Source organism: Fusobacterium sp., from assembly GCF_019012925.1.
Taxonomy (GTDB): domain Bacteria; phylum Fusobacteriota; class Fusobacteriia; order Fusobacteriales; family Fusobacteriaceae; genus Fusobacterium_A.
In genome coordinates this window covers 1-56942 of record NZ_JAGIRL010000035.1, presented here as the reverse complement: position 1 = coordinate 56942, position 56942 = coordinate 1, and the positions used below count along the sequence as shown (strand labels likewise).

The window sequence follows — 56942 nt, the reverse complement described above, 5'->3', positions numbered from 1 at the left end:
TATTGTTGGGGGAAATATTATGTTAACTATGGGAGCTATAGCTGGAGGAGCTTGTTTTGGGGATAATATAGGACTTATTTCAGATACTACTATAGTTAGTTCTGGTATCCAAGGTGTTGAAGTTGTTAAAAGAATTAGACACCAAGGTGTTTGGTCTGGTTTAGTTTTAGTATCTGGTATTATCTGTTTTGGACTTGCTGGAATATTTATGGGATTACCATCAGTAGTTGGAGATGGAGCTGCTGCTATTAACGAAATTCCAGCTGAAGTTTGGACAAAACTTGCTGAAGAGAGAGAATCGGCTGTAACTCTATTAAACCAAGTTAGAGATGGTGTTCCAGTTTATATGATAATTCCTTTAATATTAGTTCTAGTATTCGCATTTAAAGGATATCAAACATTTATCTGCTTATTTATTGGTATTATTTCTTCTTATATCCTTGGATACTTTGCGGGAACTGTTACTAGTACAAAAGCTTTCCTTGAAGATCTAATCTTTGTTGGATTTGAAGGTGCAGGAGCTTGGGTTGTAGTTATGATGATGTGGGTTTCAGCTTTTGGTGGAATAATGAAATTGATGGACGCATTCAAGCCTCTATCAATATTACTAATTAAGATTTCTAAAAACGTAAGACAACTTATGTTCTGGAACGGAGCTTTATCAATATTTGGAAATATGGCTCTAGCTGATGAGATGGCACAAATAGTTACAATAGGGCCAATCATTAGAAACCTTGTTGAGAAAAACGTAGAAGGTGCTCCAGAAGATATTGAAGTATTAAGACTTAGAAATGCTACATTCAGTGACGCTATGGGAGTTTTTGGATCTCAATTGATTCCTTGGCACGTATATATTGGATTCTATTTAGGAATTGCAACTACAGTATATCCATTAGAGGCATTCTCTCCAATAGATATTATCCAGTACAACTTTATAGCATTCATAGCTGTAATAAGTATGTTACTTCTAACTTTAACAGGTTTTGACAGATTCATTCCTAGATTTGCATTACCTAGAGAACCAAAAGTAAGATTGAGAAAATAATTAGAAATTAATGGTGAATACATAAAAAAGAGAGCAATATTGCTCTCTTTTTTATGTATATTTATGCTATAATATAATAAAAAATATGAGGTGACATATGATTAGATTTCAAAATTTCTACAAGAAAAATTTTAATACTTTAACCAAAACTGAAAAAAAAATCTTAGAATACCTAATTAAAAATCCTAAAAATATCATTACCCATTCAGCTTTAGAAATTGGAAAAGAACTCAATATTAGTGATGCTTCTGTTTTAAGATTTTCAAAAACTCTTGGTTTTGAAAAGTTTAATGATTTAAAAATATATATCACTTCTAATCTGACCTCTTCTAGTCCTAATGAAAGAATCATTAAAAACTGGAACAATTTTAGCTCAGAAAATGATATGATCACTAAAATAGTTAATGCTGATATCACAAACATTAAAGAGTTTATTGAAACGTTAAATTTAAATCAATTAAATAAAGCAATACATATCTTAGAAAATTCTAATAAAATTTATTTTTTGGGTCTTGGATCAAGCAAAGGAATTTCACAATTTATGTTTTGGTATATGAGACGTCTAGGATTCAATACTGAGTGTATTAATGAAGGTGGTCTCGGGCTTTATGAAACTTTATCACATATAAAGAGCAAAGATACTATTTTTATTTTTTCATTTCCTAGAATATTGGAAGATGAAATAAGAATACTTGAACTAGTAAAGAAAAAAGGAAGTAAAGTCATTGCCATTACAAGTACAGAGTTTTCTGAAATCTCCCTACTTAGTGATATACTATTCCAAGTTGAGGTGGAGAATTTAGGATTTTTCAACTCTTATGTTGTTCCTATTCAACTATGTAACTTAATATTGACAATGCTATTTGAAAAAAACAAAGATACTTTATATAAAGAAATTAAAGAAAATAGTTTTGTTCAAGATTTTCTGTTCCACAATTTATAATTAATTCTATTAATACATTATTTATATTATAAATATACTAATCTATTGTGTTTATATTTATGTTTTATAAATGATGTATTTTTATTTTTTTAATACATAAAATGTAAATTCCATTACATATTTTATTGACTTTACTACATTTAAAGTGTATAATGTAGTATAAACTACAAAAGGGAGGATTTTTATGATTAAACCTATAATTGGGATTACATCTGCATATGAGATTGAAGATGGACTTCGTAATTACCATAGGACGACTGTTAGTATTGATTATTCTAAGTCAATTATAGCTGCTGGTGGTGTTCCTATAGTTTTGCCTGTAACATCTGATTTAGAAACTATTAAAAACCAATTATCACTTCTTGATGGTCTAATCTTAGCAGGAGGAGCTGATATAAACCCTTTATACTACAATCAAGATTTCAAAGAAAATATGGGAGTTATCTCTCCTGAGAGAGATGAAGGTGAATTAATTGTTTTAAGAGAATTTTTTAAAACTGGAAAACCTATTCTTGGTATATGTAGAGGACACCAACTTTTAAATGTATTTAGAGGTGGAACTTTATATCAAGATCTTAAATATTTTGGAAAACCTGTTCTAAAACATAGACAAGATTTTTATCCTGAATTAGCTATACACAATGTCAAAATAATTGATTCAGATAATATGTTGTCACAATTATTTGGTAACAGTATTTTAACAAACTCTTTTCACCATCAATCTATTGATAAAATAGGGGACGGATTGACTACCATCGCAACTACTGAAGATGGAATCGTTGAAGCTATTCAGATGAAATCACATAAATTTTTGTACGGAATACAATGGCATCCAGAAATGATGACAGCTAGAGGAAATGAGGATATGAAAAAAATATTTATTGAATTTATTAAACACTGTAATAAATAAAGTAAATTAAATGGGGGGATTTAAATGAATAACAGTATTAAACAAAAAGGATTTTTAGGTAAAGTTGCTATTATTGCCAACAAACTTCCACATCCTGTTACAATTTTTATTATTTTTTCTATAATAATCGCTATTCTATCTGAAGTTTTTGCTCGACTAGGAACTTCTGTACAAATAGAAACTATTAATCGTTCAACAAAACAGATCGAAGATACTACTTTCTATGTTAAAAGTTTATTAACACCAGAAGGTATTAGATGGATTTTTGAGTCTGCTGTTGAAAATTTCATCTCTTTTGAACCATTAGGAGTGGTATTATTCTTCTCTTTATTCTTTAACTTTTTGAATGAAGTTGGTTTATTTCCAAGTTTCCTAAAAAAAATAATGGGAAAAATCAATGGAAAATACATTTCATTTTTTATAGCTTTTTTAGGAGTTAACTCTTCTTTTGCTGGTGATATTGGATATGTGCTTGTTGTTCCTATTGCTGGTATTCTTTATAAGCAACTTAAAAGAAATCCTATTGCTGGTATTCTTTTAGGATTTAGCTCCACTTCTGCAGGATTTGCTGCTTGTTTAGTTTCTTGTTTAGTTTCTATTGATGCTTTACTAGGAGGTCTTTCCACTGCTGCAATAAGTATTGTTAATCCAGATTATATTGTTACACCTCTAGCAAATTCAATATTTATGTTTTTCTTTACTTTTTTTATCACTTTTATTGTCGCATTTGTCAACGATAAAATTGTTGAGCCTAAATTAGATATGTTTTTACCTACTGATGAAGTTCAGAATTTAGAAAATGAAGATTTTAATCCAAATCTTACACTTGAAGAAGAAAGAGGATTAAAGTGGGCAGGACTTGGATTTATTATCTCTTTTACAATTATAGGAGTCCTTTCTCTTCCTACTTGGGGACCACTTAGAAACCCAACTACTGGTAAATTATTATTAGGATGGAGTCCACTTCTATCTGCTATCATACCTGTAATTTGTCTTATATTTTTTATTCCAGGATTACTTTATGGAATTGGAGCTAATAAGATAAAAAATGATAAAGATTTAATGAATCTATTATTTAAAGCCCTTGATGGATTTGGAGCATTTATTGTATTGTGCTTTTTCTCTTCAATCTTTATATCTTGGTTCTCATACAGTCAATTTGGAACTATAATAGCTGCTGAAGGAGGTAAATTCTTATCTCAAATTGGACTAACTGGTATTCCTTTAATAATAACTTTTATAATTTTTGTTAGTTTTATTAATTTATTTATGGGATCTATGACTAGTAAATATGTTCTTTTAGCTCCTATTTTTTTACCAATGTTATATAAATTAGGAATTTCTCCAGAATTAGCTCAATTAGCATATAGATTAGGAGATTCAGCTACAAATATAATTTCACCTTTAATGAGTTACTTTGCTTTAATTCTTATGTATTGTAATAAATACAACAAAAAATTTGGTCTTGGAGATTTAATAACTTATATGATTCCTCATTCAATAAGTATATTAATATCTAGTATTATTTTCTTTACTATTTGGCTTATTTTAAATTTACCTATTGGCTTTGGAACAGTAAATTTTTTATAAAAAAATTAATAGATAAAAATAATTAAATAATTACTAAAAAGGAGAGCACACCCTGTACTCTCCTTTTTCATAGAATATCTATATCAATTCTTTTAAATTTTTTAATTCTTCCTCTAAAGCTTCCCACTCTTCCATAACTTCCATAATCTGTACATCATAATCTTCAAGCTCCTGTTGAATAGTCAGAAGTTTATCCAAATCATTAATTTTTCCAGCTTCGTTATACTCCACTTCTTTTTTAGCTTTCTCGCTCTCTAACTTTTCCAATCTTTCTTCAGATTTTACAATTTTTTTCTCTAGAGATGATATTTTATTTTTATTTTTCTTCTGTTCTTCATAACTTAATACAGCCTTATCTTTATTTTCATCCTTCTCTTTTACATTATCTCTCTGTTGTAAATAGCTATTATAATCTCCTTTAAACATAATAGCTCCCTCTTTTTTTATCTCATATATATTATTTACAACACAGTCTAAAAAGTTTCTATCATGTGATACTACTAAAATAGTTCCTGTATAATCCTCTAAAGCCTCTACCAATATCTCTCTTGAATATATATCCAAGTGGTTAGTTGGCTCGTCTAATATTAAAAAGTTAGGTTTTTCAAGCATAAGTTTCATAAAAGCAACTCTTGCCTTCTCTCCTCCACTCAAACTTTTTATCTCTTTATATACATCATCTTCACTAAATAAAAATCCACCACAAATATTTCTAGCTTCCTCTTCACTCAAAGTAAAATTATACATAAGCTCTTCAATTATAGTCCTATTTAAATTTAGACCTTGATGATTTTGGTCATAGTAACCAATCTTTACTCTATCTCCTATTTTAAACTCTCCACTAGAAGCATTTTCCAAAGAGTTAACAATCTTCAATAAAGTTGATTTTCCAACTCCATTTTTTCCTATTATTCCTATTCTTTCTCCTCTATATACATCTAAGTTAATATTAGAAAATATCTTATGACCATCAAAAGACTTAGACAGATCTTTTATTCTTAAAACTAAATCCACACTCGTTACATCTGTTTCAAACTTAAGCTTCATATTCTTTCTACTTATTACTGGATTTTCCATCTTTTCCATTCTATTCAGAAGTTTCTCTCTTCCTCTTGCCTGTTTAGATTTTACTCCAGCTTTGTATCTTCTTATGAATTCCTCCATTTTTCTAATCTTATCTTGCTCTTTATCAAAAGCCTTTACAGCACCTGAAATATATGCTTCCTTTTGAATAGTAAAATCTGTATAGTTTCCATTATATGTTTTAAGTGTTTTTCCTTCTAATTCAAAAACTCTATTTACTACATTATCTAAAAAATATACGTCATGGGATATTACCATAACAGCTTTTTTATAATCTTTTAACATTTTTTCCAACCACTCTATAGCATTTAAATCTAAGTGGTTTGTTGGTTCGTCCAATATCAAAAGTTCTGGCTCTTCCAATAAAATTTTACCTAAAGCTACTCTAGACATCTGTCCCCCAGATAGATCTCCAACCTTATTATTCCATAACTCCTCTGCCAAACTCAAACCATTTAATATCTGTTTTACCTTGTACTCAATAGCATAACCTTCATTTTGCTCATATCTAGCTGTAACTTTTCCTAACTCTTCCATAGTTTTATCAAAGTCATCTAAATTTTCAGCTAGTATAATATTCAGTTCCTGTATTCTATGATAATCTTGTCTTACACTATCAAACACTGTCATCAATTCTTCAAAAATTGTATTTTCTTTGTTTAATTTAGGATTTTGTGAAAGATAACCTATCTTCAATCCACCTTTTTTAGCAATTGTACCTCTTTGATTAGTTGCTGGATCTACCTCATCATACTCCAATCCCAATAAGATTTTTATAAGTGTGGATTTTCCAGCACCATTTATCCCTATTACTCCTATTTTATCTTTTTCATCTACTGAAAAGCTTACATTTTTAAATAGTGTCTCTCCTGAAAACCCCATATATAAATCATTAACTTGTAATAATGCCATCTCTATATTTCCTTTCCTAAATTTTTTATACTTTTTTATTATACCATATTTTTCGTATCTGTAAAACTTTATAAAGCTTAAAATAAAAAGAGAGCCTTCATTCAGCTCTCCTTCTAATTATTAATAGTTATTTTGCTCCATTCTTTCTCTCATTATCATTGTCTTATTCTCTGCTCTTTTTAAAGCTATCTCTTGATTTAATTTTTCAATTTTATTCCAATCTGGATTATTTTTTAACATCTCTCTTTTTATCTCTAATTGTCTTTCAGAAATATCAATTCTATTTGCTTGAATCTCTTTGTTCCCTCTAAAGTTATCATAGTTATTACAATATCTATGTCCATTATTGTTATTTTGGTGATATCCTCTGCTATAAGTTCTGTGGTGAGATGTAGTTTGCTCATTTCTTAAATTCTCTCCATCCATAGATCTTCCAAACGCTGCTGTTCCTACTAATAGTGTTATTGCTCCTGCTAATACGATTATTCTTTTCAAAATTATCCCTCCTGCTAAATTCATTTTTTCATCTCTTTTTCTTTACACAGTAATTATAACTTTGAATTATGACTTGAATATGTCATTGTAAAAATAATTTATTTTTTTTCTAACAAAACAACACAATATGATTTTACTCCAGATTCATCTCCTGTAAATCCTAATTTTTCTTCAGTAGTTGCCTTTACACTCACTTGCTCTACAGCCAATTCCAATACCTCAGCAACTCTTTCTCTCATAGCCTCTATATATGGTTTTACTTTAGGTTTTTGTAACACAATAATAGAATCTAAATTTATAACTCTATACCCTCTGTCTACTATTAACTCTTTGACTTTTTTTAATAGAATTGTACTATCTATATTTTCATACTTCATATCTGTATCAGGAAAATGTTGACCTATATCTCCCAAAGCCAAAGCTCCTAGCATAGCATCCATTATAGCATGTATCAATACATCTCCATCTGAATGTCCTAAAACTCCTCTTGTATGTGGAATCTCAACTCCACCTAATACCAATCTTCTTCCCTCAACTAATTTATGAACATCATATCCATTTCCTATTCTAAGCATGATGACACTCCCATCTCTCATATATTTGATTGTAGAACTCTAAAATCTCCTCTTTAGTAACTGTTGATGTCCCCATTTTTCCAACTACAACTCCTGCAGCTGTATTAGCTATCTTAGCTGCCTCATGCCAATCTACTCCTGTGGCACTAGCCAATGTAAATACCGATATAACTGTATCTCCTGCTCCTGTAACATCATAAACTTCCTTAGCAAAAGTAGGAATATTTATAGTCTTATCTAAAAATAGACTCATTCCCTCTTCACTTCTTGTCAATAAAAGATTACTCAATTGAAGTTTCTCTTTTAACTCTTTTCCTAAAGTTTCAAAATCTACTACATCTGTTTTTCCTAAACACTCCATAGCCTCTTTTCTATTTGGAGTCATTGAAGTTGCACCTATATAATTTAAAGCATTTTTAGGTTTTGGATCAACTGTTACTATTTTACCTTTTTCTCTACACAATCTAACAATCTCTTTAGCAACTCTAGGAGTTAAAACTCCCTTATCATAGTCAGATAGAATAACTGCATCTAAGGAATCTATTTTTGAATTAAAATTCTCTAAAAGTGCATCTTCTAATTCAGTTGAGATAGGAGTTGCTTTCTCCCAATCTATTCTTAATAACTGTTGATTTCCTGCTAATATTCTTCTCTTTACTATTGTTGGAATATCCTTTGTTCTAATTATTCCACTTGAATTTATTCCTTTCTCATCAAATGTTTTAATAAGTCTGTTTCCGTTATCATCTTCACCGATAACACCAAAACAGATAGTTTTAGCTCCTAAAACAGATAGATTATTAACTACGTTAGCTGCTCCACCAAGTACAAATCTCTCCTCCTTAACATTAACTACAGGTACAGGAGCTTCTGGTGATATTCTATTTACAACACCAATTATATAGTCATCTAACATTAAATCTCCTACTACACCTATTCTTACATTTTTAAAATTTTCTAAAATCCCTTGTAAATCAAATCTTTTTGTCATACTCTTCCTCTTCCTTAATAGATTTTTCTATTTATTATATTTTGTGCCCTCTGATGAATCTCTTCTTTTTCAAAGGTATCACTCTCATTATTAACTATATTTACTTTCATTTTAACATATATATCTGTTATTTCATGGCTTATATTTTGATTTTTAAATAAAAAATTTATCATTGGTAAAGTTCCGAAAAATGGGATCTTACTATCTAAATTATGAACTGTTGCTTTTTTCAGTCCCCCTATAAATATAGTCTCTCCATCTCTTATCTTTACAGTAGTCTCTATACTTCTTCCTACTTTAGAACCACCTTCAGAGTTATATGTTCCACTATCTTCAGATTCCTCTTTATCTATCTTCAACTTAAAATTACTAACCTCTATTACAACCTTTAAATTTATCCAACCATCTTTTCCTATATTAGGTGTTACCTTTAAAATAATTCCAGCCTCTTTAAAAATTGGTGTTGAGATAACTCTGTCATTATTGTCATTCTCTTCTCTCTCTTCACCAACAATTACCTCTTCTGTTACTTTAAAACTTCCCTCTTCTCCATTCAAAACTAAAATTGAAGGTCTAGCACTAACTACTAAGTCTTGAGTTGCCTCTAATAGATTTATTCCCAAATTCAAAACATCATTTCCACCATTAAATTGTTTAACCACATTAATAGAAGATGAATAGATATTTCCTAAGCCACCTAGACTAGATTTATCTAAAAATCCCATATTCCAGCCTTTATCCCCTTCCACCTTTCCATTATTGCTATATATCCAATTAAATCCCAGTGTTTCAAATAGATTATCAGTTATATCTAGGATCTGTGCATCTACTCTTATCTGCTCTCTATCTTTATCCAACTCATCTACCAACTCTTTTGATGCTTTTACAACCTCACTTCTTCCAGATATCACTATCAAATTTCTCTTATTTAGTGTAGAAACACTTATTTCATCACCAAAGCTCTCTTTTAACAGTTTTTTTACCTCTTCACAATCTAAGTTATGCAGATAAATATTTTCAGTTAAATTTTCCAAACCATTTATCATTGATTTTTTTGAGTAACTTCCACTCTCTTGTGAATGTAATTGAGGGTTTATAATAGTGTTATCTCTCTCTAATAATACTGTAAGTGTGGAATTCCCTTGAGAAATATTGATAATCTCCCCTTTGGTAACATACCCCTTCTTTTCAAATTTAGCCAAATAAACTCCTGGTTCTATATCTGAAAGTATAAAATTTCCACCATAATTAGAATATACAGGCTGAAGGAAACTATTCAAAAGTGTTATTTTTACTCCATCAACTCCTGAGTTAGAGGAGCTTGATAATACTTTTCCAGCAAATATACTATTTATTTTTTCTCCTCTTTTAGAGAGAATAAATACATTTCCACTCTTTGATAGTTTAAGATTATACATCTCTATAAAAGAATTTAAAATATCTTCAACACTCTCTCCCTCTGAAAAATAAAGATCTAAATTAGTATCTTTGATCTCATCAGAGGAGAGTATAGTCACTCTATTCTCTTGTCCTATTATATTTAGAGCTTCTCCTAAAGTTACTCCTTGTAAATTCAAATCAGAAGTAAGCTTACTCTTTTTTAATAATGGATCGTAAAACTGTCCATAAATATTATAGCAAATAAAAAATAATATTAAAAGTACTAGATTTCTTTTTGACATACTCTCTCCCTACTATTCTGTTAATTTTATAAATACTTCACTATTTTTTGTAATAATCTCATATTTTTTCCCTTGGAATATTACTATTTTCCCCTCAAAAAAGATCTCGCTCTGTCCACTTACTTTTTTTAAAATTATATATTTTTTGTTATTGTAATTTAAAATTTTTATCTCTTTTACCCTCTCTCTAACAACTCTACTCAGAGGAATTAACTCTTCATTTTCTACTTCTGTTACCATTTTTTTCTCTAAGACATTTGCTGAAAATTTACATATCAGTCGAGCCTTTTCCTCTTTAATCTCCAATGTTAACCCTGTTTCACTGAGACTTACTTTCTTTTCATTTGTCTCTTCTATCTCTTCCATAAATTCTAAAATTTTACCTACATCACCTGAAACTACATATGGAATATAAATTTTATCTGTCTCTTGTACTCTTTCTACCCTTCCAATAGTATCTAATAATAAAAGATTTTTCTGACTCATCTCACTTATATACTCTTCAAATTTAACTATATTCAGAAAACTGCTCTCTACTACCCTATTTTTAAATAATTCAACTCTCTCCTGTTCCTTTTCCAGCTCCTCTTCCAATCTTTTATATCTTTTTTCCCCAGCTTCTCCAATAGTCTTTTCCTTTCTTATATCTAAAATAAATTTCTCTACCTGCTGATTTTTTTCACTCCATTGAACATAAGGTTTATAAAATAAAAAATTAATAGCTAAAATTACAATTGAAAATCCTATAAATACAACTATCTTCTCCTTATGATCACGGATATTAAACTCCTTAATCTTTACCATAATCTATCTCAAACTCCATTTTAAATCTATATAGTTTTTCCTCTAATTTTATAAAATCCTGATTTATATTTTTAAAATATCCACTTGCCAATACTTTTTGTTGATAGTTGTATATCTCCTCCTCTGTCTCTGCTATCCCATCAACTCCAATAATTTTTTCACCATCATATTCCAACTTTTCAAATCTTATTCCATCTGAATTTTCAAATAAAAATGTATATATTTTTGATATTTTAATTTTTTTAAACTCTCTTTCTCTACTCTCCTCTCTAAGTTTTTTTATCTCATCCTCTAGCTCTCTTATATTTTCAGTTGTTGTTAAATTTTTATTCTTTAATTCCACATAGTTTTTTTGTAATTCACCCAATCTCTCTCTTTTCCTATCTGTTAAAAGATTAATGGTAATAAAAAATATAGTTCCTATAATTATAACCACTGAAAGCATGAACATTATAACTTTAACACTACTTAAATATTTCAACTCTTTTTTATAATCTTCTGGAAGATAATCATACTCCTCTTTTAAAAATGAGTTATACTTTACCCAATCTCTTATCTCTAAATTCTCTATATATTCCCCAAGTTCACTTTGATCTGGATAGACAAATTTGAGAGAATTATCCTCTAAATACTCATCTATATAATTTAAATTAGATAGTATCTCCTCTTTTTCCACTTCAATATCTTGAAAATCTATAAGTTTATTTTTTGAAAAACTAAATACTCTTGTTCTGTCATCATCTATCTCTAGATAACTCTTAACTTTCCCGTCACAATTAAAAAACTCCATAAAAAAAAGAGGATATATTCCTAAAAGTTTTATCCTTTTCGATTTTATATTCTCTAACAATGTGTAAACCCTATCTTTTTCTAACATTATAACAATAACTCTCTCAATTTCATCATCTTCATATAGAGTTATCTCCTTGCTCAAATAGTAAAAACTATCATATCCCTCTGTCTCATCTTCTAATTTTTCATCTATCTCTAATTCTCGTTCTCTTTCATCATCCACCTTAGAAATACTTATTTTTACTATTTTAAACCATTGGCTCTCCAATAAAAGAACTCCCTCTTTTATATTTTCAACCTCATCTAACTCAAAAAATTTTACTTTTTTATTTTTCTTAATATTTAACTCCAACTTCAAAATCTTTTAATACCTCCTTATAAGGAGCCAAAGGATTGTTATTTCCATACTGATAATATAGATCAACTCTAGCCTTAAAATATATCTTCTCACCAGTCTCCTCATTCCTTATAATTTTTTCCAACTCCACTCCTACAATATTTAGTTGTTTCCCTATTGCTATTAATTCCCTCCTTATCAAATCTCTAAATATAACTTTCTCATCTTTTTTATAGGTATAAAATTTCCTCTTATTATTGAGTCTCATTCCTATCAACTCATAACCTGTCTCTGATCTTCGAGTTGTTGTATCTCCATACCATACCCTTTCAACCTCTAAATTTTTACCTACGTATTGAGCTCCATTTAGATAGTTTTTAGCTTTTATTTCTAAATTTATTCTCCTTAACTCACTATAAGCTAAAGTTTCCAAGTTAAATTTTATTTCATCTATCTCTCTTTTTCTTTCCAATTGCTCAATTTTTTCACCTTTTCTCATTATGATTCTATACCCTATTAACAGATTAAACAATAATACTATTGATAAGATTGTAGTTGCAATGAATAGAAAACCCCTATTTTTTTTAGAATATATTAAAATTCCCATATCCCTTTATCTCTTCTCTCTCCTTTAAACTCTTACTCTCTATGTTATACTCTATTGCTACTCCCCTCTTCTTCCTCTTAAATCTTCCTTCAATATTTTCATAAAGGGTATCTGAATTAGATATTTTAACTACTCCATTCACTATCTCTCCCTGTGTTACTATCAAACGATTTTCTATAAATTGAAAAAGTAATATTGTATTCTCAATCCTAGTTCCATTACTTCTAGGTATCTCTAAAAAAATTACATTACCCTCGTCTGAATTTTTCGACAAAAACTCCTCTGTTATATTAAAGGAGATTATCCGATTATCTTGCACTATAGCAACACCATTTTTTACATAATTCTTACCAGAATATAACTCTTTTATTGTATTTGCCTTCTCAATACTCCTCTCCATAATATTTAACATTCTAATTACATCTCTCTCTACTAGACTTCTTTCACTTATTTTTCTATTTAGATTATTAGAAAGCTTTAATGTAGGAAAGATAAGTACAGAAAAAATTGATAATAATCCTAGAGATATTACTACCTCTAAAAATGTCATTCCACTATTCTTTGATTTCATAAACTCCTCAGTCAAAATCTATATAATTTTCAGAAGAAATACTTTTATTATTGTCAGTATACATTATTTTCAAACATAAATAATGATAACTATCCACCTGAAACTTAAAATTTATCTTTTTTATCTCTATTTTTATTTTAGAGTTATCTTCTAATGGATAGGGAAGATATATTCCTCCTGTTAATCTATCCTTACCAAATTCTTGGGATAAATACTCTCTCACTCCTATATTATTTAATAAAATACTCTGCTCTGTACTTCTCAATTGTTTTTCCAAAGCTATAAAATTTTTATACTTCTTTTCTATTTGTAAAAATCTCCTATTTAGAGAGGTATTTTCAACTGTATATCTCATAAGTGGAATAAGAGAGATTAGAAATAAAGATATTGAAACTACAACCTCCATAATTGAAAATCCATATCTTTTCATATTCTAACCACCCACAAATAAAAAAAACTTATAATGAGATACGGGGAGAATGGTAGCTCTCTATTCCTATCTCTTTTGAATATATATAAAACTAATCCGACAACAGAAGCTAATCCAAAGGAGATCATATAATATATGTATAACTCATAAAAATCACTATACCCTAAAATATAGCCTATGCTTAGCAAGAGCTTTATATCTCCAAATCCAAATATCTCTTTTTTCATCAAATCTGATCCGTATCCATATATTAATAGAAGTGGAAGTGTATAAACTCCCATTCCAAGCAGACTATTTTCTATTGAGAAAAAACTACTCCCTTTGTTATATAGTGCTAATCCCATTAAAATTAAATTAACTCCATTTGGAATATACATTTTCTTAATATCTATATACATAATTATAAAAAGTATGATTATTATTAATACTCTATCCATTTATTTCCTTTTGTATCATAATCTTTTCCTACCTCTGGCTTAAACCAAATATACACTCCATCACCTTTTTTACCTGTTTCAGGATTTTTAAATGTCAACTCTATTTCACCACCATAAATTATATTTGGATCAGCTTCATCTGCATCTGTTTTCTTTACTCTACTTCCACCTATTTCAAGTTTTCCATCTTTGATCTCATTAAAAGTTTTAATATCTAAATATGGTTCAAGCTCTGTTACTTTCTCCTTTATATTTATGTCAGCTTCTGGATTATCAGTCAATGGTTTTCCTGTCTCTAAATAGTATAGTTCACAAGCAGTTCTAAGATTACTCAATATAGCTATCGCCTTAGTGTCCTTTCCTATAGCTAATTGCTTTCTAAACTTTGGCACACCTATTCCCATCATCAGTCCAATTAAAGCTATTGCTACTGTAATCTCAATCAAACTAAACCCACCATTTTTCATTATTTCTCCTCCTTCATATTATTTGTGAAATATTGAATATAGGAAGATATAATCCTAAGATTATTATTCCCACTATAACCCCTAATATCAATAGCAAAACTGGTTCTAGTAATGATGTCATTTTAAAAAGATAGTACTCCAACTCACTCTCCATAGTAGTTGCTATCCAGCCAAAAGCTCTCTCTATACTTCCACTTTTCTCTCCTATTTCAATAAGATAAAGTTGTGTAGTATTAAAAAATCCTGTCTTATAAAAAGCCTCATATATTGTACTCCCCATCTTAATCTCTCTCTCAATATTAGATAACTCTCTCTGCTGAAACAGATAGAGATTCCCTTTTTTTAAAATTTCAAATATCTCCAATACCTCCATTCCAGCTTCATTCATTATAGAAAAGTTTTTACAAAACTCAATTATCAATCTTCTTTTTAAAATATCTCCATAAAATGGGATTGATAATCTCAAATTCTCTACTATCTCTCTATTAATTTTCTTAAAAGAAAAAAATATCCCTATTATAAAAATGGATATACCTAAAATAATAGTGATAAAATTTTGACTAATAGCAATTAAAACTCTTGTTAAAAATGGTAATTCTACCCCTGTATCTTTAAAAAATTCAATAAAATTTGGAAACACAAAAGTAAGTATGAATATGATCAGTAAAACAGTAAAAATAAGTATAATAGTTGGGTAAAGTGTTGCTTCTTTTATCTTTTTCTTAATTTTTTCTTCAAAAATCAATTTTTCATATATTTTTTCTAAATTCTCTATTAATCTCCCTGATTCCTCACCTGCCAATAACATATTTAAATAGCTCTCTCCAAATATATTTTTATAAATCGAAAAAGCTACATATAAACTATTTCCCTCTATAATTTTTAAATGTATATTATGAATAATATTAAACAATTTCCCATCTTTTTGTTTACTCATAATCTCCAAAGCTTGAGATATTCCCATTCCACTCTCCAATAGTATCTTTAGATTTTGAGTAAAATTTATAATATCTTTTTTTAAAATTTTAATTTTTTTATTAATAACCCTATACTCAATTAAGATCATCTGATTTTTAATCAAATATTTTTGCAAGTCTGATAACTTTTCAAACTCCAAAATTAAGGTTGCTCTTTTTTTCTCTTTGGTATCCACTCTCACACTGTAGGTTTTCATCTCTATCCCTGCCTAATAATCTCGTCTAATGAGGTTATTCCCAGAATGCTTTTCTCTATTCCATCTTCAATAAGAGATTTCATTCCTTTCTCTTGTGCAACAATTTTTAATTCATGTATAGATATTCCTCTATCTATTAGCTCTCTTATCTCTTCATCTACTATGAAAATCTCAAATATAGCTGTTCTTCCTGCATAACCAGAGTTATTACAATGTTCACAACCTCTGCCTGTATAGAATATTTTATCACTATATTTCTCACTATCTATTCTCATAAGAGATAGTTTTCCTCTAAAGTTTTTATCTATCTCCTTACAATGAGGACAGAGCTTTCTAACCAGCCTTTGAGATATTATCCCTATAATTGAAGCTGACAACATATACTTCTCTATTCCTATATTTAGCAATCTATAAATACCGCTCACAGAGTCATTAGTATGTAGAGTAGAAAGAACTAGATGTCCTGTCAATGCTGATTTTACTGCTATTTCTGCTGTTTCATAATCCCTTATCTCTCCAATCATCAAAACATCAGGATCCTGTCTCAAATATGATTTTAGTATTGTTGCAAAATCTCTTCCTATCTCTTGATTATATTGTACCTGATTTATCCCGTCTAACTCATACTCAACGGGATCTTCTACTGTTGAAATATTTATACTTTCTGTATTTAACCTCTTTAGAATAGAGTAGATCAAACTACTTTTCCCCGAGCCCGTAGGTCCACAAGAGAGTAGTATCCCACTCTTTTTATTTATTAGCTGTACTATCTTGGCATAATCCTCTTCTAAAAATCCAATATTTTCAAGGTTGAAGTCTAAAATCTCTCTATCTAAAATTCTGATTACACCCTTTTCTCCATTTATTAATGGAACTATTGAAACTCTGAAGTCTATTACTTTTTTGTCAATCTCCATCTGGAATTTTCCATCTTGAGGAAGTTTCTTCTCCGTTATATCTAAATGAGAAATTATCTTGAGCCTTGATATTAAAGACATATGTAAATTGAGGTCCAATACCATCTCTTCATATAGTATTCCATCTACCCTATATCTGATTCTTGTCCTATCTCTCATTGGTTCAATATGAATATCACTAGCTTTTTTCTTAACTCCTTGAAGTATGATTGCACTCAATCCCTTCACCACAAGAGAGTTATCTGATTCTAGAGAGTTATCTATTTTTAAATCTGCTGTATTCCTACTCTTTTTAGGTAAATTATGCAACTCTTTAAAGATGTCCTTCAGCTTATCAGAATTATTTTTTATCATAAACTCTCCCTCACCACATAAATTTCATCTAAGTAATCATCACCAGAAATTACAACATAGGTAACATACTCTACCAGTTTTACCATAATTCTCACTTTTACAATATTATCACTTGGAATATCTCCATAAGAAAACATAGAAATAAATAGAAACATAATTAAGAAGAGCCTCATTCTACCTCCCAATCACTTTTAACATTTTCCCAGTTGTTATGATAATTTAAAATATCATCATATCTCGCACTTTTATCTTTTCTATTTCTATAAATATTTATTCTCATATACTTTATAATATCAAATCCATAAAAAGATATCCTATATCTTGCTATATCACTATAATCAAATATATAGATACTAAAAGATGGTGTAATATTCCCATTATTCGTTATTCTTCCTCTGAACACCTGAGTTGGTCCTTTATCATAAATTGTAATATAATTTAATTTTTTAGGAAGATATACTTTGTCCAGAATAACCATTGTATTCTCATAGATTCTAATATCTTTTCTCAAATAATTTAACTCTATATTTAAATTTTTCTTACTGTTAAAAGCCTCTGCTGAATAGGTTGCAAACACTTCATATATCTCTGTTTTTGCCCTTTTTATCTCTTGACTCTCAACATAGTTTCTCAACCAAACAAAACCTAGTGTTAGTGAAAATAGAACTAAACTTATCCCCACCAAAATATTCAATAGATAAAAGCCTCTATTCTTACTCATCAACCCTCTCCTCTTATCCCAAGTATACCCCACACTATGAAATTTATCTAGTAGTTCACTCTATATAACTTTTATATTATATATATTCATTGTAAAAATAAAACTACTTAATTTTTTGAAAAATTATAGTAAAAATATCTAATATGAGGTATAATTTATTTGAGAAATAAAGATATTTGGAGGATTTTATGATTTTAGCTAATAATAAAAAAGCTTTTTTTGACTATTTTATAGAAGATAAATTTGAAGCTGGAATAGAATTGGTAGGTAGTGAAGTTAAATCTGCTAAATCTGGTAAATTGAGTATAAAAGAATCATTTATTAGAATTATTAATGGTGAAATTTTTATTATGGGAATGTCAATTGTTCCTTGGAGTTTTGGAAGTGTCTATAATCCAGAGGAGAGAAGAGTTAGAAAACTTCTCCTTCATAAAAAAGAAATAAGAAAACTTCATGAAAAAGTTACTCAGAAAGGGTATACTATAGTTCCTCTTGATGTACATCTTTCAAAAGGGTATGTCAAAGTTACAATAGCTCTTGCTAGAGGTAAGAAAACATATGACAAGAGAGAATCAATAGCAAAAAGAGATGTTCAAAGAGATATTCAAAGAATGTCAAAAATTAGATAGAAAATTTAAAAAAAATATGATATACTATTATGTACAATTTAATAATGGGGATGCAAAGGTTTCGACGGGGTTATTAGGTTATAGGTAGCATGCCAGGGTGACCGCTGTGAGAGGTCAACTCATCGTTTAGATGGAAACAGAAATTACGCTTTAGCTGCTTAATTAGTCAGCTCATCTCTGGTTTCTCTCTTCTGTAGGAGAATCCAACCGAGATGTTACCAATATACAGATTACCTTTAGTGATTTCTCTAAGCTCAAAGGGACATTTTAGAGGATAGCTTTAGTCAGCCCTGTCTGTGGGAGTGACTATTGCGAAATCTAATAGCAGACTAAGCATTGTAGAAGCCTATGGCGCTGGTAGTTTCGGACACGGGTTCGATTCCCGTCATCTCCACCATTTCTATCCATATTCGCTGGGATATCACGAAGTCTGATTTCTACGTGGTTAGAGTAGATTATTATAGAGTCTATAAATATTTTGATTATAGACTTTTTTATTTGAGGATTTTTGAAGTTATCTTTTAAATTTTTTAAATAGAGGGAGTTTTCAAACATTTTTGTTGAAAATTCCCTTTTTAATATCAAAGTAGCTAAAAATAATAAAAATACTAAAGAAAAGAACAGAGAAAATATTAACTGTAAAATAGGTTTTTTCTTTATAATATGGTATAATAAATAATCATATATCCAATGAAAGGAGAGTAGTATAACTATGAAAAAAATACCTATTGCAGTGGAAGACTTTAAAGAAATAATAGAACAAGATTATTATTATATTGATAAAACAAAGTTTATAGAAGATATATTAAATGATGGAGCAAAGGTAAAATTATTTTGTCGTCCTAGAAGATTTGGAAAGACTCTTAATATGTCTACACTTAAATATTTCTTTGATATAAAAAATAAAAATGAGAACAGAAAGCTATTCAATAGTTTATATATAGGAAACTCTCCATTGATAGATGAACAAGGGAAATATCCAGTAATATTTCTTAGTATGAAAGGAATAAGTAGCACTAATTTTGAAGATGCTCTTGATAAAATCAAAGATAAAATAGTTAATATTTATGAAGATTATCTATATATTTTGAATAAATTAGATGAGAAAAGTAGAAATAGATATAATGCTATACTTGATGGTAATATAAATAGAGCTCAATTAGAAAGTTCATTATTATTTTTAACAAAAGCTTTATATAAATATTACAGTCAAAAAGTAATTGTACTGATAGATGAATATGATTCTCCCATTATGAATGCCTATGAAAAAAGGTATTATACTGAAATGAAAGATTTTTTTAAAGCTTTCTATGGAGATACACTTAAAACTAATGATTACTTACAAATGGGAGTTCTTACTGGAATAATAAGGGTAGCTCAAGCAGGAATATTTTCTGATTTAAATAACTTTACAAACTATACAATATTGAATAATGAGTACAGTGATAGTTTTGGATTAGTAGAAAATGAAGTGAAAGCTATGTTAGATTATTATGATATAGGTTATGAGATGCCAGAAGTAAAAGAGTGGTATGATGGCTATAGTTTTGGAAAAAATGAAATATACAATCCTTGGAGTATTTTAAAATTTGTACAAAGTAAGGAGTTAAAATCTCATTGGGTAAATACTTCTGGAAATGCTCTGATTTTAAATATGTTATTAGCTTCAAATTCAACTGTATTTGACAACTTAAATGATTTGATAAATGGCAAGGATATAATGGTATATATCAATGAAAGTATAAGAATGGGAGATAATCTTTCTCCTAACAATATTTGGGAGATCATGTTATTCTCTGGATATTTAACAATTAAGGAAAAACTTAGTGAAACAATGTTTACCTTAAGAATACCAAATAAAGAGATACAGAAGTTATTTAAGGGATTATTTGTAGATGCTATTTTTAGAGAGAGTAATAATGTTGGAAGTTTGATTCAAGCTTTGGTTACTAAGAATATATCTCAAATAATAAAAAGCTTAGAGGATGTAGTTATTAATGCTATTAGTTTCTATGATACAAGTAAAAAGTATGAGAATCCTTATCAAACATTATTAGGGGGATTTTTATATGCCTTAGATGATTACTATATAATGCATCCAAATATGGAAAGTGGCTATGGTAGAGCTGATATAATTTTAGAACCAAGAAATAAAGCTTGGGCTGGATATATTTTAGAACTAAAAAGATCTAATACCAATGATATAGAAAAAGAAGCAGAAAAAGCTTTTGATCAAATAGAAGATAAAAAATATGAAACTCTATTAAAGAAAAATGGAGTAAAAGATATAGTAAAAATTGGCTTAGTTTTTGATGGTAAGAAGGTAACAAGTAACTATATTGAATAATGGATAAAATGGTGGAGAGTAAAATCTTCACTATTTTTTATTTTCAAAAAATTTAATATTTTGTTTTTCAAAAAAATAGGTTATAATAAAGTACATCATTTTGATAAACAATTTTTATGATTACTTAAACTAGTTTAAATTATTTCAGGAGGAACATATGATTAATACTGAATTATTCATTGGTGCTGTATATTCAGCTGGATTATTCTCTTTCTTTTCTCCCTGTATATTTCCTCTATTACCAGTTTATTTAGGAATTTTGAGCACAGGAGGAAAAAGGTCTATTACAAAGACAATTCTCTTTGTCTTTGGACTTTCAATAAGTTTTGTAATCCTTGGTTTTGGTGCAGGAATTATAGGTTCTATTTTAATAAGTGATCCATTTAGAATAGCAAGTGCTTTAATTATTATAATCTTTGGAATTATTCAAACAGGAATTATTAAAATACCTATTTTAGAAAGGACTAAACTTATTAATGTTGAGATTAGTGAGAGTCTTTGGGGAGCTTTTTTATTAGGATTTACCTTCAGCCTAGGTTGGACTCCCTGTATAGGGCCAATATTGACCTCTATCCTCTTTATATCAAGTGGTGGTGGAGATCCAATATATGGAGCAACTATGATGTTTATATATGTCTTAGGTCTAGCTACCCCCTTTGTTGTACTATCTTTTTCATCTAAATATTTTTTAAATAAAGTTTCAAAAGTAAAAAGCTATTTAGGTATCTTAAAAAAGATAGGAGGAGTTCTTCTAATTTTAATGGGAATACTGCTTTTAACTAACAATTTAAATATTTTTTTATATTACTAAGGAGGTTAAATATGAAGAGTTTTAAAACTTTTTTCTTACTGACGTTATTTTTTATAATTGGAATGGTATCTTACTCAAGAGAGGTCAATCTATCTAAGCTCAAATTAAAAGATATAGATGGGCAAACATATTCTTTTACAGATACAAAAAATGAAAAATATGTTAAGCTTTGGGCTTCTTGGTGTCCAGTATGCCTCTACGGATTAGATGAATTGGAGGAGATGGGAGCCGAAAAGAGAGATTATGATATTATCACTGTTGTTTCTCCTGGTATAGTTGGTGAAAAAAATACTGAAGATTTTAAAGAGTGGTATAACTCTTTGGGATACAAAAATATTAAAGTACTATTAGATGAAAAAGGTGAGATCAACAAAATAGTTAAAAATCGTGTTTATCCCACATCTGTTATTTTAGATGAAAATGGAAATATTAAACAGGTTATTCCTGGACATTTAGATAAAATACAGATAGACTCTCTATTTTCTTCTAATTCAGATAAAAAAAAAGAGGTGAAATAGTAAAGATGAATAATATTGGTGAAATTTATCTAGCTGGTGGTTGTTTCTGGGGAATAGAAGCTTTTATGGAAAGAATACCTGGTGTTATTGATGCTGTCTCTGGATATGCAAATGGAAACACAGAAAATCCAAAATATGAGGACTTAATTTACAGAAATTCGGGGCATGCTGAAACTGTCTATGTAAAATATGATAAGGATAAGATCAAACTTTCAACACTATTAAAATATTACTTTAAAGTCATTGATCCTACTAGTTTAAACAAGCAAGGTAACGACAGAGGAACACAATACAGAACTGGTATTTATTATACATCTGAAGATGATATCCCAACTATCAACGCAATTATAGAAGAGGAACAGAAAAAATATAGTAAAAAAATAGTAGTTGAAGTTTTACCATTAGATAAGTTTTATTTAGCTGAAGAGTATCATCAAGATTATTTAAAAAAGAATCCTAATGGTTACTGTCATATCAACCTTTCAAAAGCTAAAGAGGTCATAGTAGATGAAACTCTTTACCCTCTTATCTCTAAAGATGAGTTAAGAAAAAAATTAAATGTTCAACAGTATGAAGTAACACAAAATGGAGATACTGAAAGAGCTTATGAAAATGAATACTGGGATTTTTTTGAAAAAGGTATATATGTTGATATTACAACAGGAGAGCCACTATTTTCTTCAGAGGATAAATACCCTTCTCAATGTGGTTGGCCTAGTTTTGTTAAAGCTATTGTTCCAGAAGTTGTAACTTACCATGAAGATTTCAGTTACAATATGAATCGTATAGAAGTTAGAAGTAGAAGTGGAAAAGCTCATCTAGGTCATGTTTTTGATGATGGACCAAGAGAAAGAGGTGGAAAAAGATATTGTATTAACAGTGCTTCTATTAAATTTATACCTTATGAAAAAATGGAAGAGCTAGGTTATGGATATCTTAAACCCCTTTTTGAATAGTGAATTTAAAGTACCAAATTTTTAATTAAAATCTTTTTATACAAAAGGAAAAAATTACTATATGAATCTGTATAAAATCAGTTCTTGAGTAATTTTTTCCTTTTTTTATTATGGTAATCTAACGAGATAACATCTTTGATAAAAACTCATATTTTTTTATTGTATCTATAACTTTTTTTACTGAATTTGTAGAGTTTAATGTGTCTAAAAATTTATGATTATCTACTAGCTCTAAAAATGAGTTGAGAGCATCTAAATAATCTTTAGATTCAGTGGTACAAAAAGCTAGAAGATATTTAACTTTTCTATTTTCAGGGAACAGAACAGCTCTATCCAGTGTAACTAAAGCCATTCCAGAATTCTTTACACCAACAGATATATCTCCGTGTGGAATTGCCAAAAGATCAGTTATAACTATGTAAGATCCATACTGCTTTATTTTATCTACCATAGTTTCTATATATTCCTCTTCTATATTTCCACACTCTAACAGTATTTTCCCAGATTTTCTAATTGCTTCCTCCCAAGTTGTAGCAGAGAGTTTTAGCTTTATATTATCCACATTTAAAAAATCTGAAAGTTTTTTCCCTTCCACACTTAAATCATCAATTACCTTTCCTTCTAATATAGTTTTAAACTCCTCAATCAACTTAGTTCTATCCCTTATCTCACAATTTGAGCTGACACTTTTAATCAAGGTTGATAAGAGTATTCTATTTGAATGTTTTGGTAAGTTATAGCCATCTAAAATCTCAATATCCTCTTTTTTCAAAATTGGATGTACTGATACTATTGGAATCTCTGTATTCAATTCCAACTTTATCAAAGTAGTAATTATGAGATCTATATTATCAGATAATATTATATTACTTAATTGATTTAGAGGAATAACCTCTAAAATATTTATATTGTAACGCTCCTTTAACTGTTGTTCTAAAAGCTTAGATGTTCCATAACCATAGCCACATATTAAAATAACATTTTTACTCTCTTTTTTTATAACTTTATTTCTATCAATAGCCCCTTTAAAGTGTAGTGCTATAAAAGCTATCTCATCATCTGTAATCCCTATTCCTATAAACTCTTCTAGTATTTTTAAGGCCTCTCTAACATCTCCTAATAGTTCAGGATAGTTTTCTAATACCTCATCATATACAGAATTTTCTAGCTTAATCCCATTCTTTATTCTATGAATAGTTGGCTTAATATGATTAACCAAGCCATTAACTAAACTTGTATCTCCACTTAAATCAACTCCATATATCTTTTTGAAATGAAGTATTATTTTTTTTACAATTATCTCTATCTCAAGCCACTCTTTATATGCAGAATTATTAAGAGAGAGATTACTACAACCTAAGAAATAATCTGTTAATTTAACCAATTCAAAATCAGAGATCTCTATCATAAAATTAGCCTCTAAAAATGATATTCCCTTCTTTAAAATTTTAAATTCATTAGTCTCACTATAAAAATTTTTATTACTGATACTCTCTATATTCTTTTTCTCTTTTATCCTACTAATCATTATTAAAATATAGTTTGATAAAATAAAATATGTCTCATCAGTTATGATTATATTCAACTGTTTAGCTATATAATTTATGAATTTTTCTATCTCTTCTACACTCAAATTATTAAGATATTCACTGATCAAAGTAAAGAGAAACATCTTTTCTGAACTATTTGTATAACCTAAATTTCTATATTTATTTAAAAGTTTCAGTTGAGAGTTTCTTACACTCTCTTCGCTCCCTACGAGCTTTAATCCTGAACCTGTAGTTTCTAATTCTAATCCATTCTCCCTAATTACTGCCCTGATCTCAGATAGTTCATTTTTTATTGTAGTCCTTGTTACATCAAATTCCTTACAAAGATCACTTATACAGATCTCATTAGAAAAAAGTACTTTTATTAAAATGATAGTTTGACGATATTCGTTTATAAAAACTGTTTTAAAATTCTCCTGAATAAAAGAGTTCAAATCTTTATACTCCTTATGATATAGTTCACCTTTGCTCAATTTTTCAATAGGTGCTATACCATTTTCCAACAATAGTTCATTAATTTTTTCAATATCATACCTTACTGTTCTATCATTTACTCCTGTAAAATTAGATATATCTTTTATCGTTGCTCTTCCCTTTTCCTGTAATATATACTTTAATATAGAGTATATTCTTTTATTCATCACCTATCATTCCTTTCACAAAAAATTGAATAAAAAAGACCATCTTAGAATAGAATTTCATCAAATTATATGATAATTATAAGATAAGATCTAAAAAAAAGCAATTTTTATCAAATTTATTCACAAAAAATTGAAGAATTTAGATTATTTTCTAAATTAAAATGAAACTATATAATATAATTAGGAAAATATATTAGGGAGGTTTCAAATGAACATTAGAGATTTAATTGATAAGGATCTAATACTCTTAGATTCTCAAGCTACATCTAAAGAAGAGATTTTAAAAGAGTTAGTAGAACTATTAGATAGTAAGGGAGTTTTAACATCTAAAGAGGATTTTTATAGAGATATCTTAGAAAGAGAGAAAGTTTCTCCTACAGGTTTAGAAGAGGGATTAGCAATTCCACACTCTAAATCAGATTGTGTTTTGAAAGCTCAAATAGCTGTTGCTAGACTAAAAAATACTATTGATAACTGGGAGTCAGTAGATAGTGATAATAGAGTAAATTTAATATTTTTACTAGCTATCCCTAACAGTGAAAAGGGAACTACACATATTGAGATTTTAAAGAACCTTACAACATCTTTTATGCAGGAAGGTTTTATTGATAAATTACAAAAGGCTGAGACTAAAGAGGAGTTTATTTCTCTATTGTCAACTACTCAAAAAGAGGAGGAAAAAGTTACTTCTACCATACAAAATGGAAAGAAAATAGTGGCTGTTACATCTTGTCCAGCTGGTATTGCTCATACATATATGGCTGCTGAAGCTCTTGAAAAAGCTGGAAAAGAGTTAAATGTTAAAATTTCAGTAGAAAAACAGGGAGCTATGGGAACTGAAGATCAACTTTCAGATAAAGACATTGCTGAAGCTGATGTAATTATCTTAGCTGTAAATAGAAATATTGAGTTGGATAGATTCTATGGAAAGAGGGTTTATCAAGTAAAAGCTAATGTTGCCATAAAGAATGGAAAAAATCTTATTTTGGAAGCTCTTGAAAAAGCTACTATCTTGGGAGGTAAGGGGACAAAAGTTGGTAATGTAACTCTTGGAAAAACTGAAAATAAAGCTGTAGCTCATATAATGGCAGGACTTTCATATATGGTTCCTATGGTTATTGCCTCAGGAATAATTCTATCTATTGCCAATATCTTTGCCTTCCAAAAAAATGAACTTGGACAAATAGTAAATTGGGGATTTGATAGAAGTACTAGCTTTGGATTTCTAATGGCTAAGATGTTTGAAATTGGTCAGATAGGATTTAAATTAATGATACCTCTTTTTGCTGGGTTTATTGCTAATTCTATGGCTGGAAGACCTGCTATTGCAGCTGGTATGATTGGAGCTTATATAGCTAATGACGCTGCTTATCTAGGAACTCAAACAGGTGGAGGATTTATATCTGCAATTTTAGTGGCCTTCCTTTCTGGTTACATAGTTAATCTCTTGAAAAAAATTAAGTGGCCTAAAGTTGTTCAACCTCTTTTAGGAATAATGATAATCCCACTTATATCAGTTTTTGTAATCTCTATGATAGTTACATTCTTAGTAGGAAAACCGATAGCTAATTTAATGGATACACTTTATTCAACTTTGACATACTTAAATGATAATTACTCAAGTATGCCTTTAATAACAGGTGCTATAATAGGTGCAATGATAGGATTTGACTTTGGTGGTCCTGTTAATAAAACAGCTTTAATCTTTGGTACTGCTGTATTTACAGATACAGTTGCTAAGTATGGAATACAAAATGCCAATTTTGTTCCAGGAACAGCGGCTCAAGCTGCAATTTCAGTAGCTCCTTTAGGAATCTGGTTAGCAGCTAGACTATTCAAAAATAAATTTACTGAACAAGAGCAAATATCTGCAGCTTCTGCCTTTGGAATGGGAATCGTTGGAGTGACTGAGGGAGCTATTCCTTTCGCAGCAGCTCACCCTTTACAAATGATCACAGCCTCTGTTGTGGGAAGTGCTGTTGCTGGTGGTTTGGTTGGAATAACAGGTTGTAAATTCTATGGTGGAATTGGTTCCCCTCTAGGAACTTTCATTGGATACATTGAACAACCAATACCATTTGTTACTTGGTTAGCTTGTACTTTTGCAGGAATATTAACAACTGCTTTAATTATTGGTTTCTGGAGAAAACCTATAATCAAGGAAGAAGAAAAGTAATAGAAGGAGGAAAAGAGATTATTTAAAATTAAATAATCTCTCAAATTATATATGAAAAAAGTTTATGTTTATTCAAATACCCATTGGGATTATGAGTGGTATTTTACAGCGAATGAATCTATCATACAACTAATCTATCATATGGATGAAGTTATAGAAGCCCTTGAAAAAGGGGATATACAATACTATCTCTTAGATGGACAAGTAAGTATAGTTGAAGAGTATTTAAAATTTGCACCACAAAATAGAGAGAGATTACAAGAATTGATAAGAGGCAAAAAACTATTTATTGGTCCTTGGTATACTCAAACTGACGAGCTAATAATCTCTGGAGAATCCATTGTTAGAAATCTATTCTATGGAATTGAAGGTGCTAAAAAACTTGGTGGATATATGAATGTAGGGTATCTTCCTGATTCTTTTGGGCAGAGTAAAGATATGCCTAAAATATTCAATGGTTTCGGAATAAAAGACTTTATATTTTGGAGAGGGCTAGCTACTCATACCTGTCCTGATAGAGAGTTTATCTGGGGGAGTGAAGATGGTAGCGAGGTTCTATCATACAATATAAAAAATGGTTACTACTATGGTGGAAATTTGATCTATAATGATGATGTTGAAAAAGTTGAAAATACTTTTCTAGATGGTGTCACAAAGGAGAATATTCTACTATCAGTTGGTGGTGACCAAAGATATGTTGATTTTAATCTTCAAGAGAGAATAGATTACTATAATAAAAATAGTAAAAATAATCTAACTTATATTGAAAGTAATTGTGAACAATTTTTTCAAGAGTTGAGAAAAGAGGGGAACTTTAAAAAAGTTTATGGAGAGTTTTTAGAACCTTCAAACTCTAAAATTCACCGTTCTATCTACTCTACAAGATATGATCATAAATACCTCAATGATAAGATTGAAAGAAAATTAATATACCACCTAGAACCTCTAATGGTAATTGGACAAAAATTAGGATTAAAATTAAAATTGGGTATGCTTGAACAGATCTGGAAAAAATTACTACTAAATCATGCTCACGATAGTGCTTGTGGTTGTAATACTGATAAAACAAACTCATTGATACTGTCAAGATTAACAGAAGCTGATCAATTAGCTTACTCTGCTTGTGACTATATTATTAGAAAAATTTGTGAATCAATAGAAGATAAAGAGGAAAATGATGTTTTTATCTTCAACACACTTCCTTTTTATAGAGATACACCTATAAAATTGGAAATCTCTACAAAATTTAAAAATTTTATACTTAAAACAATCGATGGAGATACTCTTCCCTATCAATTGATCTCTCAAGAAAAGATTTATTCTGGTAGTATCAAAAGAACTCCAGAGGAACACGATCCAGAACTTTATTACTATTTGACTAAACTTTATGTAGATTTTCCTATGGAACCAATGACTCTTGATAAGATTAAGGTTATTGAAATAGGTACAATAATAGAGTGTAAAATTGAAAAAGATAGTTTTATAGAGAATGATTTTTATAAAGTATATTTTGAAAATAAAAAATTAAACCTTCTAAATAAGAAAGATAATAAGATTATAGAAAACTTCATATGTTTTGAAGAGAGTGGAGATGATGGAGATACATATGATTACTCTCCACCTATTATTGATAATAGGACAATTACACAGATCTCTGATGAAGATCTTGAAATAAAAAATGGAACTCTTGTCAAGTCGATGAAACTTAAAGGAGTTATACATTCAAGTAACTCTTTAGAGGAAAGAGAGAAAAATATATTCAATGGAAAAACTCCATATGAATTGAGAATTGAATTAGATAACTCAAACAACATCAAATTTCATATTGAGATAGAAAACAATAGTAAGGATCATAGAATAAGAGTCATAGCAAATACTGGTTTAACTTCTAACACTTCCATAGCTGATACTCCGTTTGGAACTATCGAAAGAGAGAGCAATCCTATCAGTTTAAAAAATTGGAAGGAGTTAAAATGGAAGGAGGAGCCTACTCCTATATATCCTTTTATCAACTTTGTATCACTTAGATCCAAAGAAGGGGCTATGAGTATCTTAGCTAAGGGAATTAAAGAGTATGAGATAATTGAAAATAATAAGATCTCCCTAACTCTATTTAGAAGTATTGGATTCTTAGGTAAGCCTGATTTAATCAGAAGACCTGGAGTAGCTTCTGGACAGGAGTTTAAATATATTGAAACACCTGATAGTCAACTTTTGAAAAAAATGATTTTTAAGTTTGCAATTAGATTTGATAAAGAATATAATAGTAATATAATTAAAAGAGAGTACCAAAAATATGCTGTGTCAACATTGGACTACCAAATTCAAGAGTTAAATAGATTTACAAATACATTAAAATATTTTGTTATGCACCCTCTAAAAACTAAACTTAATAGATTTAACAATCTAATCAACTTAGATAATAGTAGTTTAAGTTTTTCAGCTATTGTTCCTATTGATGAAAATAGTTATGTTTTAAGATTGGTAAATACTTGTGAAAGAATAGAGAATACAACAATAAATATAGAGTTTGGAAGCAACTATGAAAGAGTGAATATGCTCTATGAAAAGATAGGTGAAAACTCTAAAATTAAAGCTGGAAAGATAGCTTTAAAAGATATTAAACCTGGTGAAGTGATTAACTTAAAAATTTATAGATAAAGGAGTAAGGTTATGATTAAATTTAAAGAGAATTTTTATTTTGGAAGTGCCTCTTCTGCCACTCAAAGTGAAGGAGCTTGGAAAGAAGATGGAAAGGGAGAGAATATTTGGGACTACTGGTATGAGACAGAAACATTTAGATTTCATAATGGTGTAGGTCCTGCTGATGCCTCAACATTTTATAAAAACTATAAAAAAGATATTCAACTTTTAAAAGAAACAGGACATAACTCTTTCAGATTTTCTATAAGTTGGTCAAGAATGTTTCCTAATGGATTTGGAGAGGTAAATCCTAAGGCTATTGAGTTTTATAACAATGTTATCAATGAACTACTAGCTAATGGTATTGAACCTTTTGTAAATCTATTCCACTTTGATATGCCTATGTGTATGCAAAATATAGGGGGTTGGGAAAATAGAGAGGTTGTTGACCACTATGCTAACTTTGCAAAAACTTGTTTTATAAATTTTGGTGACAGAGTTAAAAGATGGTTTACTTTTAATGAGCCAATAGTTCACGTTGAGTGTGGTTACCTATTAGGTTATCACTACCCTTATAAGGTAGATTCTAAAGCTGCTGTACAAGTTGCTTATCACACTGCTTTAGCAAGTGCCTTAGCAATAAAAAATTACAGAGAATTGAAGCTTGAAGGAAAAGTTGGTATTATCTTAAATCTTTCTCCTTGCTATCCTAGAAGTGAAAACAAATGGGATGTAAAAGCAGGATTTATAGCTGACCTATTTGCTAATAGGAGTTTCTTAGATCCAGCAGTTAAAGGTAAATTTCCAACTGAATTGATAGAGATCATTAAAGAGCATGATTTAATGCCTGAATATACTTCTGAAGATTTAGAGATCATTGAAAAAAATACTGTTGATTTCTTAGGTGTAAACTACTATCAACCTAGAAGAGTTGCAGCTAGAGCCTCTCTTCCAAATCCAGAAGCACCATTTATGCCTGAATACTATTATGATCACTATGCTATGCCTGGAAGAAAGATGAATCCACACAGAGGTTGGGAGATCTATGAAAAAGGAATTTATGATATAGGAATCAACATCAGAGATAACTACAATAATATTGAGTGGCTTATCACTGAAAACGGTATGGGAGTAGAGGGAGAAGATAGATTCTTAGTAGATGGTATAATTCAAGATGATTATAGAATAGAGTTCTATAAAGATCATTTAACATGGTTACACAGAGCAATTGAAGAGGGATCTAACTGTATAGGATACCAAGTTTGGACATTTATTGATAACTGGTCATGGTTGAATGCATATAAAAATAGATATGGTTTAGTTTCTCTAAATCTTGCTACTCAAGAGAGAACTATCAAAAAAAGTGGAAGATGGTTCAAACAACTTTCTGATAATAAGGGGTTTTAATGATGGAAAATTACTTAGTTTTTGATATGGGTGGAAGTTCTATAAAATATGGAATTTTAAATGGTAATGGAGATATCCTAAATAACTCCTCTTTTAAAACTCCAGCAACTTTAGATGAATTATATTCAAAAATTTTAGAGATTAAAAATAACTGTGAAAAGTATAATATCTGTGGTGTGGCTCTTAGTTGTCCTGGAGCTGTAAATAGTGATATAGGTACAATAGATGGTGTCAGTGCTATACCATATATTCACGGTCCAAATCTTAAAACTGATTTAGAATCACTATTGAATTTAAAAGTTGAGCTTGAAAATGATGCTAACTGTGCTGCCCTTGCTGAAGTTTGGATAGGTGAAGCTAAAGAAAATAAAGATGTAGTTTTTATTGTTATTGGAACAGGAATAGGTGGAGCAATTGTTAAGGATAAAAAAATACATAAGGGAAAACACCTCTATGCTGGAGAGTTTGGAATTATGTATTTTGAAAACGAACCAGGAATACCAGGAGTATGGGGTTATAACTCAATGGGACAGTTAGTACTTAGACTTTCTAAAAAACTCAATAAAGAGGTAGATGGTGTAGAGATATTTAGACTTGCTGAAATTGAGAAAAATCCCGTTGTTTTAGAAGAGTTAGATAGATGGTATAGTAACTTAGCTAAGGGTATTTTTTCTATTCAATATATCTATGATCCAGAAAAAATAGTAATTGGTGGGGGAGTTAGTAGCAATCCAAAAATTCTATCTGGAATTAGAAATAAAATGAATGAGCTAATATCTAAGATTGAAGTTGCTCAAATAGTTCCTGATATTCAAGTTTGTAAATTTAATAACAATGCAAATTTAATAGGTGCACTGTATAATTTTTTAGAGCATAGAAAGTAATTATGGAGGGTTAAAATGAGAGAGTTAGGAATTTCTATATATCCAGGTCACTCTAAAATAGAGGAGGATAAGGAATATATAAAATTAGCAGCAAAATATGGATTTACGAGAATTTTTACCTGCTTACTATCAGTTGAAGGGGACAAAGAAAAAATTATAGAAAACTTCAAAGAAACAATAAACTATGCAAACTCATTTGGATTTAAAGTTGTTGCAGATATAAATCCAAAGGTATTTACAGAATTAAACATTTCATACAATGATTTAAGCTTTTTTAAGGAGCTGGGAGTCTATGGAATCCGTTTAGATAATGGATTTACAGGAAATGAAGAATCTCTTATGAGTTACAATGAATATAACTTAAAAATTGAGATAAATATGAGTAACAGTACTAGATACCTAGATACTATTATGGACTATAAGCCTAATAAATATAATCTATTAGGTTGCCATAACTTCTATCCACATCTTTATACAGGATTAGGTAGAGAGTATTTTAGAGTATGCAATCAAAACTTTATGAAATATGGTCTAGTAACTTCTGCTTTTGTCAACTCTCAAAATGCAACTTTTGGACCTTGGCCTGTAAAAGAGGGAATGTGTACATTAGAGGAGCATAGAGATATGCCTATTGAAGTAGCTGCTAAGGATCTATTTAAAGAGGGAATAAATACTGTAATCATCTCTAACTGCTATGCTAGTGAAGAGGAGTTAAAAAAATTAGGTGAATTGAGAAGAGATCTACTCGATCTATCAGTTATCTTAGTTGACAATATCCCAGCTATTGAAAAGGAGATAGTATTAAATACTCTCCACTACAATAGAGGAGATGTGAGTGATCTAGTTATTAGATCTAGCCAACCAAGAGTCAAATATAAAGATCATCACTTCCAATTATTTAATCCTGTAGACATAAAAAGAGGGGATATTATAATTGATAGCTCTCTTTATGGAACATATGCTGGAGAACTACAAATAGCTAAAAAGGATATTAAAAATACAGGGAAAACAAATGTTGTAGGAAGAGTTAGAGAGGAGGAGATCTATCTTTTAGATAGTATTGCTCCTTGGGAAAAATTCATATTAAAAGAGATTAAGTAAAAATAGAATAGTTTCAATATATAAAGGGGTGTATAATAAATAGTGTTGATGGATTTCTCAAAGAGTCCTGATACACTATTTTTTCTATTTTTTGCAAAAAAAGTAATTAATTAAATCTAGAATAATTAATAATTTTGTAGTAAAAAGGAATAAAAATATTAACTAAGCCAAATAAATAGTATTTAAGATAAAAATTATGATATAATATAGATATTAGAATAAAATTTTAAAATTTGGGGAGGAATATGAGAAGTTTTATTTTATGGTATAAAAAAAGGGAAGCACAAAAAGAAGAAGAAAAAATGAAAGCAGAATTGGATCTACATATAAATTTATGGAAAAATCAAAAAGGAAGAAAAGAAGAGTTTATTTTTGATTTTGGTTTTTTTATTGATAATATAAAAAAAATAAAGACTATTTATTTATATATCCCATTTAAAGCATATCCTCATGATTTAGGAATAAAAGTAAGAGATAAACACTCTTTAATAGATGCTATTTTCAATGAAAAATGTAAAATTACTTCATTACCTGTGGGTAAGAGAATATTAGTAAGTATAGAAAAAAAGGAGGATATAGAAAAGAAAAAAAACATAAAAAAAGAGTTTATGTTTTATTTTTTAGGAGATGATCAGATCAATATAAAAGAGGTTAATGATTCTCATGGGGGAAGTATTGTAGAATTTAATGTTGAAAATATATTAGGAAAAGAGGAAGAGGAAGCTTTTAGAGAGGAAGGAAAAGAAATTGAAGGACTTCTGAATATAAAAAAATATTATTTTAGGTTTAGATTAAAAGGGAATAAAGAAGATATTAAATTTATAAAAAATCAAGACTATATAAATGATAGTTTTTCTAATTTATTTACAAGAACAGAGATAATTGATTTTAGGCTAAATGATATTAAGACTTGTTCTGAAGCAATAAAAGAGAAATATGTAAGTAATATGAAATTTAATATAAATAAAATACACTACTTACTTTTGAGAAATTTTAATGATGATTTTATTTACTATGATGGAAATGTTAGTAGTAGAATGTTAGAAAGTGATTTATGGAAAGATTATATAGAAGAAACTAATGATGATTTAATGGCTTATCATATAAAAAGAAAAAAAGGAGAAGATAAAGAATTTATAGAGTCTTTTACCAATTTATCAAGATTTAGATACCAAAGGAATAATTTATATCTTTCAATCAAATATTTTATTTTTTTGTTATTATCAAGTATTATTCCTGGAATAACAACAAATTTAATTTATGGGAAATGGAATGAAAAACATTTTTTACCTATGTGGTCTTTTTTTATTTTAACTTTAATTTATCCAATTCTTTTTATTCTATTCTTTAAAGGAATAGAAAAAGTTAAAAAAAATCGACTTCAAAAAAAATTCAAAAAATGATATAATATTGTATTAGATAAAAAAAGGGGTGAATATTATGAAAAATAAATTTTCTATAAATGTACTAATAATTCCTTTATCAATGGTTAAGCCAGAAAGTTTAAGAGATTATTTTCAAGATAGAGCTTCTGCATTAGTAATATATCATAAAATTGAAAATTTAATTAATATTTATCCTGATATAGAGGAATGGTACAAAAAAAAGGTTTTAAAAGCTTTAAGTGAAAAAGATTCAACAAGAGAAGTTTTAGTTGCTCTTGATGAAAATGAGCTTAAAATTGCAGGAATAGCTATTTTAAAGAAAACTAAAGAAGAAAATAAAATCTGTACCATTAGAGTGGAAAAAGAATATCTACGTCAAGGAATAGGGACACAACTATTCGAGGAATCTTTTAAATATTTAGAAGATACTAAACCATTAATTACAATTTCTGAGGATAATATAGAGTGTTTCAAGCCAATTTTAAAGAAGTTTGATTTTAAACTAGTTGATAAAATAAAAGGTCTTTATGTTCCTGATAAGATAGAGTATATTTATAATAAGAAATTTAAAAAGGAGGATTAATAAATTGAAAGTTTTACTATCTATTAATCCACCTTATGTAGATAAAATTTTTAATGGAGAGAAGAAGTTTGAGTACAGAAGAGCTATATTTAAGGATAACTCTGTTGATACTATTGTAATTTATTCAACTTCTCCTATAAAAAAAGTTGTTGGAGAGTTTAAAATAAATAAAGTTCATTGTGATGCTCCTGAAAAATTATGGGAAAATACTTATCCATATACAGGAATTAATAAAGCTGATTTTTTTAATTATTTTAAAGATAGAAATTTAGGATATGCTTTAGAGATTGGAGATATTACTAAATATGAAACGCCTAAAACTTTAAGTGAATTAGGTGTTAAATCAGCTCCACAATCTTTTATCTATTTAAAATAATAATTGCTTTTAAAAGAGGAACTATTTTTAGTTCTCTTTTATTTTATTGTTTCTGCTCTAGTAACTTTCAAATTTTTTCTCTTGGATTTTAAAAGGTAAGTTATTTTTATTAAATATTTAAAATAAAATTATATTTCTCTTTTACCTATCTAAAATACTTGTATCATAATGGAATTTTTAGATTGATCATTGAAATATTTCCAGAAAATTTATTCTTTTCTTTTTTAGCAAATAAATTTAAAAAGACATATGTTACCTCCATTTAAAGATAATGACTTCTCTTCTTAAAAAAGTATTTTTTTACCAATACATATTGAAAATGTATTAGCATGAAAATTAAGTTTAAAAGGAGTAAAATGAATATGAAATTCATTCATATCTTCATTTATTTCAATTATATAATTTTGTTTTAATTTAAAATTATTGTTTAGCTTTAGAGAAAGAATTGATTCATCATTTTTAAATATAGATATGCTATTCTTATCATCCTCTATTTGAATTTTTCTAATGGGACAAAAAGATGTTTTAGGATCTAAAGATTCATTTTGATATATTTTTATATCATTAAAATATATAGAGTATCCAGTTTCTACTTCTAAATTTCCCCTTCCATTATTTATGATTTCTTCTTGTAATATATTTTTATTAAAATTAAATATTTCCTTTCTATATAAATCTAAATCCGTTTCTCTTAAATTTATAGCTGGTAGATAATTAGGAATAGGTAATTTTATACAAAATCCTTCATCTATCCAAGCTTTTGGCCTTAACCTCAACTCTAATCTTTTTTTAGATTTATATATTTTAGTGCTACCATATTTTTTATCTATAAAATTCTTTAAAAACACTGACTTATCTGAATTTCTTTTATTTTCAGAGTCTTCACATAAATTTTTTAAGTTATTAATAATAACCTCTGTCCCACAAAGATAATATCCAACAACTCCTTTTAAAAAAATAAAATAGTATATTTTTTTTATTTCTTTATCTTGAATTACTTTATCATATTTTTCCTTTAAAATTTTTTGCCAAGCCTCTATAATTTGTTTAAATTCTTTCTTTTTAAATAACTCATCTAAATTATCTCCAGCTTCAATAAATTTTTGTCCTAAAGAAGCTTCTCCACTTTCTATATTAGATACTTCTTTTGCTTTAGTAATTTTATAGGATACTCCTTTTATATCAGCTCCCCAAGTATTATCTCGAATAATATCTATAGGATAACTTCCAGCACCTACAGGAACTACATTTTCTAGAGCTTGGACACACCAGTTTTCTAAATAAGTATTAGCTATTTGTAAATTTTCTTCTTGTTCTTCCTCTGTAAAATCTTTTCTTTCTGGTTGAGCTATTATACTTTTTTCCAATTGAAACCTTAATATTTTAATAGCTTTATCATCAAAAAAACCTCCTAATTCTTTAAGTTGTAAAGGTCTTAGCACCATATTATTCATAATTTTTCACCCCATTTTAAATTATTTTTTTAACAAGCCATTTCTATATTCTTTTAAATCAATTTTTCTTAAATCCACATTAGTTAATTGATTAGGAACAGGTAAAGTTATACATAACTTATCATCTACCCAGTTTTTAGGTCTTAATCTTAACTCAAGTCTTTTTTTAGCTTTATAAATTTTAGTAGTTCCGTATCTATCATCAATATAATTTTTTAAGTAAACAGATTGATTTGTAGATTGTTCCTCATTCACTGTTACTTTTTTAAGTTCATTAAGATTAATTTTAGCACCACAAAGATAGAACTCTTTATTTCCCCTCAAGAAAAAGAAATAGTAAATTTTTTCAATATTTTTTTCTGTCATAACTTTTATATTTTTTCTTTTTACAATTTCTAACCAACCTTGAGCTATTTTATTAAACTCTTTATTTTTAAATAGTTCATCTAAATTTTCTCCTGTATCAGTAAATTTTTGTGCTAGAGAGGCTTCTCCACTTTCACTATTTGATAGATTTCCTTTGATATCAAATTTACAAGCAAGAGCCTTAATATCAGCTCCCCAAGTATTATCTCGAATAATATCTATAGGATAACTTCCAGCTCCTATTGGTTTGACATTTTCTATTGCTTGAACACACCACTGTTCGAGATACTCTTTAGTAATTTGTGGACTGACATTTTCTTGATAATCTTTTATTTCTGGTTGAGCTATTATACTTTTTTCTAATTGAAATTCCAGTATCTCAATAGCCTTATCATCAAAAATTTTTTTTAATTCTTTTAAAGTTAGTGGAATTATAACTGCCATTATTTTTTCTCCTTTATACAATTTTTCATAGTTTCAATAGGATTCATTCCTAGTAATTCACAAGTATATAAATAAGCTTTAAGACTACAATTTTTTCCAGCCAAAACATTTTCAATTTGTCTTTGTTCTAAAATAAGTCCTTCTTTAGATTTTTCATTTAAAATATCTACAAGAGTGCTTCCATCTTCTTTTAATTTTGCTCTTTCTGCAGAATAGATGTTTTTTAATTTCTGATAGTCAAATTCATACTTAAATTTAGTAAGATTCCCTAAATATAAATTCTTTAATTCTAAATTTGTTTTATTTTCCAATAAACAAATTTCTAAAAGTTTAGCTGGAGAAATTTCTAACATTTCAGCTAGTTTTAAAAATGTTCGTAGATAGATTTCATTATTTTGAGCTTTTATATTATAAAAACTTTGTCTATTAAAACCATGTTCCTTACACTTAAGTAAAATATTATCTATGGTTTCTAATAAAATAGCTAATCTATTATGAATTTTATCAGTATAGATATATTTAATTTTTTTCTTCATTTTTATTTCCTCACATTGATTATATTTTATATTTTACTCTTAAATTTATTATTGCTTAACGTAATAAATATTACAAAAAAAGTCTATTATAATGAATAGACTTTTTAATTTAAGTTTTATAAAATCGTCTATATAAAGTTTCTTATTTTTTAAATTGGAGAAGTATTTTATGGCGAATATTAATAAAGCAATTAAAAATTTTAATAAACTTAAGTTTAAAGAAAATAAAATCACTCAAGAAATTTTCATTGAAAAATATAATTTAGAAAATAAAAGAAAGGAGCTAGATTATTCAAAATTTTCAAAACTTTTAAATGGATATGTAGATAATTTCACTCTTAAAACTTTAAAAGACTTAGGTGATATTTTTGAAATATCATATGAACATTATTTAGGAATATCTGGATATTCATATCAAAACAGAGAATTAAGAAGATGTTTTGGAGAAAATTTAAAGATGTATAGAAAATTAAAAAAAATGACTCAGAAAGAATTTGCTAAAGAAATAGGAGTATCTTATTGTGCTTATAAAATTTATGAAAGTAATTTTGGTAATCCAAGAAAAAATACACTCATTAGAATAGCTAATAAGCTAAATATTTCTGTAGTGAATTTAATTAAATAATATAGGGAGGAATAGTAGATGTTAAATATTCAAGTGCTATTAAATCTACCAGAAGGAATTTATCAAAATGTTTCTGTTACAAGATGCATTTATCAAAATGATTATTTAAATTTTCCAAATTTGTCTCCAACAAGAGATTCGTTAGTAACTATCTATGAATCTTGGAAAAATTTAAATAAGACATTAACATTAGTTGGAGCTAGAGGAGTTAATATTCCAGAAGGATTAACAGAAGTTTTATACTGTTATCTTTCTGGTGCATGGAGAACAAATAAATTAAACATACAAGGATGTAATACATCTTTTGATTGTTATCTACCAGCTAATCAACCTAATTTAGATGGACAACGTATTCAAATTAAGGCATGTAGTGTAGCACCAGATTTAACATCATTTGGTCCACACTCAGTTTGGGATAAATTAATATTTATCGATTTTTCAGAAGGAAATGGAAATTTTTATATTTATGATATTCCTACTAATCTAGTTACTGAGCGTATTTTAAATTCAAGAAATGGAGAAACTTTTACTATGCAACAACTTCAAGGAAGAAGACCACGTTTAAGTCTTCTTCAAGTGATTCAAGAAAATAATTTACAATATTCTTTCACTGGAAACATTTATCAATTACCAATATATTAAAAATTAAAGGAGTTAGTACTAGACTAACTCCTTTAATTTTATATATTGTTCTTCATTAGCTCTAAAATTAGTTCCACTTATTCCAATTAAAATATCTGGAATCTCTTTTTTAGCTATAGAAAAAGAAATAGGATTATTACACCAATTTTCAATTATTTTTATTTTGACATAATCTCTATTTTTTTCTTCTATAAAAAATAAGTTTGATACAACTTCTACTACTCCAAGAATGATTTTTCCTTTATTTCCACCAATATAAATGATAGCTTTATCTCCAATTTTAATATTTTTTTTATGTTTTGTAACTTCCCATTTATCTATAGTTTCATTTTTAAAATCCTCAATTACATTTTTGTAAATATTAGTAGTATATTGAAATATCCAATAATTTATCATAATTCCTCCAAGTTTATTTTGATGTTTTCTCAAAAGTATATTATAATATCTAGTGAATGAATTAGCAAAGATTTTTTAAGGAGAGGTTATGAGGGGAGGAGCAAGACAAGGAGCTGGACGTCATCCAAAAGATGAGAGTAATAAAAAGAGATATATAACAAAAACAATAAAATTTAAAAAGGAAGAGGAGTTTATTCTCAAATATATAGATGAAGCTGAAGGAAAAAACTTTAGTGAAAAACTAAAAAAAATTATAGTAGAAATAATTGAAAAAAAGTAATACAGTTTTTCAAAAATTATGATATAATAATATATATAATATAAAAAAGGAAGTGGCTAAATGGCTTATAAAGTAGGAAGTCTTTTTGCTGGAGTTGGAGGTATTTGTCTAGGATTTAAAAGAGCTAGTACAGAGTTTGAACTTATCTTCGCCAATGAGTTTAATGATAATGCTTGTTTAACATATTCAGCAAATTTTAATCATAATCTTATAAAAGGAGATATTGAAAAAATTTTAGATCCAAATTTATGGATAGAAGAAAAAAAATTTTTAGAATTAAGATTAAATGAAATATTAGATGAAAATAATATAGTTTTATTAGAAAAAAAGTTTGATGAAAAATTTATAAAAGAATCTATAAAAAAATTGAATACTCCATTTTTCCCCAGCATTTTAATTAAAGGAAATTTTAAATTTACAGATAGTATAAAAAAGAAAATAGTAGAGTATGGATATTTAGAAGAAGAAGTAAAAAAAATAATAGAATTAAAACTTATTAAATTGAATCTTGAAAGTAATTACTTAAAAACAGAAGTAGAAAGAAAATATAATATTTATCAAAGTAAAAGAGAGGAAATATTAGCTAATAGTATAGATATATTAACTGCAGGATTTCCTTGTCAAGCTTTTTCTATTGCAGGACAAAGAAGAGGATTTGAAGATCATAGAGGAGAGCTTTTTTATAGTGTTGTTAATTTGGTTAATCAATTAAAAGAAAGAGGAAAAAATAAACCTAGAATTTTATTTTTAGAAAATGTAAAAAATTTAGTCAGTCACGATAATGGAAATACTTTTAGAGTTATAAAAGAAGAACTTGAAAATTTAGGATACACTCTTAAATATAAAGTCTTAAATACTTATGAATATACTGAGCTTCCTCAAAATAGAGAACGTATCTTTGTAATCTGTTTTTTAAATCAAGAAGATTCAGAAGCTTTTGGATCATTAGAAGATTTAAAAAAATTGAAAAAAAGTAAAGAGGAGCTTCAACAATCTCTTGCAAATATTTTAGATTATTCTATAACTAAAGAAAGTAACCCTAAGCTTTATTATACCAAAGAAAAATATCCTAAATATTTTGAGAATGATGGAATAAATTTAGAAAGAGATATAACCGAAATGTATGAAGTTTACCAAGTTAGACGTGGAATGTATGTAAGAAAAAATCAATCTGGAGTTTGCCCTACACTTACTGCTAATATGGGAACTGGTGGACATAATGTTCCTCTTATTAAAACTTTTGATGGAATAAGAAAGTTATCTCCAAAGGATTGTTTTAATTTACAAGGATTTAGAGTAGGAACAGAGTATACTTTACCTACAACTGTTGGAAATAGCTATTTGTATGAACAAGCTGGAAACGCTGTTTCTGTAGATGTGATAGAACTTTTAGCTAAGAAAGTATTAAGAGCTTTACATGAAGTAGATAATAATATAAATAGTAGAGTTAATATGGTTACAGATAACAATAATATTACTAGTCAACTAGAATTATCTTCTATTGAAAATATAAATGTTGGTTTTCAAGAAGAAAATATTATAATGGAAAAAAAGATTACTTCTCTGAGAAAAATAAATATTTATACTAAAATAAGATGTAATAAAAAATATTTTAAAAATAAAAAGTATGGATATTTTAATAAAAGGGTTTTAAGAAAATCTATTTTAAATATAAAAATCGAAGAGGATAAAAATAATACCATTGATAATGGAAATTGTGAAAAATTTAAAGAGTTAGCAAAAATAATTGACCACTATAATAATGAAATTAAAACAGCTTGTAATTATAATGAGGAAAAGACTAAGCTTTTAATAAAAAAAGTTATGTCAGAATTATTAGAAATAGTTTAATTTTGGTTGTATCATAAATAGTGTTGATGGATTTCTCAAAGATATCCTAATACACTATTTTTTCTATTTTTTACAAAAAAAGTTGAAACGATATAAAATTTCCTTTAAAATTAACTCAACCAAAACCTATTTGAAAAAAGTATAAAAAATTTATTATAAATATACCAGAAACTACATATAAGAACGGAATAGTAGAAGGAATAAATAATTTAATAAAATATATTATGATAATAAAAGAATTGATAAATATTAATTAAAAATTGACTCTATTTTAAGAGTTCTTTTTGTACTACAGAAAATCTGTATATATAATTTTATTAAATAGCGATTTAATAAAAAAGAAGATACCTTAGTAATTTTTTTACTAAATTACTAAAGCCTCATTAAATTTTATTTTACTCATCAATACTATTTGACAAAGAATCTAGATTTTTCTCTTTTCTCCCTAAAATTGAATCCCCTCTTTTTATATAAATACTTGAAGATATTTTTATAAATTTTTGATATAATATATGTAGAATGACCTAGAAAGTGAGGAGAATTTATGCAATATAAAAGTAAAGATATAGCAAAAGTATCTGTGGAGATGGCTATGAGTAGTCGTGAAGAGGAGCAGGAGCTAAAAGAAAAATATATAAAAAAAGGAATTAAAACTGCAGCTGTGGATATTGGTGGAAATGTTGTAGAATCTATTCCCAAAATACTTGAAAGAACCTTGGTGGCAGCTAAGAGAAATGGTCTTATAAGTGAGTCTCATGTATATGAGGGTGCTGTTACTGGAGCAACTAGAGAGGCTATTGATCAGATTCTAGATAAATCAGTAGGATTTAATGTAGGGGGAAAAATAGGTATAGCAAGATATCAAGAACATCTATCTGTCTGTATTTTTTTAACAATAGGAATGTTTAGGCTTGATGAAGTGGTAATTGGACTTGGACACAGAGCCGTACCTTGTGAGTCATAAATATTGTTAAATTAAATTTGACAAAACTATTTTATAAGTGTATGATTGAGTATAGTATTAATTGTTAATTTAAGGAGGAAATATAATGTCAAATTGTAGTACTTGTCCTTCAGGTAGCACTTGTACAAAGGACAAAGAAAGTTGTGGGATTGTTAATAATCCATTAAATCATATAAAAAATGTAATCGGTATTATGAGTGGTAAAGGTGGAGTAGGAAAATCTACTGTTACAACTCTATTTGCTAAAGAATTAGCTAAAAAAGGGTATAAAGTAGGAATAATGGATGCTGATATTACAGGTCCTAGTATCCCTAGATTGATGGGAGTTAGTGGTCAAATGGCTACTGGAGATGGAACTAATATCATTCCTGTTACTTCTAAAGAGGGTATAAAAATAATATCTCTAAATCTATTACTACAAGATGAGAGCCAACCTGTTGTTTGGAGAGGTTCTATCATAAGTAGTGCTGTTAAACAGTTCTGGGAAGAGGTACTATGGGGAGAATTAGATTATCTTCTAATCGATATGCCTCCAGGAACAGGTGATGTTGCTCTTACTGTTATGCAATCTACACCTATCAATGGAATAGTAATGGTATCTGTTCCTCAAGATATGGTATCTATGATAGTTGCAAAAGCCGTTAATATGACTAAAAAACTAAATGTTCCTGTTATTGGAGTTGTAGAAAATATGAGTTACATTGTTTGTCCAGGTTGTGAAACTAAGATCAGTTTCCACGAAGAGAGTGGAGCTCACGATTTCTTAAAAGAGATGGGATTAACTCTTCTTGGAGAACTTCCAATGACTAAAGGTTTTGCAAGAATGACTACAGGTCAAGAGTGTGAAGATTCAGCTAAATTATTCGCACCTATAACTGATAAAATTCTTGAAGAGATCTCTAAATTATAGTAAAACAAGAGGATAGATTGAAGTTTAAACTTCTCTCTATCCTTTTTTATTATTTATTCAGTTTAAAAATTTACATAGTATCCATGCTCTTTAAATAGACTGACAACCTCTGTTACATTTTCACTCTTTATTAAAAGATGAAAATCCTCTCCCTTCAACATAAGTGGTTTAAATCTCTCATCTTTTGTAATAGTCTTTATAAGCTCTTTATCATTTTTTAGTTTTAATACTACAAACTGATTATCAGCTTTTATTGCACTACTTTTTTCCAAAAGATCTCCAAAGAATTCCACCCATATTTGAGAAGGTTCTGGAGTAATCTTAGAATAAAACTCATTTATTCTATCTTGAATCTCTTTGGAACTACTTATTCCCTTTAAGAAACTCTCCTTATTAAATTTAAACTTATTTACAGCTATTTTTTGTGAAACTCTCTCTAAGAACATTGTCTTTACTGGAGCATCTCCAACAACAGTCGCTATCAATCTATCCTCGTCTAAAATAACCTCTCCATCTTCTTTAGCATTTTTAAAGTCATACTCCTCTATTCTATCAAAGCAGTACTCTCCTAGTTCTGTAAATTTGATATATTTTATCCCATCAAACTTACTTAAATATCCATTTTTTAAGTACAATGAATTATTTATAGATGGATAGTCATAGTATATCTCTAAAACTCCTAAAACTCCTAAGATAAACAGTACAGATTTGATAAATGGAATTACAACATACATCTGATATTTCTCATAATTCAGAATCTTTGTTCTCTCATAGTTAGCTTCATTGATATAGATATAGTCATATGCATCTTTCACATCTATTATCTCTATAAACTCATCTCTATATAGTATTGATTTAATAATGTTATCTACACTTACAACTTTTCCATTAGGTATCTCATTAAGTATATTTTTGATTGTAGCTAATCCTCTTTTTATCTCCTCTTTAGATTTCCAAATATTCTTTACACCCTTTAGGTAATTAAGATAAAGTGATGTATAGTGATAATTTTCCTCTTTTATCAACTCTCCACTCAAGAAATCATTTACTATATTTTTTATATTTGAAATCTTAAAATAGTTTTCATCAATATATCTCTCTTTAACTAAGAAGAAGAAAAGAGCGATTGTTTCTGTTTTAAGATAATCTAAATCCTTTGAATCTTCGTAATACTCACTTATATTACAATATTTTTTCATATTTAACTTAGACTCTTTCAAGATCTTAGCACTACTTGATAATTTTATCCCACCTTGAGAATAAAACTCAAAATACATTTTAAAATTTTCTATTAACTCTTTCTCATTGTTGTTTACTAAAGTAGCATCTACACTATTTTGAGCTATAATGTTATACTCTTGAGGTTTATTTCTCATAAATTTTCTTATAACTCTCAATATATCATAATCTAAATAGAGGTACTCCCCTTTTTTATTATCTCTCTCTGCCTTAAAAAATAGGAATTTATCTTGTAAATCTTTATTTAAATCATAATTATTTTCCAACTTTAAATATCTTTCTTTATTAGAGATGTAGAACTTTCCTTTCCAAACTACCTCTTCAAAAACCTCTTTAACATCACTATCCAATCTCTCATAGATAGTACAGAATATCTCCTCTTTCAAATAAAATTGCTCCAACAAATCTAAAAAAGTTTGTTTATTACTATTTTCACTTATTAAAGATATCTCAAATAATCCAAGGTTACTCCCTATATACCCCTCAGCTATCCAATCTAAAAAATACTTTGTATAAAGTTTAAATAAAATTTCTTTAGAATAAAACTCATTTAAAGCTTCCCTAAACCTATCCTTACTTATCGCCATTTTTTCTCCCTAAAATTTATTCTCCTAAGATAAACTCAATATCCTTTTCAGTTAAACTCTTTAAAGTAGCACTATCTTCAGATATTAGATTATCTAGTAGTTTGATTTTTGATTCTTGTAGTTGAAGGATCTTCTCTTCAATTGTATCCTTCAGTATCAATTTATATGAAAAAACTGTTCTATCTTGCCCCAATCTATAGGCTCTATCTATTGCTTGATTTTCTACTGTCTTGTTCCACCAAGGATCATAGATAAAAATCGTATCAGCAGCAGTTAGATTTAATCCAACTCCACCTGTTTTCAATGTCATAACAAAAACCTTATACTTGTTATCTTTTTGGAATTTATCTACTAATAGCTGTCTGTCCTTTGTACTTCCACTCATAGAAAGATATTTAATATCATATTTTTTCAAGTCTTCACAGATGTTGTTTATAGAGTTAATATAGTTTGTAAAAACTAAAACTTTATGTCCATTCTCCACAGCTTCAACAATATTATTTATTAAAACCTCTCTTTTACTTGAAGTTACTCCTACACTTTTTGCCTCTGGACAGCTCGTTATCTGTCTTAATTCATTTAAAGCTTGTAATATAAAGAACTGTGTCTTCCCTATTCCATTCTCCTTTATTTGAGAGTGTACCATCTTATAATAATAATTTCTTCTCTCATCATAAAGTTTTTTCTGTTCAGGATTCATCTCTATATACATAGTTTTTTCTATCTTATCTGGTAGATCCTTTAAAACCTCTTTCTTTATTCTTCTTAAAATAAATGGATATACCTTCTTCTTTAACTCCTCTATTGCCTCTCTATCATTCTCCCTTTGGATTGGAATTGCATAATAGTTGTTAAACTCCTCTAAAGTTCCAAACATAGAGGGATTTAAAAATCTGAATAGAGAGTATAACTCACTTAAGTTATTCTCAATAGGTGTTCCACTTAGAGCAATTCTATGTCTTGTATTCAAAAGCATTATAGCTTTCGTTGTTTGAGCATTTACATTTTTTATATTCTGAGATTCATCTAAAATCACCGCATCAAAAAAATACTCTTTTATTGTTTCAATATCATTTCTAATAGTTCCATAAGTAGTTAAAATAACACTATTTTTCTTTATAATATCTCTATTTCTAAAGTTTCCATAGTATATTCCAACCTTTAACTTAGGACTAAATTTCTTTATCTCGCTCTCCCAGTTATACACCAAAGATTTAGGCATTACTACCAAACTTTTCGTCCCCTTCTTCTCATGCAATCTCGTTAAAACTGCTATTGCTTGAAGAGTCTTCCCAAGTCCCATATCATCTGCAAGACACCCTCCTAAATTGTTGTCCATCAAATATGATAACCATTTGTAACCATACTCTTGATACTCTCTCAATTGTGCTTTTATCTTCGGCGTCTCTATTGCATAGTTATTTATATTATTAATCCCTTTAAAAAACTCTCTGCTTCTATTCATCTCCTCAGAGAATATCTTATCTTCAATTAACTCCTCTACCAGTGGTAGATCAAAAAATGAGAGTTTTACTTTTTGTTTATTGTTATCTTTAAAAATTCTCTCTAACTTCTCTATATATTTCTTATTAATTAAGGCACTTGTTCCATCACTTAACATAATATATGAATCCTTCTTGTAAGATGAAAGAACATCTAAAATAGAAAACTTTTCTCCCTCAATCTCAAGCTCTATCTCTCCCTCTAAGAAATCTATTGAGTGGCTGAAATTTCCTATTACCTTTGGCTTTACAGCCTTTATATTATACTTTCTAAGCTTATCTGTACCTACTACCTTGTACTTAGATGCCAATTGTAATAGATCCTTCATAATAAACTCTTTAGCTAATTTTTCCTGCATTATAATTAAATTACTCTCATCTAAGTAATAACTCGATCTCACTTTTAAATTCTTTTGATCCTTAGTTAACAATTTTACAATATCCTCTATCGCTTCAGATATTCTGCTTATATCTATCTCACATATAGATATTTTTCTCTCCAAATCATTGACTATTGCTACTTGCTTAATATCGTGATCTTTCAAGAAATCGTAGTGCATACTTGATACCATCAATGTCACTTGTAAATATAGACTATTGTCATGAGAGATCTTTTCTATTACTAGTTGTGGACTAGGAATATGCTTCTCTCCAGCCATTATCTTATAATCTTTATACTCTATCTCTATATTCTTAAAATACTTAATCGTCAAAGTTAGAAAATTTTCTAATCCTGATTCATCAATTGTTCCAACTAACTCCTTCAAAGTATGAAAATCATTACTCTCCATATCTATTATATAAAAAGTATTATCAGCTAAAATAAGATCCTCATTGATTATCATAAACTCTGTAATAGAATCATTTAATAAAAGTTCTGTTGTAAGGGCAGTACTACTATTTTCCTTCTCTTTTATAATCAACGATAAATTATTATCCCTTTTTATCCATTTGAGTACTTCCATCTTTTCATTTACAAACTTAGGATTATCAATTAAATATTCTATTAGATCTGAGTGTTCATTCAGATATGCCTCTTCATACTCCTTCTCCCAATCTATGAAAAAACTATCCTCTTTCACTCCCTTAATATATGTTAAAATCTGACTAGTTACATCTTCAGAATCTTCATCTACTTCTAAATTTTCTGCTATACTTCCATCAGCGTATACTGGAAGAACATAGGCTCCTTTTTCATCTATTTTTAACATAAAAAAGATATTTTCCAGCAAATTGTCCATTTTTTTTAAGCTCATAATCTATCTACCCTTACCATTTTTATTTTTATTCAGAGTATATTATATCAAAAAATACGTGTTTTATCAACATTTATTTAATTCGATGATAGCTTTAGTCCATGATGAATATTTTATAAGTCTACAATTTTCCCGAGTAAAATATAAAGGAGTCTACAATAAAACAGTGTAAACTCCTCTTATTTTAATATTTTTTATTTGAAATATTATACTATTATCTACTACTCTCTCCCTCTAACTCCACCTCAAATTCAAATCTATCTCCTCTTACAGAGCTTATTGTATACTCGATTATCTCTAATCCTACATAAGTCCATCTTTGAAGATTTATAACTGGTGTATTTTGAGGTATCAAAAGAGAGGCTGAAACCTTTTTATCTGAAATCCCTACTGAAAATCTCTCTGTTGCTTTTGTAAAAACCATCTTATATCTACTTTGAAGAATACCATATAAAGAGTTATCAATTAAATCTTTCTTTGTTAAATCTGGAAATTTCTTATATGGAAGATATGTTTTCTCATACATTATCTCTTCACCATCTGCAAGTCTTAATCTCACTAACTCAAGAACCTTTTCTCCCTTTTCCAAGTTAAGCTCTTTTAAGATCTTCTCATTTCCCTCTATTGTTTTCAAAGAAAGTATCTCTGACTCTGGATTTTTCCCCTGTTTTTTCATCTCTTCACTAAAGCTATAAAACTTTAATAGCTTTTGCTTAAGACGTCTTGCTGAAACAAAAGTTCCACTTCCTTGTATCTTATATACATATCCTTTTTTCTCTAGATAATTTATTGCTTGTCTAACTGTGGCTCTACTCAACTTATATTTTTCACAATACTCTTTTTCAGTAGATAATTGATCATTCTCTTTTAATCCTTTACTCTCTATTTCGTTTATTATTATCTCAGCTAATTGACAATAGAGAGGAACTTTCTCTTTTCCTAATAACATTTTTCCCTCCACAATTTTTTGAATCTTACATTAGATAATATCACTTTTACCATATTTTTACAAGGGTAATTTTGATATTCTACTCCACTTACCCCTAAGTTTAAAATGGTGTTAATAATTTAACACCATTTTTAAGACTATTTACTATTTTTTGCCTCAGCTATAAACTCATCCATTTTCACTATTCTCTCTTCAACTCTTGATTTTTCTGCAGCAAAAGCCATTATATGACTCTCTAAAGAAACTCTTGGGTTAGTTTTAGAATCATTTTTTCTTCCTAGACATAGATCAACAAAATCCTGCATAAGTCCTGTGTCGCCTCCACCATGTCCCCCTTCTAAAACTTCAGGAATAATCTCAGTCATCTTACCATTAGAGAAACGTCCCTCTCCCATTCCAAATTGGTAAACCTCTATATGGTTTTTACTATCATTTCCTCTTATTTCACCCTTAGTTCCCATTATTTTAATAGTTCTACAAACTTCATCTGTAAATGCTGACAAGTTAAATGTAACATTAACCCCATTCTTAAATTGAATTATTGTTACCATATTATCCACTACATTGTTATCACACTTATACACACATCTTCCATATTTATTGCTTTTTAATGCATCTTCTAACCCCTCTACTGTCTGTATATCTGTTGCTACCAATGTAGGCCAAGCTCCTAAATTTTTATAATATATTTTTTTAGGAGAATAGATACAAGAATCTATATATTTACAATCTAAACATCTTTCAGCTGAATCCACTGGAGCATTTTCCCTTTTAAAATGAGTTAACTTTCCAAAAGAAGCGATCTTCTCACATTGACTTCCACCTAATAGCCAAGATAAAATATCTAAGTCATGGCAACTTTTCTGTAAAATCAATGGGCTTGTTTCATCTGAATTTCTCCAATTTCCTCTTACAAAACTGTGAGCAAAGTGGAAGTTTCCAATATTTTCATTGTGTTGTATATCTACAACATCACCTATTATTCCACTCTCTATTAATTCTTTTAATTTACTGAAGAAAGGAGTGTATCTCAACACGTGACATACCATCACTTTTACCCCATATTTCTCTGCCAATTCAACTATTTTTATACATTCATCTGCCTTGTTAGACATAGGTTTTTCTAATAAAATATCGTACCCTTTTTTCATAGCCTCTTGAATTGGTTCAAAGTGCATATCATCACCTGTTGCCAATATTATAGCATCACAAAATTTATCTTTTGCCAAAAAATCCTTCCAATCTTCAAAAACATACTCTGGCTTGATCCCATGTTTTTTTATCATCTCTTCCCTCTTTAGAGGATTTGGCTCTGCAACTGCTACTATTTCAGCCTCATCTGTTTTCTCTAAAATAAAATTAGCATATATATCTTTTCCTCTATTTCCTGCACCTATAACTCCTACTCTTAACATATCTTCTCCCTCTTTCAAATGTATTCTATTACTCTTTTACTGCCCCTGCCACTATTCCAGAAAGTATTTTTTTCTTAAAGATCAAATACATAACTATTGTTGGTAACATAACTAAAACAATCGCCGCTGAAAGTTTTGCCCAAGATCCACTACGTCCTACATAGCTCATAAGCATAGTTGTAAGTGTTACATTTTCTGAACTTGGCATATATAGATAAGGGGTATACATATCATTTAATATATCCACAGATTTTAAAATTATCAATGTCGCTGTAGCTGGTAAAATCAATGGAAATATTATCTTCCAATAGATTGTAAAGTATGAACACCCGTCTATTCTTGCACTCTCATCTAGAGAGAACGGAATTTGATCCATAAACTGCTTATAAACATAGATTTGTAAAATATCTGTAGATACATAGATGAGCATAGGAGCAAACAGTGTATCATACAGCCCTAATTTTCCTATTATTCCAAATCTAGTTATCTCTGCAATAAAACTTGGAACTAACATTGCCAAACTAAAGAATAGGAAGTAAACTTTCTTCAATTTAAACTCAAATCTACTCAAAGAGTAAGCTACCATACTACTTAAAATAACATTTATAACAACTGTTCCTACAACTAGTATAACTGAGTTTTTTAATCCTACTAAAATATTTCCCTTTTCAAAAACTTCTTTATAATTTTCAAGAGTAAATGGTGACGGTAATGATAAATGATTACCTAACGCAATCTGCTCTGGAGTCTTAAATGAAGATAAGAAAACCAATATTAATGGAAGTATGACAATCAAAGTTACCATTACAAAAATTCCGTGATTAAAAACATCAAATAACACTTTTTTTATCCTGTTTTTCATTTCATCACCACTTTTAATTTTTATGTACTTTCAAATGTTTTTTTATTTTTTCAGGCTCTAATATCATATTTTGAATAAGAGAAATTATTATAATCGCTATTATCAAAATTATTGCCATTGCACAAGCCAAGCCAAAATTACTAAATTCAAATGCTGTTTTTACTGTGTGTAAAGCAAATGTGGTACTACTAGTTCCTGGTCCTCCACTTGTCATTACAAATGGAATATCAAAAACCATCAATGCTCCCCTTACATTTAAAAATAGTATGATACTCAATATAGATTTAATATTTGGGATAATTATCTTCGTAAACTGTTGAAATACTGAAGCTCCATCTATTAAAGCTGCTTCTAACATATCTTTATTGATTGACTGTAACCCAGCTAAAAACAATATTATGTGTATACTTGTAAAACGCCATAAAGAAACTATTACTAGAGAGTAGTTTACTATTCTAGGATCACTCAACCATTTCACTTTTCCAATACTCAACATTGCCAAAAGCCCATTTAATACTCCATCTTCTGAATTGTATAGAAATGAAAACATATAAGCTATGGCTACCCCATTGATTATATATGGCATAAAAACTATAGTTTTAAAAAACTCACTCTTTCTAATATATCTATCTAATAGTACAGCTAGATACATCTCTATCGGTATAAAAAATAGATGAATTATAAAATATAGTCCATTGTTACTCAAACTTTGAAATATATCTCTTCTTTGAAATACCTGTTTATAGTTTTTTAAACCAATAAAATTCATACTCGTATTGATACCGTCCCAGTCTGTAAAACTTATATATATAAGTTTCAAAGTGGGATACAAAACAAAAATCAACAATAGAAAAGTTGGTATTGCTAGAAATGTTGTTAATAATACCCTCTTTTGGATTTTATCTGTCATTCTAGTCCACCTCAATTACTGTATATTCTCTTTTGCTTCTTTCCATTTTTTATTGTACTCTTCCATATACTTATCAAAATCTACACCTTGTATCATCTCTTGTCCCATTCTCTTAACATCAAATGAGATAAAGTTAGCAATATCTCTAAATTGGCTATCTCCACCTTTTTGTAATACTGCCTCTGGATTAGGTATATTATTTATTGTTTCACTAAATATTCCACCTTCAATTTGAACTCCTTCCACTGTAGGTAAAACATTCATATATTTGATAAACTCTTTATAGTAATCACTTGTAAATAACCAGTTGATAAACTCTTTTGCTTCTTTTTGGTTTTTACTATATTTTGGTATACCCAAGAATACTTCTGCTGTAACAAGATATCTGAAATTCTCATCTTTACTGTTACGAACTGGCATCATAAATACACCAACATCTTCTAACTCCTCTTTTGGTAAATCTTTGATAAGATCCATATAGAACCATTGTCCTGCTGCTAACATTGCTGATTTTTTAGCTATGAACATATTTTTTTCCTGTTCCCAACCATATCCTAGAGGGTCATCTCCAAATGGTTTTGTTTGATAGAAATCATTTAACATCTTATAAGCTTCATAGAAAGGTTTCCCCTTTGAAAATGGTTCATTATCTTGTCCCATCTTTGTCCAAATATCATTTCCACCTGAAACTAAGAATGGGAAAAACTCGTTAAATGGATATGTTACCCAAGAATCCTTTGCTCCCAATGAGATTGGAGTATATTTTTCTGAAGCTTTTATCTTTGCTGTAACTTGATTAAACTCTTCCCAAGTTGTTGGTATCTCTATTCCTAACTCATTAAATACACTCTTTCTAAAATATACAAACTCATTGAATCCATACATTGGTAGTCCATAGATATTTCCATCAATTGCATATTCTTTAGCAAATTTATTTAATTTTGTAGCCTCTAAATCATTTAAAGGAGTTAATACATTTTTATAGTTTTCCAATGTTACAACTCTTACTGGGAAAACATCTGGAAGTTTTTGTGCAGAGTTTCTTATTTTCATAGTATTATCATACTCAGTAGCAGTTACTTTTTCCATTTTTATAGTTACATTGGGATTAATTTTGCTATAAGCTTTATTTATGTCATTTATCTCCATTAAAAAGTCTTCTCCAGTTCCAGTATAAGTTACAAAAGAGAGTTCAACTTTTTCATTTTTCTCCTTTCCACAACCTGCAACTAAAACCAATCCACATACTCCAATACATACATTTTTTAAAATCTTGTTCATAAGTACCCTCCTATATTTTTAAATTTACTTTAAAATAACTTTCCTTCATCTGCTAAAAAAACTTTCTCTTGATTCTTATGAAGCTCAAAAATAACTATCTCATTTTCTCCTACTTTCAATATAGGTGCTGGAACATATAATCTTTTCTGTGGTCCCTCTTTCCAATATCTTCCCAAATTAAAACCATTTATAAAGACTACACCTTTTTCCCAACCCTCAAAATCTAAGTATGTATCACCTATCTCTTTCACTTCAAACTTTCCTTTTACAAAGATAGGTGTATTTTCTACCGTTCTATGCCCCTCATTAAACTCTAATTTTTCTAAGTTATTTAATGGTAATGTGTAAATATCCCAATTGTAAAGAAATTGATTTCCTATCCTTACACCCTCTGTGATACCTTTTTCATCTTTTAACAGAGGTCCATAGTTAATTCTTCCCATATTTTCAACCAAGATCTCCAAAGTTGATTCCTCTTCAAAACTTGTAAGAAAGATCTCCTGTTTATTATTTCTATCAATTACCCCTTTATACTCACCATTAAAAAATACTAATGCTCTATCTCTTACCTCTTGAATTGTCAATTGAAAATTATCAATTATCCCCTTTATTTTTGTCTTGTATAGAGTAAATCCATAATCTTGTCCCAACTCTTCCATCTTAAGTGGATATGGTGAAAATACTCTTTCACTTATTTTATTTAAACTCTCCTCTAAGCTTACACAACTATCAAATTTAACATCTCCATAAGAGATCTTTTTAGAATTTTCTACTCTATACTCTCTATGATTTTTATGTTTCTTTATTTTGTGAGAATATTTTTTTAAAATCTCTTTTACCAAGTTATATTTTGGTGTTATATCTCCAGCCTCAGTTAAAAGAGCATCATAATCATAACTTGTAACTGTACATCTCTGCTCACTGTGATAGTTTGCCCCATTTAAAAATCCAAAGTTAGTTCCACCATGGAACATGTAGAAGTTTACTGAAATATCATTCTCCAACATATATATCAATTCTTCTCTCAACTCTTCAGCTGGTCTTGTAATATGTTCATATCCCCAGTGATCAAACCAACCTATCCAAAACTCCATCACCATCTTAGGTAATCCGTTTTGATAATTTTTAAATAGTTCAAAAGATTCCTCTGTCTTAGATCCAAAATTTATCGTTTTCCATATCTCAGGTAGTGTCCCACCTGCTAACATTCTATCAGTAGGACCATCTGAGGTAAATAGTATCTCCTCTATTCCTCTTTTTCTATAAGCCTCTTTTAGATAGTTTAGATAGTTATAATCATTTCCATAACTACCATACTCATTCTCAATCTGTAAAGCTAATATTGTTCCACCATTTGATTTTAAATATGGTTTGATTCTTGGAATTAACTCATCATAATATCTATCTATCTTCTCGATATATCTCTTATCCATTGTTCTAAGTCTTATTCCTTGATATTTTAATAACCATGAAGGTAATCCTCCAAACTCCCATTCTGCACATATGTATGGAGAGGGTCTCAAGATTACATATAGCCCCTTCTCTTCAGCTAATTTCAAAAATCTCTCAATATCCAACATTCCAGAGAAATTATACTCACCCTCTTGTGGTTCATGTAAATTCCAAGGTACATAGGTTTCAACACAGTTAAATCCTCCAGCTACAAGCTTTTCCAATCTGTCTTCCCACTGTTCAGGTAGAGTTCTAAAATAGTGTATCGCCCCTGATATTAGTAGTGTCTCTTCTCCATCTATCAATATTTTTTCACCGACAAATTTCATAAACATTCTCCTTTTTATTTTATAATGTTATATTTTCCTCACTCTCTGCATCAAATATATGTGCTCTTTTTACATTAAAATAAAACTCTCCTGTTTCACCATATTTTACATTTTCACTTTTTCTAGCTTCTATTCTTGAGGTAAATTCATTTCCATCTATTGTAAAATATAGAAACTCTTCATTTCCCATATGCTCAACTGTTGTTACTGCACCCTTTAAGAAGTTTATCTTTTCTCCCTCTGGATGTGTTACCTTATTTCCTATATTCTCAGGTCTTATTCCCAAGACAACTTTCTTACCTATATAACTTTTTACCTTTTCTCCCATATCTTCTGGTAAAATTATATATTTTCCCTCTCCAAACATAAAAATAATACCCTGTTCATGCTCCTCTATATAACCCTCTACAAAGTTCATTGCTGGTGACCCTATAAATCCTGCTACAAACTTATTTGCTGGTTTATGATATAGATTTAGCGGTGTATCAACTTGCATTATCTTTCCATAGTTCAAGACACAGATTCTATCCCCCATTGTCATTGCCTCAACTTGATCATGAGTTACATATATCATTGTTGCTGTTTGCCCTTCAGCTTTCAACTGTTTATGTAATTGAGTTATCTTTACTCTCATTGATACTCTCAACTTTGCATCTAAGTTTGATAGCGGTTCATCAAATAAAAATACATCTGGTTTTCTCACTATTGCCCTTCCTACTGCTACCCTCTGTCTTTGTCCTCCTGACATCTCTTTAGGTTTTCTATCTAAAAGTTGAGTTATCTCCAATTTTTCTGCTGCTTCTCTCACTCTTCTATCTATCTCATCTTTAGGTACCTTTGCCATCTTA

At 28.8% G+C, this 56942-nt stretch carries 53 protein-coding genes and 1 other RNA gene; 24 read left to right on the top strand and 30 right to left on the bottom strand.

What is annotated here, in order from left to right; all coding sequences use genetic code 11:
• From QZ286_RS06565 to QZ286_RS06550, 4 genes are all read left to right on the top strand, one after another.
• Positions 1–1045: Na+/H+ antiporter NhaC family protein (locus QZ286_RS06565; RefSeq protein WP_291256173.1), on the top strand; the 1045-nt coding region annotated here is incomplete at its 5' end.
• 97 nt (positions 1046–1142) lie between these two features.
• Positions 1143–1988, top strand: a complete 846-nt coding sequence (locus QZ286_RS06560) for a MurR/RpiR family transcriptional regulator (protein WP_291256172.1) — start codon at positions 1143–1145, stop codon at positions 1986–1988.
• Positions 1989–2172: 184 nt separating this feature from the next.
• Positions 2173–2898: a gamma-glutamyl-gamma-aminobutyrate hydrolase family protein gene (locus QZ286_RS06555; RefSeq protein ID WP_291256171.1), complete on the top strand. Its 726-nt coding sequence runs from the start codon at positions 2173–2175 to the stop codon at positions 2896–2898.
• Between the two features lie 24 nt (positions 2899–2922).
• On the top strand, positions 2923–4488 hold the full coding sequence (locus QZ286_RS06550) for an AbgT family transporter (protein WP_291256170.1): 1566 nt from the start codon (positions 2923–2925) through the stop codon (positions 4486–4488).
• Positions 4489–4566: 78 nt separating this feature from the next.
• On the opposite strand, the gene QZ286_RS06545 is transcribed toward QZ286_RS06550, so the two are convergent.
• The 16 genes from QZ286_RS06545 to QZ286_RS06470 all read right to left on the bottom strand — a co-directional run bounded on the left by QZ286_RS06545 (position 4567) and on the right by QZ286_RS06470 (position 17837).
• Complete coding sequence (locus QZ286_RS06545; protein ID WP_291256169.1) at positions 4567–6483, bottom strand: ABC-F family ATP-binding cassette domain-containing protein; 1917 nt, start codon at positions 6481–6483, stop codon at positions 4567–4569.
• A gap of 120 nt (positions 6484–6603) precedes the next feature.
• Positions 6604–6978, bottom strand: coding sequence for a hypothetical protein (locus QZ286_RS06540; RefSeq protein WP_291256168.1), 375 nt, complete (start codon positions 6976–6978; stop codon positions 6604–6606).
• A gap of 98 nt (positions 6979–7076) precedes the next feature.
• Complete coding sequence (gene ispF, locus QZ286_RS06535) at positions 7077–7553, bottom strand: 2-C-methyl-D-erythritol 2,4-cyclodiphosphate synthase (protein ID WP_291256167.1); 477 nt, start codon at positions 7551–7553, stop codon at positions 7077–7079.
• On the bottom strand, positions 7546–8544 hold the full coding sequence (gene rfaE1, locus QZ286_RS06530; protein WP_291256166.1) for a D-glycero-beta-D-manno-heptose-7-phosphate kinase: 999 nt from the start codon (positions 8542–8544) through the stop codon (positions 7546–7548). The genes ispF and rfaE1 overlap by 8 nt, the downstream gene beginning before the upstream one ends.
• 14 nt (positions 8545–8558) lie before the next feature.
• Entirely contained in the window at positions 8559–10226 is a 1668-nt protein-coding gene (locus tag QZ286_RS06525; protein ID WP_291256165.1) for a secretin N-terminal domain-containing protein, read from the bottom strand.
• 12 nt (positions 10227–10238) lie between these two features.
• A complete protein-coding gene (locus tag QZ286_RS06520) occupies positions 10239–11030 on the bottom strand; it encodes a hypothetical protein (protein WP_291256164.1) in 792 nt (263 codons plus the stop codon).
• On the bottom strand, positions 11017–12180 hold the full coding sequence (locus tag QZ286_RS06515; RefSeq protein ID WP_291256163.1) for a hypothetical protein: 1164 nt from the start codon (positions 12178–12180) through the stop codon (positions 11017–11019). Before QZ286_RS06515 ends, QZ286_RS06520 begins: the two co-directional genes overlap by 14 nt.
• On the bottom strand, positions 12158–12766 hold the full coding sequence (locus QZ286_RS06510) for a hypothetical protein (protein ID WP_291256162.1): 609 nt from the start codon (positions 12764–12766) through the stop codon (positions 12158–12160). The genes QZ286_RS06515 and QZ286_RS06510 overlap by 23 nt, the downstream gene beginning before the upstream one ends.
• Positions 12744–13337, bottom strand: a complete 594-nt coding sequence (locus QZ286_RS06505; RefSeq protein ID WP_291256161.1) for a type II secretion system protein — start codon at positions 13335–13337, stop codon at positions 12744–12746. The genes QZ286_RS06510 and QZ286_RS06505 overlap by 23 nt, the downstream gene beginning before the upstream one ends.
• A gap of 7 nt (positions 13338–13344) precedes the next feature.
• Positions 13345–13767, bottom strand: coding sequence for a hypothetical protein (locus tag QZ286_RS06500; RefSeq protein WP_291256160.1), 423 nt, complete (start codon positions 13765–13767; stop codon positions 13345–13347).
• Positions 13764–14204, bottom strand: coding sequence for a prepilin peptidase (locus tag QZ286_RS06495; RefSeq protein WP_291256159.1), 441 nt, complete (start codon positions 14202–14204; stop codon positions 13764–13766). The genes QZ286_RS06500 and QZ286_RS06495 overlap by 4 nt, the downstream gene beginning before the upstream one ends.
• On the bottom strand, positions 14189–14671 hold the full coding sequence (locus QZ286_RS06490; RefSeq protein ID WP_291256158.1) for a prepilin-type N-terminal cleavage/methylation domain-containing protein: 483 nt from the start codon (positions 14669–14671) through the stop codon (positions 14189–14191). The genes QZ286_RS06495 and QZ286_RS06490 overlap by 16 nt, the downstream gene beginning before the upstream one ends.
• Positions 14672–14684: 13 nt before the next feature.
• Positions 14685–15845: a type II secretion system F family protein gene (locus QZ286_RS06485; RefSeq protein ID WP_291256157.1), complete on the bottom strand. Its 1161-nt coding sequence runs from the start codon at positions 15843–15845 to the stop codon at positions 14685–14687.
• A gap of 2 nt (positions 15846–15847) precedes the next feature.
• Positions 15848–17116, bottom strand: coding sequence for a GspE/PulE family protein (locus QZ286_RS06480; RefSeq protein WP_291256156.1), 1269 nt, complete (start codon positions 17114–17116; stop codon positions 15848–15850).
• The gene (locus tag QZ286_RS06475; protein WP_291256155.1) at positions 17113–17289 is read right to left on the bottom strand and encodes a hypothetical protein; all 177 of its coding nucleotides are present in this window, start codon (positions 17287–17289) and stop codon (positions 17113–17115) included. Before QZ286_RS06475 ends, QZ286_RS06480 begins: the two co-directional genes overlap by 4 nt.
• Positions 17286–17837 (bottom strand): type II secretion system protein, encoded by a 552-nt coding sequence (locus tag QZ286_RS06470; protein ID WP_291256154.1) that lies wholly within the window; start codon positions 17835–17837, stop codon positions 17286–17288. The genes QZ286_RS06475 and QZ286_RS06470 overlap by 4 nt, the downstream gene beginning before the upstream one ends.
• Positions 17838–18025: 188 nt before the next feature.
• Between QZ286_RS06470 and smpB the strand changes: the two genes are divergently transcribed.
• From smpB to msrB, 6 genes are all read left to right on the top strand, one after another.
• Positions 18026–18466, top strand: a complete 441-nt coding sequence (gene smpB, locus QZ286_RS06465; protein ID WP_291256153.1) for an SsrA-binding protein SmpB — start codon at positions 18026–18028, stop codon at positions 18464–18466.
• 46 nt (positions 18467–18512) lie between these two features.
• Positions 18513–18863, top strand: a transfer-messenger RNA (tmRNA) gene (gene ssrA / locus QZ286_RS06460).
• A gap of 315 nt (positions 18864–19178) precedes the next feature.
• Entirely contained in the window at positions 19179–20813 is a 1635-nt protein-coding gene (locus tag QZ286_RS06455; RefSeq protein ID WP_291256152.1) for an AAA family ATPase, read from the top strand.
• A 157-nt stretch (positions 20814–20970) separates the two neighbouring features.
• Complete coding sequence (locus QZ286_RS06450) at positions 20971–21624, top strand: cytochrome c biogenesis CcdA family protein (protein ID WP_291256151.1); 654 nt, start codon at positions 20971–20973, stop codon at positions 21622–21624.
• Between the two features lie 11 nt (positions 21625–21635).
• Positions 21636–22142, top strand: a complete 507-nt coding sequence (locus QZ286_RS06445; protein ID WP_291256150.1) for a redoxin family protein — start codon at positions 21636–21638, stop codon at positions 22140–22142.
• Positions 22143–22207: 65 nt separating this feature from the next.
• Positions 22208–23098, top strand: coding sequence for a peptide-methionine (R)-S-oxide reductase MsrB (gene msrB / locus QZ286_RS06440; RefSeq protein WP_366523542.1), 891 nt, complete (start codon positions 22208–22210; stop codon positions 23096–23098).
• Between the two features lie 118 nt (positions 23099–23216).
• On the opposite strand, the gene QZ286_RS06435 is transcribed toward msrB, so the two are convergent.
• Positions 23217–25289 (bottom strand): BglG family transcription antiterminator, encoded by a 2073-nt coding sequence (locus QZ286_RS06435; protein ID WP_291256148.1) that lies wholly within the window; start codon positions 25287–25289, stop codon positions 23217–23219.
• 208 nt (positions 25290–25497) lie between these two features.
• Here QZ286_RS06435 and QZ286_RS06430 point away from each other — a divergent pair, with 208 nt between their 5' ends.
• From QZ286_RS06430 to QZ286_RS06395, 8 genes are all read left to right on the top strand, one after another.
• The gene (locus QZ286_RS06430) at positions 25498–27465 is read left to right on the top strand and encodes a fructose-specific PTS transporter subunit EIIC (RefSeq protein WP_291256147.1); all 1968 of its coding nucleotides are present in this window, start codon (positions 25498–25500) and stop codon (positions 27463–27465) included.
• A gap of 51 nt (positions 27466–27516) precedes the next feature.
• Positions 27517–30126 (top strand): glycoside hydrolase family 38 C-terminal domain-containing protein, encoded by a 2610-nt coding sequence (locus QZ286_RS06425; RefSeq protein WP_291256146.1) that lies wholly within the window; start codon positions 27517–27519, stop codon positions 30124–30126.
• Between the two features lie 12 nt (positions 30127–30138).
• Positions 30139–31515, top strand: coding sequence for a glycoside hydrolase family 1 protein (locus tag QZ286_RS06420; protein WP_291256145.1), 1377 nt, complete (start codon positions 30139–30141; stop codon positions 31513–31515).
• 2 nt (positions 31516–31517) lie between these two features.
• Entirely contained in the window at positions 31518–32399 is an 882-nt protein-coding gene (locus QZ286_RS06415) for an ROK family protein (RefSeq protein ID WP_291256144.1), read from the top strand.
• Positions 32400–32414: 15 nt separating this feature from the next.
• Positions 32415–33500: a DUF871 domain-containing protein gene (locus QZ286_RS06410; protein WP_291256143.1), complete on the top strand. Its 1086-nt coding sequence runs from the start codon at positions 32415–32417 to the stop codon at positions 33498–33500.
• A 245-nt stretch (positions 33501–33745) separates the two neighbouring features.
• Positions 33746–34903: a hypothetical protein gene (locus tag QZ286_RS06405; protein ID WP_291256142.1), complete on the top strand. Its 1158-nt coding sequence runs from the start codon at positions 33746–33748 to the stop codon at positions 34901–34903.
• A gap of 37 nt (positions 34904–34940) precedes the next feature.
• Complete coding sequence (locus tag QZ286_RS06400) at positions 34941–35468, top strand: GNAT family N-acetyltransferase (protein WP_291256141.1); 528 nt, start codon at positions 34941–34943, stop codon at positions 35466–35468.
• A gap of 4 nt (positions 35469–35472) precedes the next feature.
• Complete coding sequence (locus tag QZ286_RS06395; protein WP_291256140.1) at positions 35473–35844, top strand: ASCH domain-containing protein; 372 nt, start codon at positions 35473–35475, stop codon at positions 35842–35844.
• 284 nt (positions 35845–36128) lie between these two features.
• On the opposite strand, the gene QZ286_RS06390 is transcribed toward QZ286_RS06395, so the two are convergent.
• Genes QZ286_RS06390 through QZ286_RS06380 form a run of 3 tightly spaced genes read right to left on the bottom strand, consistent with a single transcriptional unit; the run spans position 36129 to position 38644 of the window.
• Positions 36129–37298 carry a hypothetical protein gene (locus QZ286_RS06390; RefSeq protein ID WP_291256139.1) on the bottom strand — a complete coding sequence of 390 codons (1170 nt, stop codon included), beginning with the start codon at positions 37296–37298 and terminating at the stop codon, positions 36129–36131.
• A gap of 21 nt (positions 37299–37319) precedes the next feature.
• Positions 37320–38108: a hypothetical protein gene (locus tag QZ286_RS06385; RefSeq protein WP_291256138.1), complete on the bottom strand. Its 789-nt coding sequence runs from the start codon at positions 38106–38108 to the stop codon at positions 37320–37322.
• Positions 38108–38644: a hypothetical protein gene (locus tag QZ286_RS06380; RefSeq protein ID WP_291256137.1), complete on the bottom strand. Its 537-nt coding sequence runs from the start codon at positions 38642–38644 to the stop codon at positions 38108–38110. The genes QZ286_RS06385 and QZ286_RS06380 overlap by 1 nt, the downstream gene beginning before the upstream one ends.
• A 169-nt stretch (positions 38645–38813) precedes the next feature.
• Between QZ286_RS06380 and QZ286_RS06375 the strand changes: the two genes are divergently transcribed.
• Positions 38814–39269: a helix-turn-helix transcriptional regulator gene (locus QZ286_RS06375; protein WP_291256136.1), complete on the top strand. Its 456-nt coding sequence runs from the start codon at positions 38814–38816 to the stop codon at positions 39267–39269.
• Positions 39270–39302: 33 nt separating this feature from the next.
• Positions 39303–39911: a Bsp6I family type II restriction endonuclease gene (locus QZ286_RS06370; RefSeq protein WP_291256135.1), complete on the top strand. Its 609-nt coding sequence runs from the start codon at positions 39303–39305 to the stop codon at positions 39909–39911.
• An 18-nt stretch (positions 39912–39929) separates the two neighbouring features.
• Here the strand turns inward: QZ286_RS06370 and QZ286_RS06365 are convergent, their stop codons facing one another.
• Positions 39930–40307: an EVE domain-containing protein gene (locus QZ286_RS06365; protein ID WP_291256134.1), complete on the bottom strand. Its 378-nt coding sequence runs from the start codon at positions 40305–40307 to the stop codon at positions 39930–39932.
• An 88-nt stretch (positions 40308–40395) separates the two neighbouring features.
• On the opposite strand from QZ286_RS06365, the gene QZ286_RS06360 reads away from it, so the two are divergent.
• The 4 genes from QZ286_RS06360 to QZ286_RS06345 all read left to right on the top strand — a co-directional run bounded on the left by QZ286_RS06360 (position 40396) and on the right by QZ286_RS06345 (position 44312).
• Entirely contained in the window at positions 40396–40587 is a 192-nt protein-coding gene (locus QZ286_RS06360) for a hypothetical protein (RefSeq protein ID WP_291256133.1), read from the top strand.
• 60 nt (positions 40588–40647) lie between these two features.
• Positions 40648–42438, top strand: coding sequence for a DNA (cytosine-5-)-methyltransferase (gene dcm, locus QZ286_RS06355; RefSeq protein ID WP_291256132.1), 1791 nt, complete (start codon positions 40648–40650; stop codon positions 42436–42438).
• Between the two features lie 544 nt (positions 42439–42982).
• A complete protein-coding gene (locus tag QZ286_RS06350) occupies positions 42983–43402 on the top strand; it encodes a HutP family protein (protein WP_291256131.1) in 420 nt (139 codons plus the stop codon).
• A gap of 85 nt (positions 43403–43487) precedes the next feature.
• On the top strand, positions 43488–44312 hold the full coding sequence (locus QZ286_RS06345; protein ID WP_291256130.1) for an Mrp/NBP35 family ATP-binding protein: 825 nt from the start codon (positions 43488–43490) through the stop codon (positions 44310–44312).
• Positions 44313–44374: 62 nt separating this feature from the next.
• On the opposite strand, the gene QZ286_RS06340 is transcribed toward QZ286_RS06345, so the two are convergent.
• The 9 genes from QZ286_RS06340 to QZ286_RS06300 form a co-directional block, all read right to left on the bottom strand.
• Positions 44375–46138 (bottom strand): hypothetical protein, encoded by a 1764-nt coding sequence (locus QZ286_RS06340; RefSeq protein WP_291256129.1) that lies wholly within the window; start codon positions 46136–46138, stop codon positions 44375–44377.
• Positions 46139–46154: 16 nt separating this feature from the next.
• A complete protein-coding gene (locus QZ286_RS06335) occupies positions 46155–48851 on the bottom strand; it encodes a DEAD/DEAH box helicase (RefSeq protein WP_291256128.1) in 2697 nt (898 codons plus the stop codon).
• Between the two features lie 259 nt (positions 48852–49110).
• Entirely contained in the window at positions 49111–49845 is a 735-nt protein-coding gene (locus QZ286_RS06330) for a GntR family transcriptional regulator (RefSeq protein WP_291256127.1), read from the bottom strand.
• A gap of 137 nt (positions 49846–49982) precedes the next feature.
• Positions 49983–51260: a Gfo/Idh/MocA family oxidoreductase gene (locus QZ286_RS06325; protein WP_291256126.1), complete on the bottom strand. Its 1278-nt coding sequence runs from the start codon at positions 51258–51260 to the stop codon at positions 49983–49985.
• A gap of 28 nt (positions 51261–51288) precedes the next feature.
• The gene (locus QZ286_RS06320) at positions 51289–52122 is read right to left on the bottom strand and encodes a carbohydrate ABC transporter permease (protein WP_291256125.1); all 834 of its coding nucleotides are present in this window, start codon (positions 52120–52122) and stop codon (positions 51289–51291) included.
• Positions 52123–52135: 13 nt separating this feature from the next.
• A complete protein-coding gene (locus QZ286_RS06315) occupies positions 52136–53032 on the bottom strand; it encodes a carbohydrate ABC transporter permease (protein ID WP_291256124.1) in 897 nt (298 codons plus the stop codon).
• Positions 53033–53047: 15 nt separating this feature from the next.
• Positions 53048–54313, bottom strand: a complete 1266-nt coding sequence (locus QZ286_RS06310) for an ABC transporter substrate-binding protein (protein WP_291256123.1) — start codon at positions 54311–54313, stop codon at positions 53048–53050.
• 29 nt (positions 54314–54342) lie between these two features.
• On the bottom strand, positions 54343–56094 hold the full coding sequence (locus QZ286_RS06305; protein ID WP_291256122.1) for a beta-galactosidase family protein: 1752 nt from the start codon (positions 56092–56094) through the stop codon (positions 54343–54345).
• Between the two features lie 19 nt (positions 56095–56113).
• Positions 56114–56942 (bottom strand): ABC transporter ATP-binding protein (locus tag QZ286_RS06300; RefSeq protein ID WP_291256121.1); only part of this gene is annotated, 829 nt, incomplete at its 5' end.

What these genes read in the sequence shown, in the direction of transcription:
- QZ286_RS06435 (WP_291256148.1), bottom strand. Translation starts at nt 25,289, where the DNA reads ATGAATAAAAGAATATACTCTATATTAAAGTATATATTACAGGAAAAG.
- QZ286_RS06400 (WP_291256141.1), top strand. Translation starts at nt 34,941, where the DNA reads ATGAAAAATAAATTTTCTATAAATGTACTAATAATTCCTTTATCAATG.
- QZ286_RS06550 (WP_291256170.1), top strand. Translation starts at nt 2,923, where the DNA reads ATGAATAACAGTATTAAACAAAAAGGATTTTTAGGTAAAGTTGCTATT.
- QZ286_RS06475 (WP_291256155.1), bottom strand. Translation starts at nt 17,289, where the DNA reads ATGAGGCTCTTCTTAATTATGTTTCTATTTATTTCTATGTTTTCTTAT.
- QZ286_RS06485 (WP_291256157.1), bottom strand. Translation starts at nt 15,845, where the DNA reads ATGAAAACCTACAGTGTGAGAGTGGATACCAAAGAGAAAAAAAGAGCA.
- rfaE1 (WP_291256166.1), bottom strand. Translation starts at nt 8,544, where the DNA reads ATGACAAAAAGATTTGATTTACAAGGGATTTTAGAAAATTTTAAAAAT.
- QZ286_RS06365 (WP_291256134.1), bottom strand. Translation starts at nt 40,307, where the DNA reads ATGATAAATTATTGGATATTTCAATATACTACTAATATTTACAAAAAT.
- QZ286_RS06510 (WP_291256162.1), bottom strand. Translation starts at nt 12,766, where the DNA reads ATGGGAATTTTAATATATTCTAAAAAAAATAGGGGTTTTCTATTCATT.
- QZ286_RS06405 (WP_291256142.1), top strand. Translation starts at nt 33,746, where the DNA reads ATGAGAAGTTTTATTTTATGGTATAAAAAAAGGGAAGCACAAAAAGAA.
- smpB (WP_291256153.1), top strand. Translation starts at nt 18,026, where the DNA reads ATGATTTTAGCTAATAATAAAAAAGCTTTTTTTGACTATTTTATAGAA.
- QZ286_RS06560 (WP_291256172.1), top strand. Translation starts at nt 1,143, where the DNA reads ATGATTAGATTTCAAAATTTCTACAAGAAAAATTTTAATACTTTAACC.
- QZ286_RS06305 (WP_291256122.1), bottom strand. Translation starts at nt 56,094, where the DNA reads ATGAAATTTGTCGGTGAAAAAATATTGATAGATGGAGAAGAGACACTA.
- QZ286_RS06380 (WP_291256137.1), bottom strand. Translation starts at nt 38,644, where the DNA reads ATGAAGAAAAAAATTAAATATATCTATACTGATAAAATTCATAATAGA.
- QZ286_RS06505 (WP_291256161.1), bottom strand. Translation starts at nt 13,337, where the DNA reads ATGAAATCAAAGAATAGTGGAATGACATTTTTAGAGGTAGTAATATCT.
- QZ286_RS06525 (WP_291256165.1), bottom strand. Translation starts at nt 10,226, where the DNA reads ATGTCAAAAAGAAATCTAGTACTTTTAATATTATTTTTTATTTGCTAT.
- QZ286_RS06425 (WP_291256146.1), top strand. Translation starts at nt 27,517, where the DNA reads ATGAAAAAAGTTTATGTTTATTCAAATACCCATTGGGATTATGAGTGG.
- QZ286_RS06480 (WP_291256156.1), bottom strand. Translation starts at nt 17,116, where the DNA reads ATGATAAAAAATAATTCTGATAAGCTGAAGGACATCTTTAAAGAGTTG.
- QZ286_RS06320 (WP_291256125.1), bottom strand. Translation starts at nt 52,122, where the DNA reads ATGAAAAACAGGATAAAAAAAGTGTTATTTGATGTTTTTAATCACGGA.
- QZ286_RS06390 (WP_291256139.1), bottom strand. Translation starts at nt 37,298, where the DNA reads ATGAATAATATGGTGCTAAGACCTTTACAACTTAAAGAATTAGGAGGT.
- QZ286_RS06470 (WP_291256154.1), bottom strand. Translation starts at nt 17,837, where the DNA reads ATGAGTAAGAATAGAGGCTTTTATCTATTGAATATTTTGGTGGGGATA.
- QZ286_RS06315 (WP_291256124.1), bottom strand. Translation starts at nt 53,032, where the DNA reads ATGACAGATAAAATCCAAAAGAGGGTATTATTAACAACATTTCTAGCA.
- QZ286_RS06430 (WP_291256147.1), top strand. Translation starts at nt 25,498, where the DNA reads ATGAACATTAGAGATTTAATTGATAAGGATCTAATACTCTTAGATTCT.
- QZ286_RS06445 (WP_291256150.1), top strand. Translation starts at nt 21,636, where the DNA reads ATGAAGAGTTTTAAAACTTTTTTCTTACTGACGTTATTTTTTATAATT.
- QZ286_RS06420 (WP_291256145.1), top strand. Translation starts at nt 30,139, where the DNA reads ATGATTAAATTTAAAGAGAATTTTTATTTTGGAAGTGCCTCTTCTGCC.
- QZ286_RS06455 (WP_291256152.1), top strand. Translation starts at nt 19,179, where the DNA reads ATGAAAAAAATACCTATTGCAGTGGAAGACTTTAAAGAAATAATAGAA.
- QZ286_RS06340 (WP_291256129.1), bottom strand. Translation starts at nt 46,138, where the DNA reads ATGGCGATAAGTAAGGATAGGTTTAGGGAAGCTTTAAATGAGTTTTAT.
- QZ286_RS06415 (WP_291256144.1), top strand. Translation starts at nt 31,518, where the DNA reads ATGGAAAATTACTTAGTTTTTGATATGGGTGGAAGTTCTATAAAATAT.
- QZ286_RS06410 (WP_291256143.1), top strand. Translation starts at nt 32,415, where the DNA reads ATGAGAGAGTTAGGAATTTCTATATATCCAGGTCACTCTAAAATAGAG.
- dcm (WP_291256132.1), top strand. Translation starts at nt 40,648, where the DNA reads ATGGCTTATAAAGTAGGAAGTCTTTTTGCTGGAGTTGGAGGTATTTGT.
- QZ286_RS06375 (WP_291256136.1), top strand. Translation starts at nt 38,814, where the DNA reads ATGGCGAATATTAATAAAGCAATTAAAAATTTTAATAAACTTAAGTTT.
- QZ286_RS06495 (WP_291256159.1), bottom strand. Translation starts at nt 14,204, where the DNA reads ATGGATAGAGTATTAATAATAATCATACTTTTTATAATTATGTATATA.
- QZ286_RS06500 (WP_291256160.1), bottom strand. Translation starts at nt 13,767, where the DNA reads ATGAAAAGATATGGATTTTCAATTATGGAGGTTGTAGTTTCAATATCT.
- QZ286_RS06555 (WP_291256171.1), top strand. Translation starts at nt 2,173, where the DNA reads ATGATTAAACCTATAATTGGGATTACATCTGCATATGAGATTGAAGAT.
- QZ286_RS06345 (WP_291256130.1), top strand. Translation starts at nt 43,488, where the DNA reads ATGTCAAATTGTAGTACTTGTCCTTCAGGTAGCACTTGTACAAAGGAC.
- QZ286_RS06385 (WP_291256138.1), bottom strand. Translation starts at nt 38,108, where the DNA reads ATGGCAGTTATAATTCCACTAACTTTAAAAGAATTAAAAAAAATTTTT.
- QZ286_RS06325 (WP_291256126.1), bottom strand. Translation starts at nt 51,260, where the DNA reads ATGTTAAGAGTAGGAGTTATAGGTGCAGGAAATAGAGGAAAAGATATA.
- QZ286_RS06520 (WP_291256164.1), bottom strand. Translation starts at nt 11,030, where the DNA reads ATGGTAAAGATTAAGGAGTTTAATATCCGTGATCATAAGGAGAAGATA.
- QZ286_RS06310 (WP_291256123.1), bottom strand. Translation starts at nt 54,313, where the DNA reads ATGAACAAGATTTTAAAAAATGTATGTATTGGAGTATGTGGATTGGTT.
- QZ286_RS06335 (WP_291256128.1), bottom strand. Translation starts at nt 48,851, where the DNA reads ATGTTAAAAATAGATGAAAAAGGAGCCTATGTTCTTCCAGTATACGCT.
- ispF (WP_291256167.1), bottom strand. Translation starts at nt 7,553, where the DNA reads ATGCTTAGAATAGGAAATGGATATGATGTTCATAAATTAGTTGAGGGA.
- QZ286_RS06360 (WP_291256133.1), top strand. Translation starts at nt 40,396, where the DNA reads ATGAGGGGAGGAGCAAGACAAGGAGCTGGACGTCATCCAAAAGATGAG.
- QZ286_RS06545 (WP_291256169.1), bottom strand. Translation starts at nt 6,483, where the DNA reads ATGGCATTATTACAAGTTAATGATTTATATATGGGGTTTTCAGGAGAG.
- msrB (WP_366523542.1), top strand. Translation starts at nt 22,208, where the DNA reads ATGGAAAGAATACCTGGTGTTATTGATGCTGTCTCTGGATATGCAAAT.
- QZ286_RS06490 (WP_291256158.1), bottom strand. Translation starts at nt 14,671, where the DNA reads ATGAAAAATGGTGGGTTTAGTTTGATTGAGATTACAGTAGCAATAGCT.
- QZ286_RS06350 (WP_291256131.1), top strand. Translation starts at nt 42,983, where the DNA reads ATGCAATATAAAAGTAAAGATATAGCAAAAGTATCTGTGGAGATGGCT.
- QZ286_RS06450 (WP_291256151.1), top strand. Translation starts at nt 20,971, where the DNA reads ATGATTAATACTGAATTATTCATTGGTGCTGTATATTCAGCTGGATTA.
- QZ286_RS06330 (WP_291256127.1), bottom strand. Translation starts at nt 49,845, where the DNA reads ATGTTATTAGGAAAAGAGAAAGTTCCTCTCTATTGTCAATTAGCTGAG.